At 48.4% G+C, this 57671-nt stretch carries 39 protein-coding genes, 3 pseudogenes and 1 riboswitch (1 of these 43 cut by a window edge); of the genes and pseudogenes, 6 read left to right on the forward strand and 36 right to left on the reverse strand.

What is annotated here, in order from left to right; translation table 11 throughout:
* The 3 genes and pseudogenes from CRG97_RS33670 to CRG97_RS16170 all read right to left on the reverse strand — a co-directional run.
* A pseudogene (locus CRG97_RS33670) lies at positions 1–405 on the reverse strand (DUF2268 domain-containing putative Zn-dependent protease); the annotation flags it as partial.
* Between the two features lie 170 nt (positions 406–575).
* A complete protein-coding gene (locus tag CRG97_RS16165) occupies positions 576–1028 on the reverse strand; it encodes a VOC family protein (protein ID WP_098744864.1) in 453 nt (150 codons plus the stop codon).
* Positions 1029–1853: 825 nt separating this feature from the next.
* Positions 1854–2228 carry a winged helix-turn-helix transcriptional regulator gene (locus tag CRG97_RS16170; RefSeq protein WP_098744867.1) on the reverse strand — a complete coding sequence of 125 codons (375 nt, stop codon included), beginning with the start codon at positions 2226–2228 and terminating at the stop codon, positions 1854–1856.
* A gap of 141 nt (positions 2229–2369) precedes the next feature.
* Here CRG97_RS16170 and CRG97_RS16175 point away from each other — a divergent pair, with 141 nt between their 5' ends.
* Both CRG97_RS16175 and CRG97_RS34225 read left to right on the forward strand, forming a co-directional pair.
* Positions 2370–2723: a DoxX family protein gene (locus tag CRG97_RS16175; protein ID WP_098744870.1), complete on the forward strand. Its 354-nt coding sequence runs from the start codon at positions 2370–2372 to the stop codon at positions 2721–2723.
* Positions 2724–2888: 165 nt separating this feature from the next.
* Positions 2889–3035 (forward strand): hypothetical protein, encoded by a 147-nt coding sequence (locus CRG97_RS34225; protein ID WP_481856196.1) that lies wholly within the window; start codon positions 2889–2891, stop codon positions 3033–3035.
* A gap of 404 nt (positions 3036–3439) precedes the next feature.
* On the opposite strand, the gene CRG97_RS16180 is transcribed toward CRG97_RS34225, so the two are convergent.
* Positions 3440–3733 carry a hypothetical protein gene (locus tag CRG97_RS16180; protein WP_098744872.1) on the reverse strand — a complete coding sequence of 98 codons (294 nt, stop codon included), beginning with the start codon at positions 3731–3733 and terminating at the stop codon, positions 3440–3442.
* 947 nt (positions 3734–4680) lie between these two features.
* Positions 4681–5271 (reverse strand): TetR/AcrR family transcriptional regulator, encoded by a 591-nt coding sequence (locus CRG97_RS16190; RefSeq protein WP_098744875.1) that lies wholly within the window; start codon positions 5269–5271, stop codon positions 4681–4683.
* A gap of 295 nt (positions 5272–5566) precedes the next feature.
* Here CRG97_RS16190 and CRG97_RS34230 point away from each other — a divergent pair, with 295 nt between their 5' ends.
* Both CRG97_RS34230 and CRG97_RS16200 read left to right on the forward strand, forming a co-directional pair.
* Positions 5567–5704 (forward strand): nitroreductase family protein, encoded by a 138-nt coding sequence (locus tag CRG97_RS34230; RefSeq protein ID WP_481856197.1) that lies wholly within the window; start codon positions 5567–5569, stop codon positions 5702–5704.
* 436 nt (positions 5705–6140) lie between these two features.
* A complete protein-coding gene (locus tag CRG97_RS16200; protein WP_098744878.1) occupies positions 6141–7313 on the forward strand; it encodes an MFS transporter in 1173 nt (390 codons plus the stop codon).
* A gap of 456 nt (positions 7314–7769) precedes the next feature.
* Here CRG97_RS16200 and CRG97_RS16205 read toward each other — a convergent pair whose 3' ends face one another.
* The 11 genes and pseudogenes from CRG97_RS16205 to CRG97_RS16245 form a co-directional block, all read right to left on the reverse strand.
* A complete protein-coding gene (locus CRG97_RS16205; protein ID WP_098744881.1) occupies positions 7770–8528 on the reverse strand; it encodes an ABC transporter permease in 759 nt (252 codons plus the stop codon).
* Positions 8525–9277, reverse strand: coding sequence for an ABC transporter permease (locus CRG97_RS16210; RefSeq protein ID WP_098744884.1), 753 nt, complete (start codon positions 9275–9277; stop codon positions 8525–8527). Before CRG97_RS16210 ends, CRG97_RS16205 begins: the two co-directional genes overlap by 4 nt.
* Positions 9274–9987, reverse strand: a complete 714-nt coding sequence (locus tag CRG97_RS16215; protein ID WP_098744887.1) for an ABC transporter ATP-binding protein — start codon at positions 9985–9987, stop codon at positions 9274–9276. Before CRG97_RS16215 ends, CRG97_RS16210 begins: the two co-directional genes overlap by 4 nt.
* A gap of 92 nt (positions 9988–10079) precedes the next feature.
* Entirely contained in the window at positions 10080–11090 is a 1011-nt protein-coding gene (locus CRG97_RS16220) for a sensor histidine kinase (RefSeq protein WP_098744889.1), read from the reverse strand.
* Positions 11087–11764, reverse strand: a complete 678-nt coding sequence (locus CRG97_RS16225) for a response regulator transcription factor (protein ID WP_098744892.1) — start codon at positions 11762–11764, stop codon at positions 11087–11089. The genes CRG97_RS16220 and CRG97_RS16225 overlap by 4 nt, the downstream gene beginning before the upstream one ends.
* Before the next feature lie 160 nt (positions 11765–11924).
* A complete protein-coding gene (locus CRG97_RS16230) occupies positions 11925–12161 on the reverse strand; it encodes a hypothetical protein (protein ID WP_098744894.1) in 237 nt (78 codons plus the stop codon).
* Entirely contained in the window at positions 12155–12553 is a 399-nt protein-coding gene (locus CRG97_RS16235) for a hypothetical protein (RefSeq protein WP_098744897.1), read from the reverse strand. The genes CRG97_RS16230 and CRG97_RS16235 overlap by 7 nt, the downstream gene beginning before the upstream one ends.
* Before the next feature lie 14 nt (positions 12554–12567).
* Complete coding sequence (locus CRG97_RS16240; RefSeq protein ID WP_098744900.1) at positions 12568–13059, reverse strand: NUDIX hydrolase; 492 nt, start codon at positions 13057–13059, stop codon at positions 12568–12570.
* A 109-nt stretch (positions 13060–13168) separates the two neighbouring features.
* On the reverse strand, positions 13169–13342 hold the full coding sequence (locus CRG97_RS33095) for a hypothetical protein (RefSeq protein WP_161952943.1): 174 nt from the start codon (positions 13340–13342) through the stop codon (positions 13169–13171).
* A 32-nt stretch (positions 13343–13374) separates the two neighbouring features.
* Positions 13375–13890: pseudogene (locus tag CRG97_RS34235) on the reverse strand (DEAD/DEAH box helicase); the annotation flags it as partial.
* Between the two features lie 39 nt (positions 13891–13929).
* A pseudogene (locus tag CRG97_RS16245) lies at positions 13930–15192 on the reverse strand (DEAD/DEAH box helicase); the annotation flags it as partial.
* A 233-nt stretch (positions 15193–15425) separates the two neighbouring features.
* On the opposite strand from CRG97_RS16245, the gene CRG97_RS16250 reads away from it, so the two are divergent.
* The gene (locus CRG97_RS16250; RefSeq protein WP_098744906.1) at positions 15426–15827 is read left to right on the forward strand and encodes a VOC family protein; all 402 of its coding nucleotides are present in this window, start codon (positions 15426–15428) and stop codon (positions 15825–15827) included.
* Between the two features lie 160 nt (positions 15828–15987).
* Here the strand turns inward: CRG97_RS16250 and CRG97_RS16255 are convergent, their stop codons facing one another.
* The 4 genes from CRG97_RS16255 to CRG97_RS16270 all read right to left on the reverse strand — a co-directional run bounded on the left by CRG97_RS16255 (position 15988) and on the right by CRG97_RS16270 (position 19380).
* Complete coding sequence (locus CRG97_RS16255) at positions 15988–17151, reverse strand: amidohydrolase family protein (RefSeq protein ID WP_098744909.1); 1164 nt, start codon at positions 17149–17151, stop codon at positions 15988–15990.
* A gap of 568 nt (positions 17152–17719) precedes the next feature.
* Positions 17720–17953 carry a transcriptional regulator gene (locus CRG97_RS16260; RefSeq protein WP_076106729.1) on the reverse strand — a complete coding sequence of 78 codons (234 nt, stop codon included), beginning with the start codon at positions 17951–17953 and terminating at the stop codon, positions 17720–17722.
* 256 nt (positions 17954–18209) lie between these two features.
* Complete coding sequence (locus CRG97_RS16265) at positions 18210–18686, reverse strand: HIT family protein (RefSeq protein WP_237566432.1); 477 nt, start codon at positions 18684–18686, stop codon at positions 18210–18212.
* A 265-nt stretch (positions 18687–18951) separates the two neighbouring features.
* Positions 18952–19380, reverse strand: a complete 429-nt coding sequence (locus tag CRG97_RS16270) for a MarR family winged helix-turn-helix transcriptional regulator (RefSeq protein WP_076321391.1) — start codon at positions 19378–19380, stop codon at positions 18952–18954.
* 157 nt (positions 19381–19537) lie between these two features.
* Here CRG97_RS16270 and CRG97_RS16275 point away from each other — a divergent pair, with 157 nt between their 5' ends.
* The gene (locus tag CRG97_RS16275) at positions 19538–20848 is read left to right on the forward strand and encodes an amidohydrolase family protein (RefSeq protein WP_098744912.1); all 1311 of its coding nucleotides are present in this window, start codon (positions 19538–19540) and stop codon (positions 20846–20848) included.
* 337 nt (positions 20849–21185) lie between these two features.
* Here CRG97_RS16275 and CRG97_RS16280 read toward each other — a convergent pair whose 3' ends face one another.
* The 16 genes from CRG97_RS16280 to CRG97_RS34010 all read right to left on the reverse strand — a co-directional run.
* Entirely contained in the window at positions 21186–22532 is a 1347-nt protein-coding gene (locus tag CRG97_RS16280) for a lytic polysaccharide monooxygenase (RefSeq protein ID WP_202618946.1), read from the reverse strand.
* A gap of 1173 nt (positions 22533–23705) precedes the next feature.
* The gene (locus CRG97_RS16295; RefSeq protein ID WP_153047501.1) at positions 23706–24314 is read right to left on the reverse strand and encodes a hypothetical protein; all 609 of its coding nucleotides are present in this window, start codon (positions 24312–24314) and stop codon (positions 23706–23708) included.
* Positions 24315–24500: 186 nt separating this feature from the next.
* Positions 24501–25430 carry a poly(ethylene terephthalate) hydrolase family protein gene (locus CRG97_RS16300; RefSeq protein WP_098744924.1) on the reverse strand — a complete coding sequence of 310 codons (930 nt, stop codon included), beginning with the start codon at positions 25428–25430 and terminating at the stop codon, positions 24501–24503.
* A 526-nt stretch (positions 25431–25956) separates the two neighbouring features.
* A complete protein-coding gene (locus CRG97_RS16305; protein ID WP_161952944.1) occupies positions 25957–28116 on the reverse strand; it encodes a non-ribosomal peptide synthetase in 2160 nt (719 codons plus the stop codon).
* 228 nt (positions 28117–28344) lie between these two features.
* Positions 28345–28439, reverse strand: a riboswitch (cyclic di-GMP riboswitch).
* Between the two features lie 955 nt (positions 28440–29394).
* On the reverse strand, positions 29395–30771 hold the full coding sequence (locus tag CRG97_RS16310; RefSeq protein ID WP_237566433.1) for a UDP-N-acetylmuramoyl-tripeptide--D-alanyl-D-alanine ligase: 1377 nt from the start codon (positions 30769–30771) through the stop codon (positions 29395–29397).
* A 513-nt stretch (positions 30772–31284) separates the two neighbouring features.
* Positions 31285–33216: a fructose-1,6-bisphosphatase gene (locus tag CRG97_RS16315; protein WP_098744930.1), complete on the reverse strand. Its 1932-nt coding sequence runs from the start codon at positions 33214–33216 to the stop codon at positions 31285–31287.
* Between the two features lie 381 nt (positions 33217–33597).
* Complete coding sequence (locus CRG97_RS16320) at positions 33598–34014, reverse strand: hypothetical protein (RefSeq protein WP_098744933.1); 417 nt, start codon at positions 34012–34014, stop codon at positions 33598–33600.
* Positions 34015–34620: 606 nt separating this feature from the next.
* Positions 34621–36003: a M20/M25/M40 family metallo-hydrolase gene (locus CRG97_RS16325; protein ID WP_098744936.1), complete on the reverse strand. Its 1383-nt coding sequence runs from the start codon at positions 36001–36003 to the stop codon at positions 34621–34623.
* A 14-nt stretch (positions 36004–36017) separates the two neighbouring features.
* Entirely contained in the window at positions 36018–37298 is a 1281-nt protein-coding gene (gene fabD / locus CRG97_RS16330; protein WP_098744939.1) for an ACP S-malonyltransferase, read from the reverse strand.
* A complete protein-coding gene (locus tag CRG97_RS16335; RefSeq protein WP_098744942.1) occupies positions 37292–38032 on the reverse strand; it encodes a thioesterase II family protein in 741 nt (246 codons plus the stop codon). Before CRG97_RS16335 ends, fabD begins: the two co-directional genes overlap by 7 nt.
* 39 nt (positions 38033–38071) lie before the next feature.
* Entirely contained in the window at positions 38072–39043 is a 972-nt protein-coding gene (locus CRG97_RS16340) for a hypothetical protein (protein WP_098744945.1), read from the reverse strand.
* Between the two features lie 33 nt (positions 39044–39076).
* Positions 39077–49384 carry a non-ribosomal peptide synthetase gene (locus CRG97_RS16345; RefSeq protein ID WP_098744948.1) on the reverse strand — a complete coding sequence of 3436 codons (10308 nt, stop codon included), beginning with the start codon at positions 49382–49384 and terminating at the stop codon, positions 39077–39079.
* A gap of 14 nt (positions 49385–49398) precedes the next feature.
* The gene (locus CRG97_RS16350; protein ID WP_098744951.1) at positions 49399–50202 is read right to left on the reverse strand and encodes a CPBP family intramembrane glutamic endopeptidase; all 804 of its coding nucleotides are present in this window, start codon (positions 50200–50202) and stop codon (positions 49399–49401) included.
* Entirely contained in the window at positions 50199–51008 is an 810-nt protein-coding gene (locus tag CRG97_RS16355) for a CPBP family intramembrane glutamic endopeptidase (protein ID WP_098744954.1), read from the reverse strand. The genes CRG97_RS16350 and CRG97_RS16355 overlap by 4 nt, the downstream gene beginning before the upstream one ends.
* Before the next feature lie 4 nt (positions 51009–51012).
* The gene (locus CRG97_RS16360) at positions 51013–51885 is read right to left on the reverse strand and encodes a CPBP family intramembrane glutamic endopeptidase (protein ID WP_098744957.1); all 873 of its coding nucleotides are present in this window, start codon (positions 51883–51885) and stop codon (positions 51013–51015) included.
* A 68-nt stretch (positions 51886–51953) separates the two neighbouring features.
* Positions 51954–57671 carry the 3' portion of a non-ribosomal peptide synthetase gene (locus CRG97_RS34010; RefSeq protein ID WP_272914363.1) on the reverse strand. Its footprint extends 3879 nt past the window's final position, so 5718 of the gene's 9597 nt are visible here — the last part of the coding sequence; its start codon lies beyond the right edge, outside the window; its stop codon occupies positions 51954–51956.

The following is a 57671-nucleotide window of genomic DNA, read 5'->3' on the forward strand; positions in this document are numbered from 1 at the left end:
GCCGCTATATCCTTCGTTTATGGTTAAGGCACGGTTTTCCGGATTCCCTAGTTGAATGGTAAACAAATATTCAGATACGGGGAGACTTATTTCATGTTCTATAAATAGACGGAGGCTTTTCCTTACAGCGTGCTCACACTCTAACCAAAAAGAATCTGACGAAATCAACTCTACCTCAGGTGAAATCTGCTGGGTAATCTGATCAGGGGATCGATGCATCATACTATTAAACGTAATAACGTCAAAACCATTCGCCTCTTCAGCTCTAAAAGGGATTTGTTGAGTTTGCCATTGTTTCATAAAGGGAGCCATCATTTCGTTTCTGAATAATTCAAGCTTTTCTTCGGGCGAAGATTGGGCAACTTTTTGATAAATATGATCTGAACGCAGTGATTTTATGTTCATCTCTCTCACTCCTAGATATGTATTCTTAGAGAGAATTATGCACTATGACCTAACGTCATAGTCAAGAACCTTGAATCAAAATTATTTTACATGTTCTTAAAACTATCTTTTCTGTTTCTGTTTTTATTCTAGTAATGTATATTTCAGTTAAGTCTTCTTTTAAACGTCACTTATTTATTACCGAGTTGTTCCGCCAAACCGATTAGAAGTCCTTCATTTCCACGAATGTAGCAAAGCCGATACGACTCCTCGTACTGAACCACTTCGCCAACGAGCTGAGCACCATACTTAGTGAGTCTGGATACCATTTCGTCAATGTCTTCAACGGTGAACATGACGCGTAGATAACCGAGGGCATTTACAGGAGCAGTTCGGTGATCTGATATAGTAGATGGGGTGAGAAATCGCGAAAGTTCAAGTCGGCTGTGGCCATCTGGGGTAACCATCATAGCAATCTCTACACACTGTGAACCCAGCCCGGTTACGCGACCAGCCCATTCACCTTCGACAGTAGCTCGCCCTTCGAGCTTCAAGCCAATCTCCTCGAAGAAAGAGATTGCGTCATCAAGGGATTCTACAACGATGCCAACATTGTCCATTCTTAGTAATTTGTTTTTTGCCATAGTTTTATCTCCTTATGTGTACAAATTTATTACCTGATCATCTTCATATTTATTCTATCAGGAATTACTAATTCCTTCCAAACGATTAACATCTTGTCACAGTTCATGATAACAAAGATAAGTCACAGCATAGTAAAATGTGAAATTTGGTTTTCGGATATGTCATATTAACTTTTATTCTACGAAATTCAATTCATAATTACCGTAATAAGATCGTTTTACGTAATAAAATTACGTAGATACCCCTTTTCTAAACTCCTAATATTTTTATACTTTAACAATTCGGAGTTACGATATTATCTCCTGCTTATTATTTTTGATCATTAAACTAAACTGCCCGTTAGCTTAATGAAATTGCATGGAAATACTTATCTGATCGATAATCGGTACAAGTTCTTGTCCTTGGCTCGGGACAAAAACTTGTACCGATAAAATAAAAAAGCCGCTATATTAGCGACTTTCGACATGTTTTTGTCCCAATTGGGGAACAGATTTATAGGATATAGTGTTGTGAATGAGTTTTCTGCATACAGACTTGCACTATTTTCAAAGTGTATCGGTTGAAGAGGCAACCATACCGGTTGCAGCAAACTACAGGCTGATAGACACCACGAATTTTAATGCTTATCACAGTGCTCGGCCGTTTCATAATTATGGCGTTTACTACCTGGCCAGATAGTATTTCGGTTCCACATGGCGCGCACTTGTACTTGGCTGTATATTTGGGTGGTCGTTCAGAAAGTATTCGCTCGCACCTCGGTCCGCGGTTACTTGCATTTTTTTTTGCATGAGATGAACGTATGTTAGTGGGACCGGATCGCGCGTTTATAAACCGTTCCGGAGGCCAGAAGAACCTTCCGTTACTGCATTGTCTTTGTCGTTCAGTTCCCGCATATGCTCGACATGCCCGATGCCCCAGTCGCTCATTGCCTGAAGCAGTGGCTTCATCCGTTGTCCGTACTCCGTTATCGAATATTCGACCTTCGGCGGAATCTGTGCATACACTTCGCGGTGTACAATATCGTGATACTCCAGCTCCTTCAACTGCTGGGCAAGCATCTTTTTTGAAATGTCTGGAATCGCTTTTTGTAGTTCGCTGAACCGCATTGTATCGCTGCTCAGCAGACGTAGGAGGATCATCGGTTTCCATTTGCCCGTAAGAATCTCCAGTGCCGTTCCAAATTTGCAATAGATCGTCATCGCTATTCCTCGCTTTACGTATGTTCCAAGGTTACCTTTTGGTTACCAGGTTAGGTTTAAGTGCCTACTTTCCTATCGGGCTTCCTCACTATAGTATAGGGGCAGAGGTCGAAATTGAACAAGCGAGAGGAAGAGAAAAAGATGAACGTAACTTTATGGGCGATACAAATTGTGCTTGTGGGTGGTTTTGTTTATTCCGGATGGATGAAGGCAGTTCGTACCGAGTCGTCAAAAAAAGCTTGGCCTTGGATAAACGACGTGCCTAAAGGACTAGTTATTCTGATCGGAATTTTGGAACTTCTGGGAGCGCTGGGACTAGTTTTACCGCTGGCTCTAGATATAGCGCCGGTGCTGACACCTATCGCTGCGATTGCTCTGGCCGTGATCGTGCTGATCGGCATGCTGTTCCATATTCGGCGAAAAGAGTACCGGGTGCTTGGCGTGAATATCGTTTTTATAGCGCTGGCGTTGATTGTGGCGTTCGGTAGGCTGTGATGCTACCGGACACAGGTTTGATTATCCCCTTTACGGCAATGGGAAAGAGAAGGTTCTTGAGAAAAGCACGACGAGAACAAAGGCTTTTTTATGCGAGGTCACATCTTCTTCTAAGCTGATTCCATTTTTAGTTTTCGCTGCACCTACGAAAAGCTTGGCCGAATTTTGTTTGCAACTTTCAGGTCTAATGTCCAAAGGTTACAACAAGTCATTCATGCTGCTTCGGAGTGTAATCGGAAAATCTTAATATTGGTTCGCAGTATGGAGAAATTATTCTCCATTGGTCAAGTGCGATCAGCGATATATTATTAATGCAATTGACGTACAGATAGAATTCAAAAAAACCATTTAAAAAAGACATTCCTCCATTTTTTTGGTGATACTATACTCTTGTTTAATTCAACTCTCCTGCCCGTTAGCTTAATAAAAGGGCGTCTACCGCCGTCGATAAAATCATATCGGGAATGTAACAATGTCCTTGTCATCAGTTGGGATTGTTATCAAGTTCTTGTTATTGTGTTTGACAAGAATTTGATAACATAAATATAAAAAGCCGCATAGTCAGCGGCTTCTAATGTTACTATGTTTTTGTCACCCGACAAATATATATCGTTACCTCTATTCCATACATTATCCAACCAGATAACGGTGTTATAGAGCTCTAGAACCTTTACTTTCAAATCTTTTGGTTCATCTTGGTTAAACTCTTTTATGAATTATTGATTGTATTTTTCAGGATTTCTAAAAAAGTCAACATAATTATATCTTCCAATAGGATCAAAGGTCTTCTTATTCTCATTGTACTCCAAAACAAATACTTCTCCCCTCATTCCAGAATTAATGTCTGTATCAACTATGGCTATTCTATTCTCAGCTAGTTGTACAACTGATTCGCCATATGATGGAAAATCAGGAGCATTATAATTAAATGAGGGGACTGGCTTAAGAGCGATAATTATAAGACAAATTAAGATTCCAATCAAAATAGATGATTTACTTTTTTCCTGCATTGTTTCTCCTCCAACTAAGATTTTTTCAAGTATCTAAATATAAAAACATATTGTATCAAATAAAGTTTGGCTACTTATCGGGAATATTGTATTTTTTAAAGCTGGTAGTTTGCCACAGCGGTGGCTACTGATCTCGGTCATCACCACGAAATAAGAGCAGAAGACGTTCTGTTTATGCTTGGAACCAGAGTAGCTAACGAATTTTAATTAGATTTCTGTCTAATCGGTAATCGGACCAACTTCTTGTCCTTTAGGGCAATCGGTACAAGTTCTTGTCCTTGGCTCGGTACAAGAACTTGTACCGATAAAACAAAAAAAAGCCGCTAATAGCGACCTTCAAAGGGACCATGTTCTTGTCCCTCGACTTTATTCCTTCAGCAGATTCAGTGTGATCTCAGAGATATCTACATCCCGGAGGTCCGTAACCAACATCTTGAGTTGCAAGACATACGCCCTCAATGTATTTGGACTTAACTCTTGGATTCGTTTATCTGCCTCATAATGACGCCAAAGTTCACTTAAAATCATAATAAAACCACCTATTAGCGCCAAGTAATTCTAGATTGCTTCTAATAGAAGGTTTAAGACTTGATTTCAACTAGTGTTTCCCTATAGTTCTAAAATGGTGCCTTTCTTACTGATAAAATTAGGACACAAATGTTCGTGAGCTTATCTAATTCTGGTGATGCGATCCAATCAGTGCAATTAGCTGTTCCATATTTTATAGTGTGTATTACTGATTCTGCAGATAAATAAATGTTGTGATGAACATGCGGGAGGAAAGTTACACTCTCCCCTTCTCTTAACAAGCACAACTACGTTCATTCTCATCCTTCTGTGTATACAAAATCCATCCTGACTGCATAACATAAAACTCCGAAACAAACTCATGGTAGTGGCTTTTTTGCCAGGCGCCGATTTTGCTTCCGCAGCAATAGCGACAGGACCTATCCCAGCAGTTCTTTGGCTCCGTTCATCACTAAGGGCATAGTCTGTTTAACGAATGCTTCCGCACTTATGAGACGCCCCTCATTGTTCCAAACGTAAGCCGCCCCATACATCCCCCAGCTTAACATGATAGAAGCTGTATTTATTAAGAATTGCGAGTTTGGACTCGATAGCATCTTGTCTTTGTCTATAAAGGAAAGAAGTATTGTCTGAATTTTTTCCTTTATTTGAATTTCGAATACAGCTCCAAGTGATGTATACCTTCTTTTGCACATAGTGCTTAGATCTTTGTGAAAATCGCATACACCTAGAAAAATACTCTGAATTGTTTCTTCATTTAATACTTCGTGACCGCTTATTCTACTATTTATAATGTTCATAAAGGATTCCATTAGTCTGGCCTCTAGAATTTCGAATTTATCTACAAAGTGCGCATAAAAAGTCGCTCTGTTAACAGTAGCCCGCTCTGCAATATCCTTAACGGTTATCGATTCAAAGTCTTTATCTTGAATTAATGAAGCAAAAGCGTCTTGAAGCAGTCGCCGTGTACGTATCACTCGAGGATCAGCTTCATTCTTTTTAATTGTCATGGTTAAGATCTCCCCTAATAAAACGACATTTTAGAAATGGTGTTGTCTATACAACGGTTTATGGTTATTGATGATTGCGCACCATTCGGTTGGTATTATAGCATATAAATACAACAAGTGTTGTTCAAACAACTACTGTTGTATTGCAAAATGCAGAATGCCACTTTTCTAAAAGGAGGAGAGAACCCATGTCGGTTTCACAACCGTCACTAACGATGGAGCACCAACTTTCTTTTGATGTTATTCGAGAACACCGGTCGGTTCGGATCCCGAGATCAATATTTCGCGGGAGGAATTGACCGAAACATTGCGTCAAGCCACGCTGGCTCTTTCTGCCGCTAACCTACAGCCGTGGCGGTTTCTTGTTATCGACTCGCCGGAGCTGAAACAGAAGCTGCTTCCGATCGCATTCAATCAACAGCAAGTGGTCTAATCTTCGGCTATCATTGCGAAGCTTTCCAAATATCAGAACGCTACGTTCCGACTATGCTGATCGCCATCGGCAAGGCGGCGAAATTCGGACATCCGACGGAGAGGCTGGCAGTCGAGGATGATGTAGCTTTCTTTAACGAAATGACTTAGGAATAACAAAATGTAAAAGATTGTGGCACCCGCATAAACAACGGCGAGCTAAGGTCTTTTACAAGTTATACGCATCAGATTCTAACAAGGCGTTGTAAAGCTATATTAGAGCCAATCAACAAGCTGGGGGCTTCTTTGATTTGATGAATACAAATAACTAATATATGAGAAATTGATCATATATGCACGAAATACGGAATTTATTTATGTGTCCTTTTTTTGATTTATATTTATATTTCTATATTTTTAAAAAAATGGTTATTTAAAACACATCAGGAGAGTGAATTATGAAGAACACATGGAAAGTTTACGTTCTATCCTTGATCAGCTTTCTAGTTGGAACATCCAATTACATCATTTCCGGGATATTGGACCGGATCGCAGAGACGTTGGGTACAAGCGTTGCGGCAGCAGGCCAGCTCATTACGGTTTATTCCCTGGCCTATGCGGTCGGCACGCCTATTTTGATGGCGCTGACGGCCAAAATGGACCGGCGTAAGCTCCTCCTTTATTCGCTTGGCCTCTTTATTGCCGCAAATCTGCTGACATTTATATTGTCCGGCTTCGGTCTCTTTATTGCAGCCAGAATCATTACGGCGTTAGGCGCCGGGGTGGTCACCGTTAACGCGCTCAGCATCGCCGCTAAAATCGCTCCGCCAGGCAAGCAGGCCAGCGCCATCGCCAACGTCACCATGGGCATTACCGCATCGCTCATTATCGGTGTCCCGCTTGGCAGAATGGTAGCCTCGGCTTTTGGCTGGAAAGCGGTATTTATGGCCATCGCAATTGTCGGGGTCATCACCATGCTTGTCATTGCTGCGGTTTTTCCAAGTATGCGGGGCGACAAGCCTGTCCCTTTGATCAAACAATTTGCTTTGTTAAAAAAACCTCAGGTTTTGGTTGCTTTAGCGATTACTTTTTTCTGGTTGGGAGGATATTCCCTCGCCTATACTTACATCTCCCCTTTTCTGCTAGAGGTGACTCATTTAAATGAATCATTGATTAGCGCAGCTTTGTTCGTGTTCGGCATTGCCAGTTTGATTGGCTCGAAAGTCGGCGGCTACAGCGCGGATAGACGGGGTATCAAATACACGCTCGTTTCAGGGATGGTGCTTCACATCATTTCGTTGATTTTGCTATCCTTAGTCGGACAGTCGGTCATTGCCGTATTCGCCATTTTGATCCTCTGGTCTTTTGCCGCCTGGTCATCCGCTCCGGCGCAGCAATTTAACTTGGTTTCGCTTGTTCCTGAATCCTCGGGCGTCATGCTGAGCTTGAACAGTTCCATGATGCAGCTTGCTATGGCTGTCGGCGCAGGAATCGGCGGGCTGCTCGTTAACCGTGTTTCTTTGGCATCCATTACCTGGTTCGGGGCACTCGGCGTACTCATCGCCATCATTGCCGTGTTTGTATTGTCCAGTATGGCATCACGGCATTCGGCGGTGCAGTCAGCGGATTAAGGGTATGCTAAAAATGGAATGTTTGATTAATATTTGATAAAGGACTCTGCTCACTAAGTTGATCTTTCGGATCTTATTCATTCTTAACAATAAAGGAGAATGGGCCATGTATTGTGTCACTTATCGTGAATGGGGCTAGTTCTTGTCTTCAGGTAAAAAGTGTATCTGCTGCCCAACATGACATGTTTTTCTCACCTCCGTAGGCGTTATGCATAGGTCCGAACGCATATAAGACCGGAAAGTAAGGAGCCACTTGCACGCTTGCTACTTTCCGGTCTTTATTTAGTAGCTTGATCCCCACCGTTCGTAAGCCACAGCCCGCATTGTGCCGAGACGTGAAATATCCATAGCGCAAAAAATTAATTACATTTAAAGATATACTGTTTTCGATCGCTTTATTTAAGCCGATTATCTTTTTTCACTTAAACTTATTTTGTAAAAAGATGAAATCTAAACTTAGGCATCTCGTTTACGGTAAAATACAATAGCTAATGTAATAAAGATCACTGTCCATAACATTGTAATACCTGTCCCTTGCATTGCTGTAAGGACATTTATTTTATCAGAGGAAGGCAGCATATACATATAAGCTCCTGCCGTATCCGGAAAATAATTTTTAATACTAGATAGAAAATCTCTCGACAATGGACTGACAATGAAATAATAACCAAGCAGTATCACTAAAGCAGAAGTGGTTCGTCTTAGTAAAGCACCTATAGCTGCACTGAGGAGTGTGGTTAATGTTAGATAGCCTGTTGCACCTAATAATGTTTTTATCAATGTATCTATTTCAATCACTGCTGCTGTGTCTCTCATCATAATAAAAGTGTATAGTACACCTGATGCAGCAATAATAAACGCCACAGGTATGGTTATAATGCCCAATGCCAAATGTTTCGTGGATAATTGATACCCGCGCCAAGGTATCGTAGTTAAAGTAGTTCGAATCTGTCCCCCCGTATACTCCGAACAAGTAGCTAAGATACCAAGAATAATGAATCCTGCTTGAAGATATCCCATAGAAGCAAGTCCTATATCCAGTATACTTTGTGTTCCTGCGGCCCCTTGTAAACCAACAGAAGTAAAAGCTGCGGCTAAAACTAAATTAAGAATGAATGTACCCATAAGAGTGAGCCAAATCAATGGTAATGTAACTAATTTATCCAGTTCGGCACGGAGGATTTGTGTTATCTTTCTACTCAATGAGACACTCATGATGCAACGTCCCTCCTATGGAATACAATAGCTGCAACAATGAAAAGAACGACTACCCAGGCAGACATGATTAAACCGCCAGTGAATGGGGTGTGAAATTTGTGAAGTCCGTCGCTTATAAACATATTAAGGCCAGCTATATCTGGTAAGTAAAACGCTAACGTTGTAACCTTAGAAAGGAGGTAACTGACTGATACAACGGATGAATTTATCATGAGCACAGCAAGCGGGATAATGCCATTCTTAGTTAGAACAGTAATCCCAAATGCTAAAAGAGCAGTGAATGTCCAGTAACAAACTGCACCGATCAGTCTAGACCATTCAAACGCAGGAGCATATTCACCAAGAATAAGATGCGTTGCTAACACAGTTGTCATCATACCAACAATACAAAGCAGTATGCTGATCACTGTCACAGCGCCTGCTTTTGCCAGCAAAAAATGAAGCCTTGATGAAACAACAGATAAACTTGTCGTAATCTGATTCCCTCCACCAGATTCACTGCTCTCTGTCAAATACTCACTGCTGACAGCAAGCACACCAAGAATAATGACACCTTGCACACCAAGACCTAATCCAATATAGCCAACTTCCGATAGCCGTGTGCTGACTCCAGCTATAATCTCCTCTTTTTGTGCTGTACTGTCTAAGGCAGCAATGACCGCTGGGGCAACTGCTCCAATAAGAAAGGCAAGCCAAATGCCCGGTAGAGAGAACAATTTAGATAGTTCGGCGTTAAATGCTCTCATACATTATCACCTGCATGTCCAGATGTCAGGGCAAAAAAGGCTTTCTCCAACGTGGAATGGTTACCTATTACTTCTTCCAATGTTCCATCTGCAACGACTTTTCCATGATTAATAATCACCACATCATCAACAGTCTCTGCAAGCTCTCCCATTAGATGACTGGATAGCAACACCGTGTTACCAGACGCCGCACGTTCACGTAAAAATGTCCGAATCCAGCGAATTCCTTCCGGGTCGAGGCCGTTTACGGGTTCATCTAAAACCAATATTTTTGGATCGCCAAGTAGTGCAGCTGCCATCCCAAGTCTTCTCCCCATACCAAGGGAATAATTCCCGACTCTTTTTCCGGCTGCATTAGTAAGACCTACTATTTCCAGAACTTCCTCGACACGTGAGCGAGGCAATCCTGCGGCACGAGCAATCCAACGCAAATGTGCCCGTCCTGTTCGCATACGATGAGCTCCAAATCCATCAAGTGCGGCACCTACTGTTGCTAGAGGATTATGTAATTCTGCGAATGGCTTTCCATTAATTAGTGCACTTCCTGAGGTGGCACGATCTAATCCAAGCAGGATACGAAGTGTAGAACTTTTACCTGCCCCATTTGGACCTAAAAAACCAGTTACTCTACCTGGTCTAGCTTTAAAACTGATACCTGATAAGATTTCTTGAGTTCCGCGATGTTTGACTAAGTTATTAATTGTAAGCAACCATAACACTCCCTTTCTGTTATGGTTCTAATTATAAAGAAGCAAAGTTACATCCCAGTTATCATGCTGTTTACTTCTGAGTTAACTTTAGGTTAAGCTTTACCAATAACTACTCTTGTACCATTTTCATTTGATGTAAAGTCAGCTTTCAGCTTCATTTTTTTCAACATATAATTTGAAGTCGATAAACCAATCCCCGCCCCACGCTCATAGGAAGAGTTATCCATACCTGGACCTCTGTCTGCAACAATGATCAGTTCTTTTTCTACATCAACCACAATGTTTGCATATTTCCCCTCTGCAGCATGACGAAGAATATTCTGAAATAGATTATCCAGAACCCGTGTCATCCATTTAGGATCTGCTTCCCAACAAAAAGTCTCCTCTGTCGGTAAATCAACATCGAACTGAATTTCTTTTTCTTCAAATGCAGGATACCACGCAGCAACAGATGCTCTTACTAAACGTACAATATCTGTTGAAGTGGGGTCAAAAGGATGTTTCCCTGATGTAAGCAATGTATAGGAAAGTAAATCATCCATTAGATCTCCGACTCTTGTAATCGTATGGTTCATCTCTGTTAATGAGTCTTGTCCTTCTAAACTCATGGATTCTTTATTTAATCTGGTGATATGTCCTCTCAAAATGGTAAGTGGCGTTCGTAAGTCGTGAGATAAATTCGCAATGAGTCGATGTCGTAACAATTCCTCTTCATATTCTCGCTTGCGACTGTCTTCAAGCTGCTGAATCATCCAATTAAAAGAACTTCCTAACTGGTCTATTTCATCCATACGATCCATTTGAACAGATATTGGTTTAGGAAATGAATTATGATTAGCTGAAAATGACATGACTTCCTGTAAGCGGGTGAGACGTTTGCGAAGTCTTAAGAAGAAAAGCCAAGACATCACAACAAATGCGACCATAATAAAACCAAACAATAGTACGGAAACGTAAAATTGATCTAATGTATTCATATCTATTTCATTAATATCAGAAAACCCAAAGAACGCAGAGAAGAAAATAATCACAATGGGAGGAAAAAAGATAAATAGAAAATGTCCTTTTAAAAAATGGCGAAATAATGATCTAGTCTGCTTCATAATTTCACCCGATAGCCTATTCCCTTCAACGTTTCAATAATCTCTGGGGAATCTGGATGACGTTCAAGTTTTTGACGCAGTCGATGGATATGCACCATTAATGTTTTATCACCCGTTATATACGCTTCTTCCCAAATCGCTTCATAAATTTGTTCTTTTGGTAAAACTTGATTAGGATGTCGTAAGAAATACATTAAAATTTGATGTTGTTTCCCTGTCAATATAATTTCTTCTCCTGTGCGTTTGTCAAATACCATTTGGGCTTCTGGATCTACTTCAATATGATTTCCTAATGAAATACGTCCGGAATGTGTTCCACCACTTCGACGGATTAATACTTCTAATCTTGCAACTAATTCATCCATATGGAATGGCTTCGTTAAATAGTCATCAGCAAATTGCAAACCATCTACCTTATCATTTATCGATGTTCGAGCTGATAACAGCAATATAGGAACAGCTGGAGCTGCCTTTTTTAATCGTTTTCCCACCGTAAATCCGTCTAAACCGGGTAACATGATATCCAAAATAACGATTTCATGCTGATGTACTTCTTTTTCGGCTCCTTCACCAGAAAGCAGCCACTGAACTGAAAATCCTCGCTGTTCCAATTCTTCTTTTACCCAACAACCTATTTTCTCATTATCTTCAATATATAATACGCTTCTTTTCAAGTATCATCCCTCTCTCTACATAGTATTTTGATACGCCAGGGTTTGTATGCGCCAGAGGAGCGTAGATTTAGATATTCGAGGGAACTTGGCTGGAGCGGAATAATCTAGTGTCCCAGTCTTTTTTCAAAAAATAGATAGACCAATTCCTAGATCACTGCACTCATTGATCCGTTTCCTTATCCGACAACAGTTTTCCGGCTTTCTCTTTCGTCAGGCTGGACAAATCCTTCTCCATGCCTCCAGGCAAACCGTATCCCGAATCAGTGCTTAATAGAAAACGATCGGGAAATTGCTTAATGACGGATACGATGTCGTCCAGCTGGTTAGCGCTCTCCGGATTGGACGCTGTAAAACCGACAAAAAAGTCGGCGTACAGATTGGGATGTTTTTTTAGCAAAAATTCAACATTGTCGGGCGAATTATAAGCGTTGATATGGCGAATATGAAAATCGTATCAGGATTGTTCTCGAGCGCTTCTTCCAGTTTGCCGACCGGCTCCCCGCTCGGAGGATCGATATGGAGGAACACCGGTGTCTTATATTCCGCGCAGAGTTTGTAAATGTCCGGTAAAACCCCGTCCATCGGATCTTTGGTTTTCCAGGCTATCTCGTCCGTCCTGATCGCCGAAGGATCGGAAACATCTCCGAAAAGGACAATTCGGTCAACGCTGTATTTCTCCCAGGTCGCCAGCATACTTGAATATGCATACCCACTGGCATCATGATTATGTCCGTCGACAAGCTGCAAATCGCCGTACTCGACGACCAGCTCGGCCAGACGTTTGTTCAATAACGTGAAACTTTCTACTTCGAAATGTATGTTTGGTGTTTTATGATGAACTCGGGTTGCGTTACATACTCTACGTAATTTACCGCTCCATTAAAATCCAAATAAGCCTGATAGCGAGTGCGAATAGCTGGTTGTATAATGAAATCAAGAACTCTATCTTTCGCAACCCATCGGCTATCGGTTGTTTCTTCAGTAACAGCTAACAACTCCCCACCAACGGGTTTGCATACGAAATCAAACCCAACTTGCGTAGGAACATCTGTCACGCCATCGTACCATTTAAAAATCCCTGTATTCGAATAGACACCGATTAAGTAGCTAACTGTGGTGTCAATTCCGCTTTCCTCTTTGATTTCGCGAACCAAAGCATCCATCAGATTTTCTCCAACTTCCACTTGTCCACCAGGGTAAACCCAACCACCATCACGGGTTTTTACTAAAAGGATATTTCCTTCTCCATCTTCCACAAATCCACCTGCGGCTACGATGTGCGTTGGGAATGGCATATATTACAGCCTCCTTATACGGCAATGTTTGTCTATTTATTCCATAACCTATCCGCACTTTCCTGCCCAATGGTCAATTAAACCCACGGCTTTAATTCTTTCAGGCTTGCTAAAGGATGTGAAAAGGTTCATCCTCGATTTCGAAATGCTCTATCATTTGCTCGCCCGCTTGAAACAAGGTGACCTCAAAATCAATCCCGGTCTTGACGGATAAAGCGAGCAGCATCCGCTTGACCTGTTCCCTTTGCTCCTCTTCGTCATTGCAGATCGCGATGTGGTACATGAAAATCGCCTCCGTATGTTCATTCAGATAAATTAAATTAAATTATCAATATCTTCCTCAAAGATCGAATTTGTACCTGAAGATGATAACATGGATTCACTCAATTCTTGTTTATAACTTAAGATGTTATCAATTTTTTCTTCTAGTGTATCAATAGTAATTAGTTTATGGACTTGTACAAAGTTTTCTTGACCTATGCGGTGTACACGGTCGGTGGCTTGATTTTCAACTGCTGGGTTCCACCAACGATCAAAATGTATAACATGGTTAGCTGCTGTTAGGTTCAAACCTGTTCCTCCAGCTTTCAAGGAAAGAATAAAAATAGGTGTTTTTTTGCTTTGAAAATCCTCCACCATCTTCGTCCGTTCCTTTTGTAAGGTACTACCGTTCAAGAATAGAACATTGACATCAAATCTTTCAGTTAAATGTTGTTGTAGTAACTCCCCCATTTTTACATATTGAGTAAAAAGAATTACACTTTCATCTGCCTCAAGAATAGTACTAATCAGTTCATCAACTAGGGCTACTTTATTAGAACGTTCTGCAATTTTCGTTATGTTTTGTTCTTTTAAGTATAATCCAGGATGATTACATAATTGCTTTAATTTTCCAATAACAGTCATCATATATGGCTTTCGTGTTTTCCTCGTTAACTTCTTTGCTTCTTCTTTTACTTCATGCACCAATTTTTTGTATAACTCTTCTTGTTCGTCAGTTAATGTGCAGTATTGCTTTTGCTCTATTTTCTCAGGTAGATCACCTTTTATTTTTTCTTCCCTCTTTGTTCTTCTTAGAATGAAAGGCTGAATGAGTTGTTGTAACTGTTGTATCTTTTCTTGATTATGCTCACGTTCGATTGGTTGGACATATAGCTGCTTAAATACTGCTTCTGTACCCAGAAACTTTGGATTTAGAAACTCAACAAGTGACCATAACTCCATTAGACGATTTTCAATAGGAGTCCCACTTAAGGCAACTTTACCCTCACTGTTCAAAGAGCGTATAACATTGGATCGTTTTGTTTGGACAGCTTTTATATGCTGGGCTTCATCCAAACAAATAATATGCCAATTCATGTTCTTGAAGAGAATTTGGTCATTTGTAAGTGTGCTATAAGTTGTTAAGATAATATCGAATTTATCTATATACATTTTGAAGCTATCTTTTGCCCTTTCGGTTCCATAGTGAATGTGGATTTTAATATTGGGAGCGAATTTGCTGATTTCTTTTTCCCAATTAGCTATTAATGAAGTAGGTACAACAATTAATGAAATTTTTTGTTTGTGACGTACTTCATTAAAGAAAGCGATTGTTTGAATGGTTTTTCCTAATCCCATATCATCTGCTAATAAAGCTCCGATTTTATGTTTATTTAAATGTACTAACCATTCAGCTCCCTCTAATTGATATTGTCGTAATGTACAGGTTAGCTCAGTAGTCTTCTTTAAAGGAGTCTTTCTTTTTTTGATAGCATTCATTTGGTCACTATATAATGGATTTTCCGAACGATCTGAAGATACGCTTCTTTTTTCGATCGTCTTCCAATAATCAAATAATTCTCCTAACTGTCCAGGATTTTGCATACGTTCTGTATAAAAAAAGGTAGCTGTTATATGTTCACAAAACGAAGCTACAGAACATGTACAACTGTATTTTAACTCTTGAATTTTCACTTCATGTCCACCGCTTTTACCAGCAACACTTGCTTGAATTGATTTTTCATCATGGCTATAATTGTAGACTGCTCCTGATCGACTTAAATGACGACCAGTTTTGATAATTTCTTTAACATAATCGTTTGAACTATCGTACGGACGAAGGAACTCTTTCCACACTGCTAATGTTTTCATCTGTCATCACTCTCCTATCCTAAATAATATAGGGATATAAAAAAATAGGAAGGCTTGTATTTTGCACTGATTTCAATTAGCTAGTGCCCCGTTAGACAACATTTATCTTGTTTTGTTCTCGTAAAATAGATAGATAGATCGATACCTTGCGGTTTCTTTTATAAGATTCGCTTCTGCTGCCAGAAGTAGAGTATAGTAGGAATGGTTTTAAATATATTCCAGGAGGCTATGCCATGTCACAGGAGATCTGGATTAACCTGCCGGTCAAAGATGTTGAGAGGTCAACTGCCTTTTTCAATGAGATTGGATTTCATGCGGTGAGCGTTGGTAACGAGAGAGCCAAGCTTGCCATAGGCCAAACAACGATTCTGCTGTTCCCGGATGCGGCGTTTGAGAAATTTACAGGTTCAAAAACCGCAGATACTTCCCATAGCGCAGAAGTAATATTTTCCATTGGCGCTGAAAGCAGGGAAGAAGTAGATGCCTTTATTCAAAAAGTAGAGTTTGCCGGAGGAAATATCTTTGGCAAGCCGAGTGAAATTGACGGCTGGATGTACGGCGCAGGATTTGCCGACCTGGACGGTCACCGCTGGAACCTGCTGTACATGGATGAGAGCAAAATGCCGAAACGCTAATATGAAAACGCCGGTCACCTGCTTAAGGTCACCGGCGTTTTTTTACATCACCTATAATCTCATATCTGTAATTCAAATCAAAATCGTTGGCTGGAGCGGAATAATCTAGTGTCTCAGTCTTTTTTAAAAAATAGAAAAACCAATTCCTGGATCGCTGCACTCATTGATCCGTTTCCTTATCCGACAACAGTTTTCCGGCTTCCTCTTTCGTCAGGCTGGACAAATCCTTCTCTATGCCAGGCAGATCGTTGGCTTTGCGAAGCGCCTCAAGCTGCGTCTTCGTAGCCGGCTGCAAGCGAATCAACCGTTCAAGGTTACCGCCAGCAACCTGCTGTGCTATACGGCGGTCGCCCAAAGCATCGATCAACCGGTACATCCCTTCGATGGCCTTCTCCTCGCCTCCAGGCAAACCGAATCCCGAATCGGTGCTTAATAGAAAACGATCGGGAAATTGCTTAATGACGGATACGAAGTCGTCCAGCTGGTTGGCGCTCTCTGGATTGGAAGCTGTAAAACCGGCAAAAAAGTCGGCGTACAGATTGGGATGCTTCTTTAGCAAATATTCGACATTGTCGGGCGAATTATAAGCGTTGATATGGGCGAATATGAAAGTCGTATCAGGATTGTCTTCGAGCGCTTCCTCCAGTTTGCTGACCGGCTCCCCACTCGGAGGATCGATATGAAGCAACACCGGTGTCTTATATTCCGCGCAGAGTTTGTAAATTTCCGGTAAAATTCCGTCCATCGGATCTTTGGTTTTCCAGGCGACATTAGCTAGGACGGGAGAATTTGTGGAGGCAGCGGCGATTTCCCCAATGCCGAAGTACCCTTTCTCCAAATTGTTCTTCACTGTCTGAAGTCCCGATTCGTCTAGGAGATTGATTCCGGAGAAAAACGGGATGAACTGGTCAGGCGCTTCCTGATAAGCTTTCCAGGCTATCTCGTCCGTCCCGATCGCCGAAGGTTCGGAAACATCTCCGAAAAGGACAATTCGGTCAACACTGTATTTCTCCCAGGTCGCCAGCATACTTGAATATGCATACCCACTGGCATCATGATTATGTGCGTCGACAAGCTGCAAATCACCGTATTCGACGACCAGCTCGGCCAGACTTTTCATTTCGGCCTCTGGCGAATTCCCCTTCGTGTCTGTCGCTGCGGTATCGGAAGTAGCTGCGGAGGTCAGCGGCTTTACAGAAGGCTCGTCCATCTTATTCGTCGTCATATGTCCCGGGTTTGTAAATAATGGCCAATACATCAGCAAGAATGTCACCACCACGATAACGACGCTGGCGAGCAAATAAATCAGCGGCTTTTTTGTCATTCAAATCTCCTCACTTTATGCATGACTCTACCAAAAATTATAGCACTACCTACCATAACACAGAGTGTTCAAAACTTTGCAGATGGAAACAATACCTGCTGATATCTAGAATCTCAGGCTAAAAAAATGTCGACGGATTAAATATATTGTAAAGTCCAATTATAAATGAACTATCCTGCCCATTAGTTAAGCCATTCGAGAACTTAGATACGTACCTAATCGGTAATCAGCTCATGTTCTTGTCCTTTTTGGCAATCGGACTTTGAACTTTGTGAAGGGCTTCAAATAAAATCATCTGCATTTTTCCAAATTATCGAAGTTGGATATGAAAAGTTGAAGCCAGATCTAAACGACAGACTCCATGCTCTTGTCCCCCGACAGGTTTGTGTGTGGTATTCCTACCTATAATACGGTTCACCACCATAATCTTGAAACTATGCTCCCCGTTAACTTTATAAAAAATGGAGCAGCTGCCGCCGGCATACTGCTCCTTTATCTCTAAACTAACGTGTCCCGTTAGCTTAATGGATCACATTTGTAGCCTTAATGCCACCTACCACTTATTCCATTAATCTCCCTTTACTTCATTATCGTTCGGAATTAATTCATACAAGGCACGAACATCACAACCGATGGAATCGGCGATCGATATGGCAATTTTGAGTGGCATCACTCTTTTGTTTTCAATAAAGTCGTAAACTCGTTCCGGTTTAAAAAGCAAGTCTTTTGCCAGCCATTCCGCTGACTTTCCGGATTCCATCAATCGTTCATTCAGTAAGCAACGTCCTAGTTCAAATTTCAAGAAGCGATGACCTCCCGCGTAACATAAGATTTAACCTTAAGCGTTGTCCATTGCCAGCATGAATATACTTTATAAAGGGAGCCATAATGAAGTTCCCCATGCGTCTGCCCAATTTGTTGGGCGAGTTCCATCGTTGCGATATCGTTCCCCGATAGTTTAATGGGAGAACACCTTATTTTTTTCCCAATCCTCAAATATGGCCCACGTAATCTCAGGTTCATCTCCTATTAGAGTTATCATTCGCTCCTCCTAGACCTTAAATATTTTCATTTATCCAAGAACGCAACTTATCAGCATAGAAAGAGCGTTCATCTGGATCGGACTGAGAGCCCTTTGTCAGATAAAGTTGATCATTCACATATCTTGGGTAAACATGGAGATGATAATGCCACACGTCTTGATTACCAGCAGGCTCATTATGTTGCCGCGTAGAAATCCCATCACATCCATATGTATTTTTCATTGCAAACGCTGTAAGCTGAGCCGCTCGGTGAATTTCAACAGCGTAATCCGCAGGGAGTTCAAAGATGTTCTCGAAATGTTGATTAGGAACAACAAGAACATGTCCTTTATTGTTTGGCCACCATTTGCTCGCTATAAATGCCGTTACCTTTTCATTCTGATAGATGATTTCCCTTTGTTTTGTTCCCTGATTAGGTCGCTCGATACCCCAAACTCGACAAAATGGACATTCGTATCCTTCGGGCTTATGTGAAAATGATGCTGTCATCATTCTCATTCAACTCCTTTCATATTTCTCCAACCAGCTATTAGACGCAGGCAACTTCTGTTCGTTGCGCTATTTTGCCAGTTAGCTTAATGAAATAGCTGTCAAATTTTAATTAGATATGTGTCAACTTGGTCCGATAAAAAAAGCCGCTAAATTAGCGACTTTCAATGGGACTATGATCTTGTTCCCCGACAAAATTAGCGTCATTCGTTCCTCGTCGTAAGCGTATTTGACAATGTCTCCATAATTTCATAGGGAATCATCTTCTTTATATGCGCTCATTGATTTTGATCAACAATTTCTTTAAGACTTGCTTCTCCTCGTCGGTAAGGACTTGAACGATTTCTTCCTCCACCTTTTGGAATGAATCTTGAAAGTCTTCAATCAGTTCAATCGCTTTTGGCAATACATATATATTTTTTTGCCGTTCATTATTGGCCGGGATTTTGCGCTCGATGAACCCTTTTTGCTCTAGACCTTGAAGCATGCTTGTAATGCTGGCCCCACGTAGATGAAACCGATCTGCAAGGTCCTTTTGAATAATATGATTATGTTGGTTCTCGTAAATATAGTCGATTACTTTTCCTTGTTGAGCGTTTAACCCCAGTTCTTTTATACTCTCGTCCGCTCTTTTCTTTAACTTAAGACCGATAATCTGAAACAAATCCAGATAAGGCGTATCCTTTCGGGATTGCATGATCGTCCCCCCTGTGATTGTTAGAAATCTAATTGTAAGCAACTAAACTATACAGTGATCCTATAGGCTTGTCAAACAAATATTAGTCTGTTGACAGTTAGATAACTAACAGTTATACTCCGAATTGTTGAACGACAAACACTTGGGAGGAATTCAAATGGAGAAGATAACTCAAAATGCTGCGTTAGAACAAGTTACCGCGATTACAAATGTACGTATTTTTGATGGAGATCAAATTATTGCGCCCAGACATGTTGTCATTAAAGGGGAGTCCATTATTTCAGCTGGCGGAGACCTTCCGGCCGATGCAACGATTATCGATGGAGAAAATGGGACTCTAATACCTGGTCTGATTGATGCACATGTCCACACCTCAATCGGCGGATTACGAGATGCCTTAAAATTCGGGGTTACAACAGAACTCGAAATGAACGGCGATTTTACTAAAAGAGGGCGCGAGATTCAGTTGAAAAATGTGAATGACGTCGCAGACGTCCGTTCTGCGGGCACAGCCATCACCGCTCCGGGCGGACACCCAGATGAATTACTGCCGGATGGAGATGAAATACCGGAATTCGTATTAAAGGAATTAGAGAAGTTATCGGAGGAAGACCGGGAAGCGATGTTGGCCGCATACGCTCACGATCACGAAGAAATACCGCAAGTGACGACGGTGGAAGAAGCGATTAAACATGTGCATACCCAAGTGGAGAATGGAGCCGACTATATTAAGATCATGATTGAAGAAGGAACGGTCATGGGTGCACCTGGCCTGCCTGTACTAAGCGACGAGATTCTAAAAACAGCCGTGAAAGAAGCCCACAAGTTCGGTAAGCTGGTCATCGCCCATGTCTTGACGGCTCTTTCATCGCAAGAAGCCATCGATTTTGGAGTCGACGGTTTGGGTCACTTGTTTATCGACAGACCAGAGTACACGTCCGAGTTAGTGAAATCCATAGCGGATTCAGGCGCTTTTGTTACACCCTGCTTGGTGTTGAATTCATCGATTATTGGAAATCCGGCATCGGAATTGGCGAATGATCCGCGTGTTCATTCCAAATTAAGTCCGGATTGGATCGATATTTTGAACTCAAGCTTCAATACGTTCCCGCAAGGCAATATGGAGAACAGCTTTAAGAATGTGATGGATCTTCACCGTGCCGGAGTTGATATTCTGGTAGGGACGGATGTCGCGCCGGTTCCCGTTCCGAACCTTGGCGGTCTTGCTCATGGGGCCAGTGTCCACCACGAAATGCAGCTGCTGGTGAAGGCCGGGTTCACTCCGATCGAAGCTCTTCAGTCGGCTACTACCAAACCGGCCCGTTGCTTTGGTCTTCACGATCGCGGCCGTATTACCGAAGGTGCTCGCGCTGATCTTATTCTTGTCAACGGTGATCCGACCACTAATATCTCGGATACCTTGTCGATCAAATCCGTGTGGTTCAATGGTTCGCAGCAACTAGGTTAATCAGATTCGATATCCCTGTACAAGGAAAGCTAAAACTCCATGCCAAAGCATGGAGTTTTAGTTGATTTAATTGATTATTTTAAGTCGATGCTCATTGCTCATCGCAGGGATCGGTTTGCACTTTGTCGTCCCGCTTCTCGTTGACCCGAATGCATTTCGGGATGAGGCGTACGGCCCGGCAACAATTCCTTCATCCTATTCTCCCCCCTTCTAGCCTTATATTTCGCACTGGTGTATCAGTATGGTAGAGTCATTTTCTATTCGATTGAATTGACCATGAAAAATAAGCCCGCCGCTCTTTCAAGCGGCGGGCTTCCTGCTCTTCTAAAGCATGCGTTTACGGTTGTACCTGCCAGAGCGCGGGCACGTTACTCGGCTCCCAACCCGGCAAGGAGGTATGGGGCTGGATGCATTTGTACACCTTGCCGTCATAGGATACGAGCGCATTGACCTCATAAGCGGTATTTGGCGCCCATGGCGTAGCACTTGGACCATCAGGCGTTGACACTGTCACGGCATTGCTGTCGCCAGATTCGTTGTTCGACGGGTCGTAAGCGCGGACCGTAAACGTATATTGCGAGTTCGGCGACAAACCGGTAACGACCTTCTCGGTTGCCGTTCCAGTGACGGAAGCGATCACCGTGCTGCCGTTGTAAATCCGGTAACCAGCGATGCCGGAATCATCCGTGGATGCATTCCACATCAACGTGACTGATGTCGACGTCGGGGTGCCCATCACATGCAGGCCGGTCGGATTGGTCGGCGGCGTCACGTCAACCGGTAACTGCGTGGTCGTAAACTGGACACTGTTGCTGCTCGGCGATCGATTGCCGGAAGCGTCGAACGCCTTCACAGCTAGGTTATAAGTCGTGCCTGCCAATAGATTGGTGAGATTGGCGCTCGTCTGATTGGCAGGTATAGTGGCGATGACATTGACACCATTGTACACCTCATAACCCGTGACGGCATTGTTGTCCGTCGAGGCCCCCCAAGTCAGCGTGGCCGTCGTTGTGCCAACGTTGCTGACGGCCAAATTAGTCGGCGCCGTAGGCGCTATGCTGTCGCCAGGACCGAATTGGGCATCGATGACGATGTACCAGGCATTTTGGGTATCCGCGATATCCCACACGCCGAGGATGACATTGTAACCGTCTCTTTGCGGCACGTTGCAGGTATGGGTTAACGTGGCCGGCGGCTGCTGGCCATTCCCGTTAATCGTGCAGAACGGAGTCAGATCAAACTGGGCGCGAGTCAATGGTGCATTGGGATTCCAATCCGGCTTGGTGATGAAATAACGGTAGCTTGTCGTGGCATGACGAGCGGTAAAAATCCAAGTAAAGTTGTTGGTGCCGCTCGTCATGTTCACCTTGTTCCAGCGCGTAGCTGATTGCTGGTCAAGCTGAGCGAAGCCGGCAAGGCCAGCGCTGGCGATTTTGCCGTCAGGGGGTCCGGCAGCAGGAAAACCTTTCGGCCCCTCCAGGCTCTGAGGCTCATAGATGATCGGGCCGCAGTTGGTATTCAATCCGTTTTTACACTGGATCGCGCGGCTGGCCGGATCATTAATATATCCGTGGGCTGACACGGTCTTCGAGAACGCGAACATACAAGCGAATACGAGCAGCAATCCGCCGCCAATCAGCATGAATCGCAGGATGAAACGGGAATCCGAACGGGTTTGAAACATCATCACATTACCTCCCATGATTTGGTTTGGTCATGATGTACCTTTCGTTTTTCGACACCATCTTTGTCGCGATCTTTTGAGCTGCCTCCTCTCTTGAATATGATCCTGCCAAAGCTGTGCAAAACCGTTAACGTGCGGGCATCCGCTCCTTTTTAAGCCGATTTATACAAACTCCTTAGAGCTTATATACTCGTACAAAGTCATGAAAAACAATACCTAATCACATGGTGAGAAGCGTAAAGACAAGCGGGTTAGAAATCTTTGTGGGAAGGGGAAATTAAGCGTGAGCAACTCTGCTCTACTATATAGAATCAGCTATGTAAACTGCTGATGAATGCTGACATTCATAGCGCGAAAGCGATGTAGAGATCAAAACCAAGTAGGTACGCTTATGGGTAAAGCACCGAGGGGATTGCAATCATGTCTCAATATGGAGGAATCTACATATATGCATAATCTAGTTTCGTTAAAATTGGAGTCGTGTTAGCGGAGTGTCATGAAGCCAATCGAAGTTGAAATATGGTTAGACAGAAATGAAAGATATATTACCAGTAATTGGTTGTATATAATTATTGAATAATAACCAATTCATGTCAAGGGTGTAATTTATCTACTCTTCGCTCCAGTTCCTGTGAAGGAGTTTAAATTTATCCCCATATTGCTATATGTCATAACAGTATAAAAAAGGTCCGGTTATTTTCACCTTGATTTTATTGGATTCAACCGTTACCCCGAATGTAATTCGAATCGACACCTCGGCTTGTCCCGGATGCTTCGCGATAATTTTTCCTTTTGAGTCGATTTCCGCCTTATCCGGATGGCTGCTCAAATACTCAATGTCAGCGCCGGATAACTCCTTCGTCGTTCTTCCTTTCTCAAAGAAGACTTCGTAGGAATAATCGACTTCATCTCCAGGATGGAGCTGAAGAGATTCGGCCGCCCTAAGCTGTAGTTAGTAAACGCTTTCAATTTGATTTCCGTTACTATCCTTGGGTCGGGACAAGATCTTGATATAACAAAAAAGCCGCTAAAATAGCGACTTTCAATGGGTCTATGTCCTTGTCCCTCGACAACCCCCCCTCAGATTTACGCAATTTTTTTAACCGGCCTCTTCCCTGACGGACAAAGCGGTGTTGATCAATTGTGGAGGCGTAACACTTAACATCCTTTTTATTACTTTCCTCCAACATGAAACACACCAATTACAGTTTCACCATCAACATCAAACAGCGGAATATCACGACCATCTGGTGATCTACTGTTCTGTATTGCAATGGCTTCCTCGGGTGATTTTGGTAGCTCGCCGTCTAAGTCTTTTTTTAGCACATATCCTGCAGTGCCATCCACACCTGTAGCACTGATTAATTCAGGTTCCGTTTCTGGAGAAGTAGCATCTGCGCTAGAACCGTATGTCTGTCCGTTTTTATTTTTAGGATAGTTCATATTCTTAGCGCTAATATGAAAAGAACCAATTATGGTTTTCCCATCAACATCATACAGTGGGACATCACCAGGTTCACCGAGATAATCTTTTTTCAGCAAATACCCTTTAATGCCATTCACACTTCCTGCATGGATTAAATCAGGTAGCATTTCAACGGGGGTTGCTTCTTCAGCTGAACCGTATGTCTGTCCATGTTCATTTTCAGGATAGTAAGGAGATTTTGTGTGGCTTTGATTAGTTGTACTTTTAGCATATGTGCTTTGGAATACCATTACACCTCCTACTACACAAACTATAAAAACCACACCAATCAATATTCTATTGCTTTTAGAATACATCCTCACATTTTCGCTCCTTTCTCACACTTCACTCTGTAACCGTTCGTCAGTCCTATTCACTTCATATAATACACCAAATAATGGAAGTTTCGCAAACTCGGTATCCAACGTCTAAGTACATCTTACCAGATGTCTTTTTTTCATTGTCTACCACGAGGGGATATTACCAAACATGCCGTCTTTTTGTTATGGATGAACGAATTTATTATCATCCATATTTGCTTGTATAACATCCATCCAATTTGTATTATGCATCATCTCGGAAGAATCCCCATGAAATGCCTTCTTGGCTTCCTGATCATCAAGCAGCCGATATCTCATCCAAGCCGTTAAGTACCCCCTATGATTGCCACCATTACCTTCAATCGCTGTATGAGCTGCACCTTTTGCCATCCCCATCATAACAGGCGTGCTTGCATTAGTACTATGCAAGGCAAATTGATTCGTTGATACCGGTGAGATTAGAAAATCTCGTGTACCGCCCATAATGAGAAAAGGAACGGTAATACGTGCTGTATCGTAAACATCTTCTGGATCACAATGCTTCAAATCCGGGAGAGCGATGGATACAACCGTTTTTATCAACGATCCACTTTTATAGTTGGTATGAGCATTAATGACCCCTGTAGACCCTTGAGAATGTCCAGCTACACCAATATGTTCCATTTGTATTTTTTGATAAAACAAGCTGTTTGCTTGTTCGTTTTCATTTTTCAAATAATCAATAGCTTCCACAATTTCTTTGCCTGTTCCTGTTGTCTTCCTATAGGAATCTATTACAATGAATCCCCAGCTAGCTAGATGAGTTAAGAGCGCATCATAACGATCTGGCGTGGCATCTGTTCCATTCCCCCATGAAATAATAGGATAGGATTCGTCTCCTTGAAATGCTGGATAGTATATTCTAAATAAAGCCTCCCCGCTCATACCCTTAACTTCTTCTACCTTTACATGATAGCTTCCTTTCTGTGCATACCGCTGCTCAATGCTTCCTTCTGCGAGTTCTGGTACATTAGAATGAATGATTATTTGCATGAAAATGGTTATTGGAACTGCAACGATAAGGACTAAAACTGACAACCATAAAATCCACTTTCTTTTTTTTAAAACCGACATACACGTGACCTCTACGATAGTCTATAGATTTCTCTATCGTCTTCTCTGATAAAGTATGAAACTGAATGGATATACGTAAAAGATGTAGTTATGTTTCGTTACACGCAAATTTCTTTTATTCGCAACTTTTTACTTTTCATGCTTATTCAGGTTATAAAACTCGGATGGACTCCTCTTCGCCGCAAACAAAATCCTCATGCACCTTTCTTGCCAGATCACCGTGCATGTCCTTCAACTATCCTGCCCGTTTACTTAATCGGCTGTCGATTCATTTGAGGACTACTACTTTTTCGGGAATGGGGTCAAATTCTTGTCATCAATTAATGACAAGAATTTGACCCATAAATAAAAAATCCGCTTTTCAAGCGGACTTTAATGAGACTATGTTCTTGTCTTCCGACTTAATAATGAGGCAAATCTATGAATTTCGCTAAATCTCAATGAGCCAAATGCGTTCTCTATCCTCTCGGCATCCTTGTCCAGCCAGATCCTTTTGAGCATTTGCTGCGTCGTTTAGTGGTTCGTCTCAGTTGACAAGCATCGGACGAAGAAGATCAGGGTCCGGCAGAGCTTTGTTATCGACTTTCCCGTTAGGGGTAAGCGGCAAACTTTCCATCTGTACCACAAGAGAGGGCAGGAAATATGCAGGCAAATTTCGGGCTAAATACGCTTTGACATCCGTTTCGGACAAAACCTGTTTCGCAACAAAATACGCGCATATTATCGGATTGCCACTCTCGTCGGCTTCGACGGCTACCGCGGCTTTCAAGATTCCGTTGTGTTCCAGCAGTCGAGTTTCGATTTCTCTCGGTTCCACGCGATACCCTCTGATCTCCACTTGATCGTCGATTCGTCCGATAATTTCGATATTGCCATCCGGCAGCCACAGGGCCATATCCCCCGTTCGATATAACCTTTCCCCGAGGAGCGGATGTTCCACAAATTTGGCTTCTGTCAATTCCAGCCGGTTCAAATACCCTCGCGCGATACCGTCCCCTCCAACGCAAAGCTCTCCCACTACTCCGATGGGCTGAAGCTTCAACTGTTTGTCAAGGATATAAGCGGAGGAATTGCATATTGGTCTGCCAATCGGAATGGCGGATTCGAATTCACGTTCGATCGGGAAATAAGTGGAGAATGTCGTGTTTTCCGTCGGACCGTACATATTGACCATTCGCAGATCGGGACACGTCTTACTTACGGCGTTTACGTGCTTTGGGGATAACGCTTCTCCGCCGACTAGCAAGGTGTTCAACGTACGAAAGAGGCCAGGATCCTGTTCGGCCAGATTATGGAACAAAGCCGTAGTCAGAAACCATGCCGTAATGCGGTGGCCGATGATGGTTTCCTTCAATTTGAGAAGGTCTAATAGATCCTTGTCCTTCATCAAATACAAGGTAGATCCGTTCAAAAGGGATCCCCAGATTTCAAAGGTTGACGCATCGAATGCAATTGCGCCGGTTTGCAAAATTCGATGATCCATGGAAAAATTGAAATAATTGGTATTCTTGACCAGTCTTACGATGTTACGATGTTCAACCATGACCCCTTTCGGTGTCCCCGTTGATCCGGAAGTATAGATGATATACGCTAGACTTTGCGAGGTTACTGCAGATATCGTATGGGGACAGCTGTCAAGGTAAAGCTGCGCGTTGTCCCAATAAATTACTTTTCCTTCAAATGCAAAGTTAGGCTTCCAACTGGAAGGGGCCAGCAAAAATCCCGCCCGACTGTCCTCAAGCATATATTCGAGTCTTTCGCACGGAGAATCGGCTTCGATGGGCATATAAGCGCCGCCCGCCTTCAATATGGCTGTAAGCCCGACGATCATACTGACAGACCGATCCGCGACAATGCCAACGACGCTCTCTGGCTTTACGCCGTGATCCTGTAGTGCTTTTGCAAGCTGATTCGCGTGTTCGTTCAATTCCCGATAGGACATCTGATGGTCCTCGGACATGACCGCCGGGCGATCAGGGGTTAAGCGGACCTGTTCCTCAAACAAGCAATGGACCGTTTTGCCGGAAGGATAGTCCGTCTTAGTTCCGCTGAGAGCCTGAATCTGTCTCTCCTCTTCTTCGGACAACAAGCGTATGTCGGCAATCACTTTCTCGGGAAAATCGGCTACTTCCTGCACAATACGGCTCAAGTGGTCGCCCATCTGCTCAATCGTTTCCTTTCTGTACAAGCGGGTCGCATAATCAAGGTGTATCATGAGAGATTCCTTCTTAAAAGCCGTCAAAGCAAGCTCAAACGTCCCCAACTGATCGGATTTCAAAGGAGTGGTATTGGCGTTTTGCCAAGTAAACGCCGCTTTGATGAACGGATTGCCGCTCAGATTCTTACGCATATTCCGATCTTCGAGTGCTTTCATCGTGGTATGCTTGACTTCTATCAGAAACTTACCTAATGGCTTATGTATAGTAGGAGAGTATCGTATAGGAAGCACCTGGCTTTCCAACGAATACCCAATTACAGGGTCATCCTCGCCGGTATATTTGGCAAGCAGGATCGCATAACAAGCCATTAGTGCCATATCCACAGTTATTCCGAAATTGAACGCAAGTTGATAGAGTTTTCGGGTCGTTGCAGAATCAAGGCAAAAACTAACCCGGCTTCCTTCATCGTTGGTCCATCCCCCCCACGGAAATTCGTCAATTGATACTTCACATGTCGTTTGTTCCATGACCATCAACTCCCGGATTATCGATTCATTAATGTCTGATTGATAACGAACAGAAGAATCCTCTTCGCATTCTGCGATGAAGAAGTATCCCCCTCCTGAGCCAATTATGACTGTGGCCTCGTATAGCCCCAAACTTAGTTTCTTCTTACAGCGAAGCTCGCCGTTGTTTTTTGGAACGTCAAAAAACCCCCTTTCTTCAAATGAATAAAACGGAGGTCTCCCGTCGTATTCGGCAACTGGCTGGCATCGCGGTCGCAGTAGATCCCGCATTAGCCCCTATAGCTTTGCGTCGCCACCTTTCGGTGGGTTTGCTATTGTCGTACAAAACTAGCATTAAATTGTAAATCATGTTTATATTATGTATTCGATTTACATTTACTGTATCTTGTTTCCAAATGAAAATCGATAGGTCTTTTGTTCAATATTGTCTTTCTAGAATTGTTTTGATGATATTGATAACCATGATGAAACTCTAGGTCATGATAGTTAATCTTTACTAATTTTTGCTTTCGGCGACTTCACTATACTTCACTTAACTACCTATTAAAACTATTTTATTCAAAAGACAGGATACTTTTTTACACACAAAAATCGATTAAGAACAGAGACATACACACGTTTTTGTCCTCGGCAAAATTCCACAAAATGACGCCATTACTCTAATAGATTCAGTACTATTTGTCTCCTATCCCTGTCTATTCTTGTGTTATTACTTGGATATTGGATGTTGGCTGATTAAGGCAATAGTTCCTATTTTTCAACTTCGACCCTATATCCATTGCCCTAACTACGACTACAGATATCATTGGAACCAATACTTTTGTTTCTTGTAATATGGGACAAAAATAATAGGACCTGCTTCACCTATCTCAGCAAACCTACATGGCATATAGTTACCAATTCGATTAACTATCTCTCAAAATCTCCAATGTAAATAAAAAGCCCCAGCCTTAGATAGATCTTATCCTAGGCTGGAGCGTGTGTTGTCTGCGCTTTTACCCTGATTATACATTAGTAACCATAAAGGTGATAGCTCAGCAACAAATAATGATAGAGTAATGTTCATGTCTCCCGCTAAAATAGCAACTTTCAATGAGACCATGTTTTTGTCCCTCGACTTAAACATTCCCCTCTCTCGTTCTCTATCTAAATTACTCCATCGTTTGGAGCAGCTTTATAAGCCTATCTAGAAATGAAACAGCGACAGCAAAGGATGAGAACATAAAGTCCTAGACTGTCGCTGTTTCATTGAACTAACGTTTCCCGTTAGTGTAATAGTTATTGCATTAATATTGGAAGTATTGAATCGATTTGTATCCCTCTTGATGCTTTTAATAAAACTACGTCATTTTTCTTAATGACTCTTTTTAATGCTCTTGCCAATTCCATTTTATCCATATATCTTTTTACTGCGCCAATTGGGTATTTCTTCGTTGCTTCTAATGCAATAAGGCTACTGAGTTTCCCGAATGTATATATATAGTTAATTTTATGCGGATCAAGGCTTCTCCCAATTACTCGGTGAAACTCTTCTTCATGATTACCAAGTTCAAGCATATCACCAATTACTAGATGCTTTTTTCTATAACCAGTTAGTTCTTGAAAAGTTTTTATTGCTGCACTTACAGAATCAGGACTCGCATTCCATGCATCATTAATAACTGTAAATCCCAAAGGAGAATCAATCTTCTCCATTCTCATCTCTGGCAATTTTAAATTTCGAAACCCTTTATTAATTTCTGTCGAACTTAAGCCCAACTTTAATGCAATTGCAATTGTAGCAAGTGCATTATTAATATTATGTTCGCCGAGAAGTGGGAGGTGAAATTTAATGTTAGCAGCAGAGAATTTGGAACCTTCTGAGTTAGTTACTGTATTTTCAGATTTTATATCATTAAATTGTTCTTGGCCGAAACTTATGGTTTCTATTGAGGTATTTCTTTGAATATTACAGAGTCTTGTGGTTAATAATGGCTCATCACCGTTATAAACAAGACATCCGCCATTCTTTAAGCCGTTTAGAATTTCTAATTTTGCTGTTGCTATTTCTTCTCTGGAGCCGAGGCTTGAAAGGTGGGAAACCCCTATCATTGTAATTATAGCTATGTCCGGCTCGGTAATTTTTGATAATTGATCAATGTGACCTCTTTCACTCATTCCCATCTCAATTATTGCAACTTCTGCATCTTTATTTATCCTTAAAATATTTAATGGAACACCAACTTGACTGTTTAAATTCCCTTCTGTTTTATAAACTCGAAATTTCGATTTTAAAACTGAATTGATCATTTCTTTCGTAGTCGTCTTACCGTTGCTACCCGTAACACCAATTACTTTGACTAATAGTTCTTTTCGATATTTTTCCGCTAATTTTTGTAAGGATTTTAGGCAGTCATCAACAAAGATTAGCGGCAGATGAATAGGTGGGTCTGGGTGATCCTTTTGCCAGAAAGAAGCTACCGCCCCTTTAGAAATTGCTTCGTTAACATAATCATGACCGTCTAACTCTCTTATAATAGGGATAAATAGATTACCTGGTTTCACTGTTCTTGAGTCAATAGATACACCTTGAATCAAAAATTCTTCAAACTCTCGTGATAACCCATCGCCTTCAGACATCTGCTCAATAACTTTCAGTTTATGAGAAATCATCATAGCACCACCATTTGTTGTGATTCTAATTAGTGCTTTGACCAAAATTTACGAACGAAGCCTTATCGTGGAACCTTTCCTTTTTTATTTACCTTGATAATGACATGGTTTAAAGAAGAGAAAAAGATCCATCTCAAAGGCTTTTTCTGCATTAGGTGGTTCTACACTACATAAAACTAATGATTTCAAATATTACCGAAGCCGACATTTGTTCGGAAAGGCTGTTCGTTTAATTAACATATCTAATTGGCAATCGGTACAAGTTCGTTTACTCCCCTAATTTCCAGCCCCACATAAACAATGGCCGACTCCATTGAGCTGGCTATTGTTTGTTAATTCTCCGAATAAGTTGACTGACTTAAGCCTGGGACAAACGACCGGATATACTTCAGGCAGCCTGGACAAACCGATGGAGCACGGCACCGGGTGCTCGGCGGCATTAAGGCACGAATTAAGGCTGAAAACCGGACGGATGGAAAGAAATTAAACAAAAAGCCACCCTAGGGGGCAGCTGTTTCATTTCATGTAGCGATATTCCAAGAGATTCTTCAAATTTGAGATTCTCTGCAGCAGCTTCTCCCCGACATTGGTTTCCTTCACCAGCTTCCGCTCCAGTTCTTTGTCCACCAGTCTTTTTACAGACAATACGTCCGTTCCGTTACATAACACATCTTCTTTTGAATTAAATTTCTTATGGGCGACGAGCTGCATGCCAAAGGAATTATACAACAAGGTATATCCGGCGATGCCCGTTGTGGATTGATAGGCTTTGGAAAAACCGCCGTCAATGACGACCATTCTCCCATTTGCTTTAACGGGGTTCTCCCCACGAATTTCTTTAACCGGCGTGTGGCCGTTTATGATATGTCCATGATCCGGATTCAAATCAAACTCCAGCAGGATTTTCCGGCAGATTTCCTCGTTTTCACGCAAATGGTAGTAAGGATTCTTTCTCTCCTTATGGGTTTCTTTATCTTGGATAAAATACCGTTCAAAGGTGGTCATTTCTCTCTTTCCAAAGAGCGAGGAACATTTCCCTGTCCAGATGTACCATACCATATCTGTAGCCAGATCATCCGTCTCTTCCGGATGCGCAAAGGCGTGACGTAAATAATACTCAAAAACATCAAGCAGTTGACGGCTCGAGTACGTCTTGTCTTCAATCTGCATTTCTTCCATGTTTCCTTCTTCATCCAAAGGAATACAGCCGTGGATTAACAAATTCCCGTTGTATTTTAAATAAAGGCTTCCCTTTTTCATAAGAAAATTCATATGTCTGGCCAGCTTTTCGGAATGTTGAACGGAGAACAGCAGCTTTTCCATCACCTGCTGTTCTTCCTCCAGCAATTGTTCAGGCTGCTGCGGTTTTACGGCTCTGAAACAGGTGTTTTCCAGCGGGTAAGTTTTTCCGCCGATCTTGATTTCATTTTTATCGTAATCGATTTGCTCAAGCAAAAGCCTTTCAGACATATCAAAGTATGGACGTCTCTTAATAATCGGGATTTCAAGCTTAAACTGGATCATGGCAATGGCTTGATGAATTTTGGTAATCTGCAGGATTTCCTGCTCCGATAGGTTATGGCCTTGCTGCAGCTTCGGTCTGAAGGCCGGATTGTCATCATAGTATTTCTCCGCCAAGTTCAGCAGTGGGCGAAGATTGATTCCGTATACATCTTCGATGATGTCCAGATTGTCGTATCTGGCACAGATCCGGATAATATTCGCAAGGCAGACTTGGGAACCCGAAAAGGCACCTATCCACAGGACATCATGGTTCCCCCACTGAATGTCTACAGAATGGTAGTTGATCAGCGTGTCCATAATTTTTTCGGGGTCTGGTCCGCGGTCATAGATATCTCCGACCACATGAAGATGGTCAACCACCAGGCGCTGTGTCGTATAAGCAAGGCCGATAATAAGCTTGTCCGCCAGGCCCAAGGAGATAATTTGCCGGTATATTTCCTCATAATAAGGATCCTTATTGTTGGTCGAATCCGTCTTGTATAGAAGCTCTTCTACAATATATACAAACTGCTCGGGCAGAGCTTTACGCAATTTCGAGCGCGTATATTTGGAAGAGGCATAAGAAATGAGCTTAAGCATTTGTTCAATCGTTTGTCTATACCACCGGTCCAAGGCTTGTTTATTGCACAGGTCTCCTTTAACCAGCTGTATTTTTTCTTCCGGATAATAAACTAACGCCGCAAAATCATTGATTTCATGATCCGTCCAAACCTCACGGAATAAATCTTTGATTTTCTCTTTTACGGTACCCGAACCGTTTCTTAGTACATGCTGAAAAGCCTGGAACTCCCCATGCAAATCACTGACAAAATGTTCAGTCCCCTTGGGGAGATTGGAGATCGCTTCAAGGTTGATGATCTCTGTGATGACTTTTTCTTCCGTATCATAGTTCTGGGCCAATAAATCTAGAAACTGCGCATCCAAAACAAATGTCCCCCTTCAAGGAAATTTAGTGATGTATAGCCGGGTGTACTTAGAATCCCTATGGCCTTTTAATAGGTTTTTTATTGGAGCTAGCCGCGTACCTTTAATCTAGTGTAATCATTTCGGAACCTGAACACTGCTATTCGTGAGGTTGCCCATGAATGATTAATTAATGAACAGTTCATTGCTAACGAATGAATAGAGACTTACATTTTTATATCTATTTTTTTATATCATAACATACACAAAAAAATTCAGCTCACTTACGTTAAGAAGTTAAATTGTAACATACTGGAATAAGGGGGGTTGCTTAGGCTTCACACTTTTAAACAACCTATTTAGCGAATTTGAAACAGATCCCCGTCTGCGGCCTTTTGGATTTTAATGAATTTCCAAGGACATTCCTTTCGAATAATAGCTGAAGGGAAAAACATGAGGTTCCCGAGGCTCATTCATTTCCGAAACTCGAATTACCTTATAGCTTGAGCTGTCCTTCTTCTCTAAATCGACTCTAATTCTTTTTTGGACTTTGTTGTCCTTAAAGAGATCCCCTTCTAAAGTAAGACTGGTGCCATTTACTTCACAGACTTTCTTAGGGTAAAAACCCCAATCTGTAATACCAAATTTTTTTGATATCGAGTCATTGATTTCTCTAAAAAGGATGGATAACGTGTAGGTTCGTATGTCCTTTACTGAATCCTCTACCTGCTCTTCTGGTGCAGCTAAACAAATTCCACTTACACTCATTGCAACTAAAAATGTCGACAGAATCAAAAGTAATTTTATTTTGGATTTCAATTTGGTCACCTCTTCACCTGTATCGTTAACAAAAAAAATAAAATTATTTATGTGTGTGGTGATATCAAAAAAGAGAGATTATATAGAAGTGAGCTATGGTGTGCGATTAATCGGCCGCAACGAAGTAATTGATATGATCCTAAAAATGAATCCCAGTGCTGCTGAACAGCGCGAGATAGCCTGAGTTCCTGAAGAATATTTTGGTGGTTCATTTCCTTTTCCGTTCAGGCATATAAGACAACATAAAAAACCAGAGACCATTTGGTCCTGGTTATTGTATTGCTATCGATTAATTCAGGAGTCTGCACTCTTTATGACATTAGCATACATTCATGAAGTACGTCATAATACCTTCAATCCTCTAAAATTTGCACAATGTTAGGATGGATTCCTCCCGATACACTCATTTGATGACTGACAATTTGGTTTGCGAAGTATTCCAATTGATCCCTTATAATTAATGATGATCTATAAAAAGAATTATTCTCCATCGTTCTGCACAAATTATCACAGTAGAAATATTCTTGCTTTAGCAGGGACTTTCTCCAAAAAACATAAGCATACAATCGCTAATAAAATTGAAAATATGCGAATATTCAAAACGTTTTAAAAGGCATCACGGTGCACTCCGTACCGCTCCAGCACCCGGTAAATTGCATTCGTGCCAAACTCGATCGCTTCTACGGGAATGCGTTCATCCGCCGCATGAATCAGTTTGGTAAACTGCATGTCCTTGGGCAGCGGCATTGGCAGGAAACCGTAAGTTTGGATGCCGAGCCTCGCAAACCATCTTCCGTCCGTCCCTCCGGGCAGCAGCATCGGCACCGGAACGGACTCCTTATCCGCTTCTTTCAACACATCGGACAGCAAATCGAACATTCCCATGTCGGGAGCTGCGGCGCATGGATCATGGCGCAGCACTTCCAGCCCGATCGAATCATGAATCGCGAATCGGCGCAGCTCGTCCATAAATTGCTGCGGAGTGACGCCCGGCAGCGTTCTGCCGTCCAGCTCGACCGTAATTTCGCTTGGATGAACGTTGATTTTCTCGCCGCCGTGAACGACGGTCGCACTGACCGTATTACGCAGAAGAGGGGCGAACGTCCCTCCCTTTTCCCCCAGCAGCTTCAGGATGAGGCCGCACAGCCGGGGACGCAGCAGCCCTCTCAGCAGCAGCGCCGGCAGCAGCGGCAGTGCGGCGGCCATGCCTTCAATCATCAACCGGGCCGCTGGTGTCACACGTATCGGCAGCTTATTCCTGCTAAGCGATTGAAGCATGTTCCCCAATTGCGCCATACAGTCGGCTTCCGGATTGCCCATGGAGCCGTGGCCACCATCTCCTCGAATCGTCGCTTTGAGCCAACAGAGCTGCTTCTCCGCCACCATAATCGGATAAAAGGTTTTCCCTAGGGCATGAAATGCAAAACCGCCAAATTCGCCTAGCGCATACTTTACGCCCGCAAAATAATCGGCATGCCGCTCTACCAGGTAGGAAGCCCCGTATTCGCCCCCTGCTTCCTCGTCGCTGACAATCGCTAGAATGAGATCGCCACGCAGCGCCAGCTTGCGGGCATGCGCGCGGAGGAAAGTCGATACGAGCATCACCACGCCGCCTTTCATGTCAAGAGCGCCCCGCCCCCAGACGAAGCCGCCCTCGATGTCGCCCCCGAACGGGTCGCGGCTCCAGGCTTGCATGTCGACGCCAACGACGTCGACATGCCCGTACAGCAGCAGCGGCGGTGCCTCCCCGCTGCCCTTCATCCTGGCCAGCAGATTGGGCCGGGCCGGATCAAGCGCGTAGGTCCGCGTCTCAATGCCCGCATCCTCAAGTAGTTGCTGGATATACATGACGCATGCGGCTTCCTCGCCCGGCGGATTTGTTGTATTGAAGCGGATCAATGCCTGCAAAATCTCCACGGGAGACGGCAGCTCCGCAGGGCGCTCGACTTCATCCTGCTCCAACTCGTCATTGGTCAGCCGCATACCCATGACCCCGCTCCTTTCTATAATAGACTGCCCGCGTATGATCGGTCGGCAGGAGAAACGCCTGGCAAGCTGCGCAGGCCGAACTCATCGCGCAGCCTTGCGAGCCGCCGCTTCTGCTCTTCGGCGGACGTGCCTTTGGTGCGAAACACCGATTCCAGCATCGCCAGCGCTTGCCGAACATGCGCCTCCGCCACTTGCTCTCCCGTATCCCGCAACCGATCGACCAACTGCTGCACGCCGCGGTAAGGCGAAGAGACGCCTTGTTCATATTCGGCCGCGTTCCAGTTGCGATTGCGGACGCAAGTGGCGATAGCCAGACAACGATTCAGCAGTTCAATTGAATAAGCGTCCGTCTGCCGGCTTGCGGCAAACAGATGAGCCTCATCCTCCTTGTCGTCAAAAGAGAATACGCGCAGTCCATCCGATGGGGTAAGCCTTTTCAATACATTGCCCGAACCCAGTTCGACGGCATCGGCAATGCCAATGCTCTTCTGAAATGCAAGGACCGCCGGCCAATTGACGGGGTCCGTCAATCCCCTTGCCAGTATACCCGCGATCTCCGCCGTATTCCCGTAAGGCAAACCCGTCAAGGAGGAAACTACGGGAAAATCCATTTCTCCAAACGAGACGCAGCTCAGCACTTCGGCAAATTGCGCCGCGGCCGGCGCCATCAACGGGCTATGGAATGGCGCGCTTACCTGCAGTGGAATGACTGCGGCCCCATGGGCGGACAGTCTTTCGGACGCTTCATGGACGGCGTCTTTGTGTCCCGAAATCACCGTCTGCTGCTCTGAATTCATATTCGATACCACAACAATACGGCTTCCGTCCGCGAAGCCCGCGCTGGTTTCCAGACATACTTTGGCGACAACATCAGGACTCGGCCCGTTCACGGCGGCCATCGCGCCGATCCCCGCAGCGGCGGTCCTTTGCATCAACTCGCCGCGGCGGCGTACGAGCCTGAGCGCATCCGGGAACGCTATGGCTCCCGCGCAGGTTAAAGCGGTAATCTCGCCCAGGCTGTGGCCGGCGGCCATCGCCGGTACGTATCCCCATTCCCGGCTGTAGACGCGGTACATCGCCACGCAAAGCGCAAGAATGGCGGGCTGGGCATTGTTCGTCCGCGTCAGCTCCGTCATCGGTCCCTCATACATCAGGCTGTTAAGACGTATGCCCAGCGCTTCGTTCGCTTCCTCCATCGTCGCTTTGACAATCGCATGCCGCTCGCTCAGCGCTTTTCCCATTCCGACGCGCTGCGAGCCCTGACCGGGAAACCATATCGCATGTTTGTTCAGCATCTTCCATCACGCTCCTTCCTCAGGGTCGCAGGCGCCTCGGTCAGCATTTTGTTTATCTCCGCTACAACATCGCGTTCCCGCTCATGCAGGAAAAAATGTCCGCCTTCAAACAGCATCAGCTCGCAGCCTCCCGTCGCATAACGGTCCCATTCACCGAGCGGGCCTTTGATGCAGTCGTCATCTTTGCCGCTCAAGATGACGAGCCGGAGCGGCAGCGGCGGCCGCATCCGATGCTCGTATTCGCCGACAAGCTTGAAGTCGGCTCTTAGGATCGGCATAAACATATCCAGCAGTTCCCGATGCTGGAACAGTTCGTCTGGCATGCCGCCGAGCTGTTTCAATTCCTCGAGAAACTCGTCATCCGGAAGCATATGGGTCCGGCGAGCCTCCTCCTGCTCGCAATGCGGCGCCCCTCTGCCGGAGAGGAAGACTGCCCCAGGCAACGGGAAGCCTTCCTCCCACAGCGCATGCAGCACCTCATACCCAAGCAGGCTGCCCATGCTGTGGCCGAATAAAGCATATGAATCGGAGCCAAGCGCCGTCTCGAGCACCAGCGGCAGCAAATCCTGCACGGCCTCCGCCGCGTCCTCATAGAACGGCTCGCCCATGCGGCTTCCTCTGCCCGCCAGTTCGGCCGGCACCAGACGCACGCCAGGATGCAGCCGGTTCGTCCAGCGCTTGTACACTTGTGCAGAGCCTCCTGCATATGGCAAACAAATTAAAGATATGGTCATAACGCCCGCCTCCCGGTAACATGTTGACGCAAATGGCCGTTACGCGCCGGCGACCAGCGTGGTCCAGAACGCTTTTTCCTTCGCGAACAAATCGTTCGCGAGCGCCAGCTCTCTGCCGCGTTCGAAGTCCCCCGTCACAAAGCGGTCCTTCACCAGATCCCATCCTTCCTTCACTGCGCCAAGCTGACCGGATAGCGACTCAAGCAGCGCTTCGCCGATCATCCTCTTCTCCCGCATGGAGCGTAGCAGCGACATGTTGGCGATATGCCGATTGCAAATGATGTTGACGCCGACGAGGCCGTAGGTCAAATGAGCTTGCTTCTTCTCCGGGTCGGAATCTACATTCCACATGCCCTCTACGGAGAACTCGCCAAGCTCCCTCGCCAGCCGTTCCGCATTTTCCAGCACTTCAGCCAGCTTCAACTCGTAGGGCTGAACCTTTTCCTGCAGGTTGTATACGTAGAAGGCAGGCCCCAAATAGTCCGGGTTCACGTTGTATTCCGAGTTGCCGTACGCCTTGAGCAGCCTTTCCTCTGGCACCTCATGCTCCTCGTAGCCCGCAAGCGTATCGTCAATGACGTAGAAGGCGCCGCGCTCCTTGTCGTATCCGTTAAACAGCGAATAATGATACCAGTGGAACTTTTTCCAGGCCATGCTGCCCGGAAGCCAGTCGTACAGATCGACGTTTACGCTCAAGTTGCGTCCGCCCTCCATGATCGCCCTGATTTCCTCCAGCACCGTCTCCTTGCTGCGGAAATGACCGGGCTCGATATAGCGGAACACCTGCGACAGAGGGAATCTGGCCGGATCATCCATATAATACAGCGTGTCAATTGTCGGATAGCGAAAATCCTTGTCTGTTGCGGCCTCCCAAGGATAGTAACGGTAAATGTTCAAATACGCTGCATCCCTGTAGCTGGGCTCCTCCGACACCGCAATGGAAAACGCCTGGTTCAGCATGCAGTTCATCCAAAACTCGTTAAACGGTTTCCTTTTCATCGACAGCTTCATGGTTCGCCGCCTCCTTAGACTCAGAATGTTGGTTTAAGCAAGCTTGCTTGCCGCAAGCACAGCACTGATTTTTTGGCTTGCTCCGTCTTCGACCAGCGCGCGAATAATCGCCATATAATCATCCGCCAGTGCCCGGACGTTCTCTTCTCGGAACAAACTTGTCGCATATTCCATCGCAAAGCGGATCCTGCCGTCCCGCTCCACCGCTTCAAGCGTCAAATCGAATTTGCTGACGCCCGGATCGAACTCCTTGGGGTCGAATTCAATGCCGCCCGAACGGTAAGCGACGCGATCGATATTTTGCAAAATAAACATCGTATCGAATAGCGGATTGCGGCTGCGGTCCTGTTCGATTCCCAGTTTTTGCACCAAATCCTCGAACGGGTAATTCTGGTGCTCCAGCGCTCGCAGCACATCCTCATGCAGCTCGGACAAATAATCGCCAACGGTCCGGTACGATTCCGGGAAGCTGCGAATCGCGACCGTATTGACAAACATCCCGATCAGCCCTTCCAGCTCGGCATAATTGCGGCCCGCTACTGGCGTGCCGATAATGATATCCTCCTCACCGCTCCATTCGCTCAGCAGCATCGAATAAGCTCCGAGCAGCACCGTATACAACGTCGTGCCGCGCTCGCGCGCAAACGCCTTGATCTTGAGCGTCAGATCCTCATCCAGCATGAAGTTGATCAGACCTCCCTCGAAGTTTTGCAGTTCCGGCCTTGGCAAGGCTGTCTTGAGCTCCACCGTCGGCAGCTCCCCTTCGAACGCCTCCAGCCAGTATCGCTCATGCTCCATATAGGCCTCGCTGCCGATTTGTTCTTCTTGCCATACCGCGTAATCCCGGTACTGGATATCAAGCTCCGGCAGCTCGCCGCCGCCGTACAAAGTGGTTAGTTCCTGCAGCAGGACACTGACGGAGACCCCGTCGGTAATAATATGATGAAAGTCCAGCAGCAACAGATGGCGCTCCTCGCTAAGCGGAATTAATCCGGCCCGGAACAGCGGGAGACTGCCGAGATCAAACGGACGGATAAAGCGCTCCATCAGCCCGCTGATGCCGCCGAACAATCCTTCGTCTCCGCCTTCCGCGAGCAGCTTGCCTGCCGCCATTCTCAGCTTGGCGCCCCGCTCCAGCGTAAATACCGGCTCTGCATGCACGCGCTGGCGGAACTCGTCCTCCTCGTGATGAAACGTCGTTCTGAGCGATTCATGGCGGCGTATCATCGCAAGGAAAGCTTCCTCCAGCCGCTCCACATCGAGCTTGCCTTGCATATGCACGGCGAACGGCACATGGTACATCGTTGCCTCGCCCGAGATCAGCCCCATCATAAATTGGCGGCGCTGCGCTCTTGACATCGGGTAATACTCCCGCTCCGGCTGCTTCGGAATTCGCATGGCCGCCACGGTTCCACTAGTATCCAGATGGGCCGCTAAACCTTCAAGCGTAGGATTCATGAAAATATCGCGCAGCGGCATTTGGATGCCAAAACGTTCCGCAATGCGGCTGACCATGCCTGCCGCCTTCAGGGAATGCCCGCCCAGCTCGAAAAAGCTATCCTTGGCGCTGATCGCATCCGTACCGAGCAGCTCCTTCCAAATCTCCGCCAGCTTGCGTTCGGTATCCGTCGACAGCTGAACAAGCTCGCGTATGCCAGCGTCGGCTGGTCCCGGAGCCGGCAGCTCCCTTCTGTCGATTTTGCCCGTTGGCGTAAGCGGAATCGCATCCAGAACGACCATGAAGGCCGGAACCATATAAGAAGGCAGCTTGTCCCCGAGATATTCGCGCAGCTGCGCGGTCAATCGGCCGGATGGCGTGGCGCCGTCTTGCTCCGCATCTGCTGCTGCGACGTTCTGCATGACGACATACGCGCAAAGCGCATATTCCCCCTCCTCTTCCTGAAACGCGGTGACGACCGTTTCCTTCACCTGCTCATGGCGAAGCAGCAACTGCTCAATTTCACCGATTTCAATCCGGTGACCCCTGATTTTCACCTGGTAATCGCGGCGTCCCGCATAGGCAAACTCCCCATTTTCAAGCCTGCGCCCAAGGTCGCCGGTGCGATACATGCGTTCGCCCGGAGCATACGGATTCGGCACAAAAGCGACATCCCATTCGGGATGGCTGAGATACCCACGCCCGACGCCCGGCCCGCCGATACAAATTTCGCCCGTCACGCCAGTCGGCTGCAGCTTCAGTCCTTCGTCAAGCACCATCATGACGGAACCTTCGATCGGCGTACCGATCGAAATCTCCTCGCCTTCGGTCACTTCCCGGATCGAGGTCCACACCGTCGTCTCCGTCGGACCGTACAAATTAAACAATCTGGCTCCGGTAGCGGCGCGCAGCCTGCCGACCACATCGGTCGTCAGCGGCTCCGCCCCGATCATCAATATGCGCAGCTTTTGCAAACCATCCGTTTCGCCTCGCTGATTCATCCACCATTTGAAGCGCGACGGCGTAATTTGCAGCACATCGACGCTGTGCGCGTCGATCAGGTCTTGCAGCAAGGCGGCGTCGCCCCGTTCCTCTTCGCTCGCGAGTACAATCCGCATACCAAGCGTAAGCGGAAGCAGATTTTCAACGACAAAAATATCAAAGGAGACCGATGCCATCGCCAGGAGGCTCTGGCCCTTCTCAAACGGAATGCGGTCTCGGAAGCCTCCGATGAAATGCGCCAGCCCGCGATGCTCGATCATCACTCCTTTGGGACGCCCGGTCGAGCCCGACGTATACAGCACATACGCCAAATGGTCCGGCTTATGGACTAACTCCGGATTGCCACTGTCCGCCGCATACAGCTCCGGATCGTCCAGATACCACTCGGCAACGGCTCTCGTTACGACTCCTGCATATGCTTTTTCCGTCAGCAGAAGCGCTTCGCCGCAATCCTCAAGCATCCAGTCGATCCTCTCTTTCGGATAAGCGGGATCAATGGCGACATATGCGCCTCCGGCTTTCAGAACACCCAAAATGGCGACAAGCAGCAGCGGGCTACGGGACGCCATCAGCGCGACAATGCGCTCGGGCCCCACACCCTTCGCCCGCAAGGAATGGGCAAGCCGATTCGCGCGTTCGTTCAGCTCGGCGTACGTCACCGTCTCCGTGCCGAATTGAATCGCCGCCGCATCCGGCGTGCGCGCCGCCTGGCGCTCCACCTCCTGCACAAACCCCGTCCATTCCGCCGCGGCTTGCGAGGAAGCCGTCGCATCTCCTTGCTGGTCTGTCGTGTCTTTCTCGGCTCGAGTTTCCATCCTACCATTGCTCCCCTCTCTGCTAGCGGCCTGTACCGGCATGCCTCCTCCGGTCAACAGTGCCAGCAATTGCTCCCGCTCGCTTTCACTCATCAGCTCAAGCTCGCCGACCGTGCGACCCTGCGATCTGCACATCTCCCGTACGAGTACGGTATAGCTCTCCGCCATGCGGTGCGCGGTTTCCTCATGAAACAAATCCGTTGCGTACTCCAGTTGAAGCTCGATTTCCTCTTCCCGCTCCACCGCTTCCAGTGTCAGGTCGAACTTGCTTGTCCCCGTCTCGAACGGCATTTCGCCAAAGACGAGGCCGCCAGCTTCCATCACCGCCCGGTCCATATTTTGCAAGACAAACATAACGTCAAACAAAGGATTGCGGCTTCTGTCCCTATCCGCCTTCAGCTCTTCGACCAGCTCCTCGAATGGATACGTCTGGCGCGAAAGCGCCTCTACGACATGATTATGCAGCTCCGCCACATAGGCCCTTACCGTCTTGTCTCTTTCCGGCCTGATCCGCAGTGCCAGCGTGTTGACGAACATGCCGATCATGCCATGTGTATCGGCATGCTCCCTGCCGGCGGCGGGGGTGCCCACAATCACTTCGGCCTGCCCGCTGTATTTGGCCAGCATCGCGGCAAAAGCGCCCAGCAGCACCGTATACAGCGTCGTCTTGGCTTCCCGCGCCAGCTTTCGCACTTCAGCCGTTGTCCGCGCGTCGAGACGGAACGAATAGCGGCGGCCCTTATAGCTCGGCAGTGACGGTCGCGGCCGATCGGTCGGCAGCTCCAGCACAGAAAGCTTGCCTTCGAAGATTTCCATCCAGTACCGCTCATGCTCCGCATAAGCGGCATTTGTAAATCCGGCTTCCTGCCACAGCGCATAATCGCTGTATTGCACCCGCAGCTCCGGCAGCGCTTGTCCGGCATACAGCTGCGACAGCTCATTTACCAGCAAACCGGAGGATACGCCGTCCGTAATAATGTGATGAGCATCCAGCAGCAGCAGATGATCATCCTCATTCAGTCGCAGCAGCCCCGCCCGCAGCAGAGGCAGCTTGTCCAGATGGAACGAGTGCTGAAAGACTTCCATTAGCCTCGTCACCTTGGCGCCGTCAGGTGGTGCTCCTTGCAGCGCTTCGTCACCGGTCAACGCTGCGGAGTCCAGCACTTCCAGCTTGAACGCATACGGCGGATGAACCATTTGCCTGAACTCGTCCTTAGTCATATGGAAGGTCGTCCGCAAGCTTTCGTGGCGGCTGATCAGCGCCGTAAACGCGTCTTCCAGCCTCGCCGCATCCAGCCTGCCCTGCAAGCGGAGCGCGAACGGCACATGATACATGGTGGCGTCTCCGGCCAGCATCTGCATCATATATTGGCGGCGCTGGGCGCGCGACATCGGATACCACTCGCGGCGTTCCGCCTTCGGAATCGGCTCGGCCGCCGCATCGGCGCCGTCTTGCTCCTTCAGCCAGGCGGCTATTTCCGCAATGGAGGTAAGCTCGAATATCAGGCTGAGTGGAACCAGGACGCCCGTCGCCTGCTGCAGCTTGCCCGCAAGCACGGCAGCCTTCAAGGATTGGCCACCAACCTCGAAAAATTCGTCGTGAATACCGATTGGCCCGGGCGTATCGCCCAGCACTTCCTCCCAAATGGCGGCGACGCGCTCTTCTATCCCGTCTCGTGGCAGCTCCGGCTTTCCTCGCTCCCGTAGCCCGAAGTCCGGCTCCGGCAAGGCGCGCCGATCCACTTTCCCGTTCGGCGTCAGAGGTATCGCGTCAATCGCCGCGATATAGGCCGGAATCATCGCCTCCGGCAGCTTGTGTTTCAGCTTTCTTCGCCATTCCCGCGAAGGGAGCTTGTCCGAAGCGACCACATATGCGCACAGCTCCTTGTCGCCGCTTGCCTGCTCGCGGATGACCACAACCGCATCCTCCACCTCGGGAAGGGAGATCAATTGCGAGTGAACTTCGTTCATTTCAATCCGCACGCCTCTGATTTTCACCTGTTGGTCGACCCGGTCCACGTACATCGCGTTGCCGTCCGGCAACCACTTTGCGATATCGCCGGTTCGATACATGAAGCGGCCCTCATGGTACGGATGCGGCAAAAAGCGCTCGGCTGTCATATCCGGCTTGTTCACATAACCGTCGGCAAGGCCGCTGCCGGCAATATACAGCTCCCCGGCTACACCGATAGGAGCAAGCTGGTCGCCATAGCCGAATATATAAATTTCGACGTTGTGCATCGGTCCGCCAATCGGCACATAGTCGCCGCGGTAAACGCCCGGCTTGTATACGTACATATTGGAGCAAACCGTCGCCTCCGTCGGGCCGTAGCCGTTAATAATCCGAATCACGGGATTAAGCTTCGTATACAGCTCCAGCGTTTCATCTTGAATTGGCTCTACCCCAACGAGCATTTTGTCTAGCGTAATCGCGGAAGTCGATGGCTCCAGCAGCCGCGCAACCTCTTTCAGCAAAGACGGCGGCAAATAAGCGAATGTAATCCGCTCTTCCGCAATTACCTCGACAATTCGCCGCGAATCAAGCAATTTCGGCTCCGGGTAAAGCACCGTGCAAGCACCGAACATAAGCGGCATAAACAGCTCCGCTACGCTAACGTCAAACGAAATACTGGTCAGGCTGAGGCATCTGTCCCTCTTGCCGTATTGCCCGCCGAATAGCGCCCTGAGCGAATGTCCGAAATTGTAAAAGCTGCGGTGCGGCACAATGACGCCCTTCGGCTGACCCGTAGAACCGGAGGTATAGATGACATACATCGGATCAGCGGCGTCCTGCGGCCATGCGGCGACGGCATCGTCTCCGCCGGAGAACAGCGTCTCATCCGCAATGTCCAGCACCTGCAAGGTGGCCGGTACGACGGTCGCAGATCCGGAACGCGCGCCGTCCGCGAATACCAGCTCCGCGCCGCTGTCCTCCAGCATGTAGCGGATGCGCTCCTCGGGATAATGCGGATCTATAGGCAGATAAGCGCCTCCTGCTTTCATAACGGCGAGCATAGCGGTCAGCATGGGGATGGAGCGCTCCGCCATGATGCCGACTACGCTGCCGCGTCCCACACCTTTGGCGTGCAAGGTTCGCGCCAGCGCATCGGTGCGGCGATCCAGCTCCCGATAGGTCAAGGATTCACCGCCGCAAGATACGGCCGGCAGGTGGGGAACGGCCGCCGCCTGTTCCTTGAAGCAATCATGCAGACAACGCGGCGGCGGAAAGTCCGCTTCGCGTCTCCCCAACGCCTGCATGTGCAGGCGCTCCTCCTCCGTCAGCATCTCCGCTTCGCCGAGCGAGTCGTCGGGACGGAGCGTCACGCTGCGCAGCAGCTGCACATAATGCCGCATGAACCGCTCGGCTGTCGCGCGGCGAAACAAATCGGTATTATATTCAACGACTAGCCGCAATTCCTCACCACTCTCAACAGCCTGAATCATTAAATCGTATTTGGCCGTGCCATGCTCAAAGCGCTGGTGGCGATACGACAATCCCTCCGAAGAAGCGTTAGGAATACCCAGGTTTTGCATGATAAACATCGTGTCAAACAGTGGACTCCGGCTGGCGTCCCTTCTGTCCATCCATTGCGCGATTTCCTCGAATGGATAATCGGCGTGGGCGTAAGCCCCGGTCGTCATCTCTTTCACTTCGGACAAAAAGGTTCTGAACGGCTTGTCCGCGCGCGGATAAGCGCGCAGCGCCAACGTGCCGGTGAACATGCCCGCGATCGATTCCAGCTCCCGCCTATTCCGTCCCGCAATCGGCGTGCCGACGGCAATGTCCTCGGCCCCTGTATAGTGGGCGAGGAAAGTGTAATACGCCGATAGCAGCACCATAAACGGAGTTGCGCCCGATTCGGCCGCGAGGCTGCGCACAGCCGCCGTCAAACCGGCCTCGACGTACACGTCGAACGTTTCACCACGATTGCCTTTGACGGGCGGCCGCGGGGAATCGGTCGGAAGCGCAAGCGTCGGCCAGTCTCCCCGGCATTGCTCGCGCCAATACCGTTCGGCGTTCCCAGAGAGCGGCCTGCTCTCCTGCCATACCGCATAATCCTTGTATTGCAGCGGCAGCGGTGACAACGAACCGCCCTGATATAAAGTCATCAGGTCGGACAAAAGAATGCCCGCCGACATGCCATCGGATGCAATATGATGCATATCAAGAAACAGCACATGGCGTTCCGGCCCCAGCGTCAGCAAAGCTGCGCGGAGCAGCGGAGCCGTATCGAGCTTGAACGGCCGGAACAAGCTTTGCAGCACGGTGTCCGCTTCCGCTTCATCGACCTCCATATGATTCAAGCGGAATGAAATGGCGTCGTGAACACGCTGCTTGATCTCTCCGTCGATGACGTGGAAGGTGGTGCGAAGCGTCTCGTGACGCTCCACGATGGCTTGCAGGACGGCCTCCAGCCGATCTGCATCAATAGCCCCGTCCAAGTGCAACAATTCGGGCAAATTGTAGCTGCGATCATCCGGCATCGCCTGCTGTTGCAAATACATGCGTTTTTGCGGCGATGAAACCGGATAATGCTCTTGCAGAGCCACCTTTGGAATCGGCTCCAGCGTATCGCCGAGCAAAGAGTCGGACGCTTGGCCGGTCAACGACCCGACATGCACTCTGGTTACTCTTGATCCGCCAACACCTCCAGCCTCCGCTCGCCCGTCACGAGTACCGCCCGCCATTTTCACGTCAAAGGTGCCGGCTACCGCTTGCCCGCCGTTCGCCTCTTCCTCGCCGATTCCAACGCCTGCCCCTTGTCTATCAAACCCAATGTTTGTTCTTTGCGCTGCCACCGCACCGCTCTCCCTGAGACGCTGCTCGATCAGCGCTGTGAACGAAGGCAGATCCGCATATCCCAGCAAATCCGCCGCCTGAATGCGGACGCCCACAAGTTCGCTGACCCGGTTTACTATTTTGAGCGCAATAATGGAATCTCCGCCCAGCTCATAAAACCCGGCATTCGCAGGCAATTCGTCATAACCCAGTAGCTCTCCCCAAACATCTGCGACATGCTGCTCCCATTCCAGGCGGGAGCGCTGCCCGGTTAACGCAACGCCGCGGCGGCGTTGACTCGTCATCCCGCCGCTCCGCTGAAGCACGGCCTGCCATCTGGCAAACGTCTCGTTCATTTCTTGCGCAAGCTCCTCGGGAATATCTCCACCGAGCGAATATCCGCTCCAGGCCGCAAATGGCATATGAAGCGCTGCTCCAGCCCGTGTCTCCTCCACCCAGCAACGATGAGCATCGAACGGATACGTCGGAAGCGGCAGCCGATGGCGGCGTTGTCCCCGAAAGATCGCCTTCCAGTCAATCTCATATCCGCCCACGTAACGTTGGCCCAGCTCCAGCGCTTCTAATTCCCGTTCGTTTGAACTTGGTTGCTGCCTCATATTCCCCACCGGCGCTGAATTGACTGTCCCGAAGAGGACGTTAGGCAGCGCCAGGCCGGTAAGGTTGCTTTCGGCTGCGGCTTGCAGGGTCAGGGCAAGCTCTTCCCAGCCGCTTACCGCAATCGCCAGGCGATACCGATGGGCTCCCCGGCCGACGGCCAATGTATAGCAAAGGTCGGCCATGCTGCGACTTTCATCGCCGCGGTGCTGCAGAGCCCAGTCCCGTATCAGCAGCACGAGCCGCTCTAGCGCCGTCATGCTGTGCGCGGACAAGCAGATCAGCTCCACTCTGTCCGAGCGATCCGATGGCATCCCGGCGGGAGCCTCCTCCAGCACAACATGGCAATTGGTCCCGCTCATGCCGAACGCGCTTACTCCGCATCTTCTTACTTCACCGTCCGTCTCCCATGGCGTCAATTCGTCATTGACATAAACGGGCGAATCCACAAACGGAATGTTGCGGTTCGGCGAGCGGTAATGAAGCGTTGGCGGAAGCTGCTTGTGGACAAGCGACAGGATCGCCTTGAACAGTCCTGCAATGCCGGCGGCATGGTCGAGATGGCCGATATTTGTTTTCAGCGAGCCGATGGCGCAAAATTGTCGTTTATCGGTATATCTCCGGAAGGCGCGCGTCAGCCCCTCGATTTCGATCGGGTCGCCAAGCGGGGTTCCCGTGCCGTGCGCCTCCATATACGTCACCGTTTCGGGATCAATGTCCGCATCCTGCCAGGCTCGCGCGATGACATCCTCCTGCGCGAGGGCGTTCGGAGCGGTAATGCCGACCGAGCTGCCGTCCTGATTCATCGCGCTGCCTTTAATGACGGCATAAATATGGTCTCCGTCCTCCTGCGCGCGGGACAGCGGCTTCAATAGCAGCGCAAACACGCCGTCACCAATGCCTGTTCCATCCGCCGAGTCGTCGAACGTTCTGGCCCGGTTGTCGCTTGACTCGATGCCAAGCCGTATGCCGGTATCCAGCGGCAGCACGTTAATTTTGACGCTGCCGGCAATCGCTGCCTCGCATTCGCCGCTGCGAATCGATTGGCATGCCAGATGGACCGCTACCAGCGAGGAGGAGCAGGCGGTGTCCACGCTGATCGCCGGTCCGCGCAAATTAAGCAAATACGAAATCCGGCTCGGTATCATGGAGCTCAGATTGCCAGGCGCCGCCATGGACAAGGCGTCCGGGTCCAGCGCTTCGATGATTCGCTTGTAATCATGCAGCGTGTCCCCGTTATAGCCGATAAAGACGCCGGTACGCGAACCATGCAGCGCATCTCCGCCGTACCCCGCATTCTCAAGCGCGCCCCAGGCCGTCTGCAGGAACAATCGCTGCGCCGGACTCATCAGCGAGGCTTCCTTAGGCGAAAGCCGGAAAAAAGAATAATCAAAACCTGAAATATCTTCGAAATACGCCCCGTCAAAAAAGGAAACGGAGCCGTATTGCGCCTCCATGCGGCGCAAATACGGCTTCAATTCCTCCTTGCGGGAATCCGGAAACCCGCCTACCAGGTCCTTGCCGCTCCGCAGAAGCTCCCAGAAGGCCTCGTGCGATTCCGCGCGCGGCAGCTTGGCGGATATCCCGACAATCGCAATATCCTTGAGGGAAACATTGGAGACGGAGCCCCCGCTCCGCCCCTTCCGCCCGGATGTGTCTTTATTGGTATCCAGCAAATCCAGTTGAAACATGGCACCCTTCCCTCCTAGCTAGTAATAGAATCGCTGACGGACTGTTCTTTTTCCGCCCTTCCTCCGCTCCCGCGCAGCAGCAGCAACACATGCGCCGCGATGCCGAGTCCGCTGATCAGGGCTAATAATCCAAGCGTACCGGACTGCCAATCGCCCGCCCATTGCAGCACGATATACAAGGTGCCTGTGCTGCACACATGGGTCGCAAGCGACCCCCAAAGCGAATGCGAGCCTGCGCGAACGATGCCGTAAAGAATCGCGCCCAACGCCGCAAATGCGCCAACTGTCACATTCATAAATACCGCACCGAACAATACGGCTTGGAGCAGAACCGTCCACAGAACCGAAAGACGTTGACTGAGCGTATGAAACAGCATGCCTCTGAACAACCATTCCTCCAGCAAAGATCCCATCAGCAAGCTGCCGAGCACAAAAATGATCAGGCTGCCGCCGGCGACAAAAGCGACAAGATCCGAAATGGCTGGAAATGTCTCTTTTATCCACGGAAGACGGGTAAACGCGGCGATAAACAAGCCGAGCCAGACACCCGTCCCTGCGGACAGCAGCAACAATCCGCCGCGTGCAGGAACAAACCCCAAATCCTTCAGCGAAACTTTTTGCCAGCGCAGCAGCGGGATATAGATGGCAAGCACGATAATATTGGATACAATCAGCACAATGCCGGAATTATCGGTGATCCATTCTTTCAACCCGGGATCACCGACCCAGTTGTAGAGCGCTTGATTGACAAGCATCACAATCGCCGCATAAATGACCAAATATAAGACAACATTTCCTGCTATTCGCAATCCCTTCATATAGGCGTCACCGCCTCCGAAGACAGCGACGCCGAAATTGAAGAGCGATGCTTGACCGCAAAGAATATGCCAACCGATACCATGGCGGCCGCCACAGCCATCCAGGCCGACATGACGGTGACGTCCTGCGTCTCCGGTCCGTAATGCCAAAGCAGGTACTGGCTGCCCTGACAGGCGACTTGCGCGGCAATCGGCGCCCAGATGGATTTAAACCAGACATATAAAAGCGCAAAAATAACTGCGCCTAGAAAACCGTACAGCGACAGCGGAATGTCTCCGAAAAAGAACAACGCCCCGTACAACACGCCTTGAATTACAATGGCGATCCAAACCGGGAGCACGCGTCTGAACGCATTCATCAGAATGCCTCTGAACAACGTCTCCTTGTATATATTTCCGAGAATCAGGAAAACCAGAAATACATACCATTCCGCGCGGTTCAGGTAATCAAACAATTCGCGGAACTGGTACTTGTCCGATGCAATGGCGGGAAGCCGGGAGAAAGCGACCGTAAACAGACCGGCTCCAAGCCCGATCCATATTGCGATCGCTAACGATTTGCCTCCCATCACGCGAAACTTTGCCGCTTTAAACAGATTTTCTTTGAAAATAAACCTCCAGGCCAGCAGCATGAGCGGCAAACCCACCATATCGTTCAAAATAATGACAGTTACCGTGTTCTGTTCAAACCACGTGCTTCTGGGGTACACATAATCGAAAAATAATGTCGTTACGGTAAAAAACCATGCAAAATACAGGCCGATAACAACGGCCACGCGAGCCAGCATCATTCCCCACGCCTTCATGCGGTCAGCCCCCCTTTTGTTCTGCCGACGGCGAGTCAGCCGTCAACGTTTGATCGCCGCGTGCGCCGATGCCGCCGATGCCGGGGGTCCGCCAGACATAGACGGAACCCCCAATCAACGCAGCCAGACAGAGCGCTGTCATGATATACAGCGAAACATCGCTCAGCTTGCCAAACCATTCGTAGAACCCGATGTATTTAAATAGAAAGATTGTGCCCATGGTCGTAATCTGTACCAGAATAGGTGCCCACAGCGACCCGGTGCGCAAATACAGCGACCCGTAAATCAAACCCGAACCGATGCTGATGACCGAAAGCGCCGCGCTCGGCTGGAAGTAGGCGTAAGCCGCGGCTTGCAGCACCAGGGCCACATATACCGGCATAACCCTGCGAAGCTCGCTGAAAATGAGGCCCCTGAACAATATTTCTTCAAATGCCGGGCCGATCAAACCGGCGCCCAGAATGACGTACCAGATCGAATCCCCTCTGATCGTATCGTCGACCAGCGCGGGAATGGACGGAAATTGCCGCGCAATGTCGTCAATGACGATAAGGCCGATGCTGAACAAGCTTCCGGCAAGACCCAGGCCAATCATCAACAAGACGCGCGAGGCACTCAGCCGTTTGAAGCCCGACGCGCGGAACAGATTTTTTTCCGCATGGGGCCATATCCATCCTTTGATACGAAAGATGAGCAAGTACACGAGCGTAATCAGCGTGAACAGAACGGCCATAAACATGGCCGGGTTGCGATCCAGAAACTTGGCGAAGGACAGCGTCACTTCGTAATTGTAAGTAGAGCGAAGCAGATAGAGCAGCGCATAAAAGACCCCGAGATAAAGAGCGATATTACCTATCATGATCAACACCTTTTTCACAGGAAAGCTCCTTTCTTCCTTCTATCAGATGTATTCTCAGGGTCAGGCTAAGCCCGACTTGGCCCATGCTACGTCCCCGATTCGGCGCTACCTGTTGCGGCGCGATATTGCTCGACCACGCTTGACAGCAGCTCCAGATAAGCGGAAGCCCAATCCAGCACCGCTTCCTTGCTGAGGCGCCGGGCGTCGTACGTCCATACCCCGCCAAGCTCTGGCACTTCCGCCCCTCGTGGTGCGGCGGCAGCACCACTCATATACAGCACAACATCGAATCGTTCCAATAGCGCCTCCCGCTCCTTGAACCCGTGCAACGCTGCTCCTGCAAATAGCGGGAACAAGGCAAATCCGGCTTCGGCTTGCGGCTGCTTTCTGATTTGCCGCGGGGTATAACATTCTCCCGCGTTCACCCGTTTGGCAGCATGCCGCAGCAGCGTATCGAAATCGCGCACCTCCCCAAAGTCGATTTCCTTCGGAGCAATAAGCCCGTTGTCCGTCATTGCCGGAAGCACAAGCCGGCCCATGCCGGACTCGCCGCGCCAGAAGTATAGATATACGGCATACGCCGCGGCTTCGACCGTTACCAAGCGGGATGCCGCAAGTTCCGTAAGTCCTTCCGCAACCATCGTATCCAGTTGGAACTGAACGCTGCCGATACGCTCCGCGGCATAACCATTGCAGACGCAGTCGTCTGCCACCGGCAGACCGCTCCAGCTCCAGCTCGCGAGCTCCCGATTTCTCGATTCCAGATAAGCCGCAAGCGATGCGATGGTGGGGTAGGTGAACAAATCCGTTACGCCCAGAGCGCCGGGATACAACTCCTCCAGCCGTTGATGCGCCCGCACCAGCAGCAGCGATTCTCCCCCAACATCGAAGAAACGATGATGGATGCCGAAGTCGTCCCTTTGCAGAATTTCATGCCATACGGCGGCAATCGCCAGTTCAATATCGCTTGCCGCTTCGACAAACGGAGTGGCGCTACCCGCCGCCAGCTCCGGCTCCGGCATCGCCTTCCGGTCGATTTTGCCGTTTGGAGACAGGGGCATGGCTGGCAGTTCCACCACGGCCTGCGGAACCATATAATCCGGCAGGCGAAGCGCTGCAAAATCCCGCAGTTCCTGATGGTCCACAGGTTCGGAGCCCACGATGTACGCGCATAAATATTCGCTTCCGCTTGTGGCGTCCCGCTTCATAACCACCGCTTCCGAGACCGCCGGATGACCGAGCAGCACATGCTCGATTTCCCCACATTCGATGCGCTGGCCCCTTATTTTCACCTGATGGTCGATTCGGCCCAAATATTCGATCGTTCCGTCAGGCAGCCATCTGGCAAGGTCTCCTGTCCGATACATCAGACTGCCCTCCGTAAACGGATTATCGACGAACTTTTCTTCCGTCAAATCGGGCCGGCCGATATAACCCCGCGCCAGACCCGCACCGGATATGCACAGTTCCCCGGCAATGCCGACAGGCTGGAGCTTCATCGATTCGCTCACGATATAAAGCGAGATGTTGTCGATCGGCTTGCCAATCGGTACATTGATCGAAATATCGTTGATCGAAATATCGCCGTCAGAGCAATCGTAATAGGAAACGTCAACCGTCGCCTCGGTCGGGCCGTACAAGTTCACAAGCCTGGCATCGAACGGAACTCCGATCCGCTCGCGGAACCGCCGCACCTGATCCGCAATCAGCGCTTCGCCGCTGGCGAACACGTGACGCAGGCTCTCCAGCCTGGCATCGCCGCGCAGCAAGCCGGGATGCTCCAGGAACAGGTGCAGCATGGACGGCACAAAATGCATCGTCGTTACGCCATGCCGCGCGATCGTATCCATCATAAGCGCGGGGTCCTTTTCGCCGCCCGGAGGCAGCAGGACCAGCTTGGCTCCCGCAAAGCTCCACCAGAACAGCTCCCAGACCGATACATCGAAGGTAATCGGCGTTTTCTGCATAATGACTCCGCTTGCGTCCAGTTCGTATTGCTTCTGCATCCAACCGATCCGGTTGACGACGGAATGATGCTCGATCATGACGCCTTTCGGCTGTCCGGTCGATCCCGAAGTATACAGCACATAAGCAAGCGATTGTGAATCATGCAGCTTCTCCACAGGGAAGTCGTCCCGCTCCTGCGCCAGCGTCTCTTGAACGTCCATAAATGGCAGGAACATCTCCAGCCCTTCCGGGGCATTGCCCTTCGTCAAGACAAGCTTGGCTCCGGAATTGTCCAGCATGTAATGGATACGCTCTGGCGGCAAGCCCGGCGCAACAGGCACATAAGCCCCGCCCGCCTTCAGCACGCCAAAGATTGCAATCATCATCTCCAGGCTGCGATCCATCAAAACGGCTACGCGCTCCTCGCGCTGGACGCCTTGCTTTCTGAGCGTCTGCGCCATCTGGTTCGACCTCCGGTTTAATTCCGCATACGTCAATGCTCCGCTCTCCGCCGCAACCGCAACGGCCTGCGGCGTTTCCGCCGCTTGTCTTTCGAGGTAAACCTCTACCGTATCGCCGCTTGCATACGGCGCGGCCGTGCGATTGAACGCTTCGCTCTGCTTCTCTGCCTCCGAGGCGCCCTGCAGCCCGATCCCTCCGAGCGGCCGCTCCGGCTCCGCCAGTGCAAGGCCGACAATACGGAAATACCATTCCGCCATTCTGCGTATGCTGTCTTCCTTAAACAGCGCCGTCGCATATTCGATCGTCAAAGCTGCGCCTTTTGCGCCCTGATCCGCAATCTCAAACGTCAAGTCCAGCTTCGATACGCGATTGTCCGGCACCTGCACCTCGAATTGCAAGGCGTCCGCCACCGTCTGTCCGGCCTCCATATGCTGCATGACAAAGATCGTGTCAAACAGCGGATTGCGGCTCAGGTCACGCGGCACATCCAGCATCGTCACCATATGCTCAAACGGGAGCAAGCTGTTGTCCAGCGCCGCAAGCGCAATATCTTTGAGCTGCTCGGCGAACGCTCTGAACGGCAGTTCGCCGGATGGATGGCTTCGAATCGGCAGCGTATTGACAAACATGCCGACCAGAGACTCGGTTGCGGGATGGAAGCGGCCGGCGATCGGCGTGCCGACAATAAGATCGTCTTGCCCCGTCATCAGATGCAATAACGTATGGTAGGCGGCAAGCCAGATATGGAATGGCGTAACGCCCCATTGCTCCGCCGCCGCCGAGGTCCCCTCGGCAAGCTCCGCCGAAATCGGCAGCGCAAGCTTGGCGCCTTCGAAGCTTTGTTCGGGCGGACGCGGATAATCGGTCGGCAGTTGCAGCACAGGAAGCGTACCCGCTAGCCGGAACGCCCAATACTGCTCTTGCTGCTCTCTCGCCTCCGAAGCCATCCACTCCTGCTGCCAAACGGCGGCATCCTTATAGTGAATGGGCAGCGGCTGCAAGGAGCCCCCGCGATACAGCTGCTCGAAATCGCGCGCCATCACATTCATAGACACGCCGTCGGCGACGATGTGGTGAATGTCCAGCAGCAGCGTATGCCGACTTTCGCCGTCTGTCGCGAGAAACGCCCGAATTAACGGAGCCTTTCGCAAATCGAACGGGCGGACGACCGCGCGTGCAAATGTATTCAAGTCCGCCGCATCCATCAAGGCATGGACGGAGAGTTCAAACGAAACCCGCTCATGGACATGCTGCACCGGCTTTCCGTCTGCCCAGTCAAAGCTGGTGCGCAGCGGTTCATGGCGGTCAATCAGCCCCTGAATCGCCTCGCGAAGCCTGTCCTGATCAAGCTTGCCCGACAGGTTCAGAGCAAGCGAAAGATTGTAGGCCGTGCTATCGGGATAAAGCTGCTGCAGCACAAACAGCCTGTTCTGCGCGAGTGACAACGGGTAGAACGGTCGGCTTTCCGCTCGGGCAATAACCGTGACCCGCTTAGGCACCGCGTTGTCGATGCGGGCCGCCATTTCTCGCAGCAGGGGAGCGTCGAACACATCCTTCATCGCAAACGCCGCTCCATATCGCTGCTCGATCAAGCCCGCTAGCTGCGCGGCGCGCAAGGAATGACCGCCCAATTGGAAGAAATGGGCTTCTCTCCCGATCACCGCCGGGTCGCCCGGCCCGCTTGCGGCCAGACCGAGCACCTCTCGCCAAAGCTCGGCCAGCCGCTGCTCCGTCGGCGTATTCGGCGCCTCGCCGCAAACCGCAGCTTCAGTGAAGCGGGGCTGCGGCAGGCGGCTGCGGTCGGCTTTGCCGCTCGGGCTTAGCGGAAACGCTTCCATAGCAATAAAATACGAAGGAATCATATACTCCGGCAGCAGCTCCTTAAGTGCGGCCCGAAGGCTCGCTTCCTCCGGCGCCTCCCCTTCCGCTGTCACTAGATATGCGCAAAGAGCCGGCTCTCCCGCATGGTCCGTCACCGCCGTCACCACGGCATCGCGAACTTCCGCCTGTAAGAGCAGTGCGTGCTCGATCTCGCCGCATTCGATGCGGAGACCGCGCAGCTTGACCTGATGGTCAAAGCGTCCCAAATATTCAATATTACCGTCCGGTAACCACCTTGCGCGATCGCCGGTACGGTACAGCTTCTCTCCTACGGCAAACGGATTCCGAACAAAGCTTTGCTCCGTCAAATCCGGCCTGTTACGATATCCGCGCGCAAGACCGGCACCCGCGATGCACAGCTCGCCGGACACGCCGATCGGCTGCAGTCTCATCCGCTCGTCCACAATGTAGAGCCGGATGTTATGGATTGGCTTGCCGATCGGAATCGTACCAGCCCCAGCGTCCGGGCAATCGTAATAGCTGACATCGACCGTCGCTTCCGTCGGGCCGTACAGATTAATGAGCCGACACCCTCCGCCGCCGCGCTCCAACAGGCTGTAAAAACCTGCGACATGTGCGGGCTTGAGCGCTTCGCCGCTCGCAAATACGTATCGCAGGGCACAAAGTTCGCCGCCTCTGCCGCTATCCGCCGCATAGGGCAAAAAGACACCAAGCATGGACGGCACATAATGCATGACCGTAACCGCCTGCTCCTCAATCGCGCGCAGCATGACCGATGGCTCCTTCTCCCCGCCGGGCTCCAGCAAATAAAGCGAAGCGCCGGCAAAGCTCCACCAGAACAGCTCCCATACGGAAACGTCGAACGTAATCGGCGTTTTTTGCAAAATCACGTCACGCTCATTCAGCGGATAAGCCGTCTGCATCCAGTTCAGCCGGTTGATCACCGCGCGGTGCTCCACCATAACGCCTTTGGGTTTGCCGGTGGAGCCTGACGTATAAATGACATACGCCAAATGCTCGGGGCCTGCTTGAGGCGGCAGATCCGTTTCTTCTTCGCCCTTCGGCAGCTCCGATGCGGCTGCCGCCGCAAGCGCGTCCAGATCGAGCGTTTCTCCCTGGAAGGCCGGGAGCGTATGAATCCACTTGGCCCCGGACAGAAGCAGCCTGGCCCCGCTATCCTCCAGAATGCCGCGGATCCGCTCTTGCGGATGCTCAGGGTCGATTGGCAGATAGGCCCCGCCCGCCTTGAGCACCGCTATGATTGTAATCATCATGGACAACGAGCGCTGAGCGGCAATCGGCACAATCGTTTCGACCGTCACCCCCTTGCTTCTCAGCACGGCAGCCATGCGTTCGGCGCGTTCATTCAGCTCCCCATATGTCAGCGAACCTTCGGCCGATCGCACCGCCGGGAGGTCGGGCCACCGCCGGGCGGACTCGGCGAACCATCCGTGAATCGTCTTCTCCGCCGGGTACGGATGTCCCGTATCATTCCATGCCGCAATAGCGGCTTCTTCAGCAGGCGTCGTCATTGCAACATCGCCACAGTTCAG

Origin of the sequence: Paenibacillus sp. EZ-K15 (genome assembly GCF_002573715.1) — a bacterium.
In the GTDB taxonomy this organism is placed as follows: Bacteria; Bacillota; Bacilli; order Paenibacillales; family Paenibacillaceae; genus Paenibacillus_AQ.

Excerpts from the sequence above, each read along its gene's own strand:
- CRG97_RS16165 (WP_098744864.1), bottom strand. The coding sequence starts at position 1,028 with ATGGCAAAAAACAAATTACTAAGAATGGACAATGTTGGCATCGTTGTA.
- CRG97_RS16190 (WP_098744875.1), bottom strand. The coding sequence starts at position 5,271 with ATGACAATTAAAAAGAATGAAGCTGATCCTCGAGTGATACGTACACGG.
- CRG97_RS16275 (WP_098744912.1), top strand. The coding sequence starts at position 19,538 with ATGGAGAAGATAACTCAAAATGCTGCGTTAGAACAAGTTACCGCGATT.
- CRG97_RS16220 (WP_098744889.1), bottom strand. The coding sequence starts at position 11,090 with ATGAAGCAGACTAGATCATTATTTCGCCATTTTTTAAAAGGACATTTT.
- CRG97_RS16350 (WP_098744951.1), bottom strand. The coding sequence starts at position 50,202 with ATGAAGGGATTGCGAATAGCAGGAAATGTTGTCTTATATTTGGTCATT.
- CRG97_RS16210 (WP_098744884.1), bottom strand. The coding sequence starts at position 9,277 with ATGAGAGCATTTAACGCCGAACTATCTAAATTGTTCTCTCTACCGGGC.
- CRG97_RS16250 (WP_098744906.1), top strand. The coding sequence starts at position 15,426 with ATGTCACAGGAGATCTGGATTAACCTGCCGGTCAAAGATGTTGAGAGG.
- CRG97_RS16270 (WP_076321391.1), bottom strand. The coding sequence starts at position 19,380 with ATGCAATCCCGAAAGGATACGCCTTATCTGGATTTGTTTCAGATTATC.
- CRG97_RS16280 (WP_202618946.1), bottom strand. The coding sequence starts at position 22,532 with ATGTTTCAAACCCGTTCGGATTCCCGTTTCATCCTGCGATTCATGCTG.
- CRG97_RS16300 (WP_098744924.1), bottom strand. The coding sequence starts at position 25,430 with ATGTCGGTTTTAAAAAAAAGAAAGTGGATTTTATGGTTGTCAGTTTTA.
- CRG97_RS16180 (WP_098744872.1), bottom strand. The coding sequence starts at position 3,733 with ATGCAGGAAAAAAGTAAATCATCTATTTTGATTGGAATCTTAATTTGT.
- CRG97_RS16240 (WP_098744900.1), bottom strand. The coding sequence starts at position 13,059 with ATGCCATTCCCAACGCACATCGTAGCCGCAGGTGGATTTGTGGAAGAT.
- CRG97_RS16335 (WP_098744942.1), bottom strand. The coding sequence starts at position 38,032 with ATGACCATATCTTTAATTTGTTTGCCATATGCAGGAGGCTCTGCACAA.
- CRG97_RS16340 (WP_098744945.1), bottom strand. The coding sequence starts at position 39,043 with ATGAAGCTGTCGATGAAAAGGAAACCGTTTAACGAGTTTTGGATGAAC.
- CRG97_RS16345 (WP_098744948.1), bottom strand. The coding sequence starts at position 49,384 with ATGTTTCAACTGGATTTGCTGGATACCAATAAAGACACATCCGGGCGG.
- CRG97_RS16175 (WP_098744870.1), top strand. The coding sequence starts at position 2,370 with ATGAACGTAACTTTATGGGCGATACAAATTGTGCTTGTGGGTGGTTTT.
- fabD (WP_098744939.1), bottom strand. The coding sequence starts at position 37,298 with ATGCTGAACAAACATGCGATATGGTTTCCCGGTCAGGGCTCGCAGCGC.
- CRG97_RS16265 (WP_237566432.1), bottom strand. The coding sequence starts at position 18,686 with ATGATGACAGCATCATTTTCACATAAGCCCGAAGGATACGAATGTCCA.
- CRG97_RS16255 (WP_098744909.1), bottom strand. The coding sequence starts at position 17,151 with ATGACAAAAAAGCCGCTGATTTATTTGCTCGCCAGCGTCGTTATCGTG.
- CRG97_RS16205 (WP_098744881.1), bottom strand. The coding sequence starts at position 8,528 with ATGAGTGTCTCATTGAGTAGAAAGATAACACAAATCCTCCGTGCCGAA.
- CRG97_RS16325 (WP_098744936.1), bottom strand. The coding sequence starts at position 36,003 with ATGGGTATGCGGCTGACCAATGACGAGTTGGAGCAGGATGAAGTCGAG.
- CRG97_RS16200 (WP_098744878.1), top strand. The coding sequence starts at position 6,141 with ATGAAGAACACATGGAAAGTTTACGTTCTATCCTTGATCAGCTTTCTA.
- CRG97_RS16305 (WP_161952944.1), bottom strand. The coding sequence starts at position 28,116 with ATGGAACAAACGACATGTGAAGTATCAATTGACGAATTTCCGTGGGGG.
- CRG97_RS33095 (WP_161952943.1), bottom strand. The coding sequence starts at position 13,342 with ATGTACCACATCGCGATCTGCAATGACGAAGAGGAGCAAAGGGAACAG.
- CRG97_RS16355 (WP_098744954.1), bottom strand. The coding sequence starts at position 51,008 with ATGAAGGCGTGGGGAATGATGCTGGCTCGCGTGGCCGTTGTTATCGGC.
- CRG97_RS16170 (WP_098744867.1), bottom strand. The coding sequence starts at position 2,228 with ATGACGATCTATTGCAAATTTGGAACGGCACTGGAGATTCTTACGGGC.
- CRG97_RS16295 (WP_153047501.1), bottom strand. The coding sequence starts at position 24,314 with ATGTATTCTAAAAGCAATAGAATATTGATTGGTGTGGTTTTTATAGTT.
- CRG97_RS16310 (WP_237566433.1), bottom strand. The coding sequence starts at position 30,771 with ATGATGATTTCTCATAAACTGAAAGTTATTGAGCAGATGTCTGAAGGC.